The sequence below is a fragment of the Moraxella sp. CTOTU47915 genome (genome assembly GCF_031986685.1).
Classification (GTDB): Bacteria; Pseudomonadota; Gammaproteobacteria; order Pseudomonadales; family Moraxellaceae; genus Faucicola; species Faucicola tetraodonis.
The window spans coordinates 1-56,064 of record NZ_DAMAAE010000013.1 but is presented as its reverse complement, the minus strand read 5'-3'; the positions used below and the strand labels follow the sequence as shown (position 1 = coordinate 56,064).

Below are 56,064 nucleotides of genomic sequence, written 5' to 3'. Positions count from 1 at the left end.
GTAGGTCATCGTCAGCTCCCTATTCCAAAACACCCCCCTTACTCTTGTAAGGGGGGTGGTTTTTTGCATTGTAGTTTCTCAATATGTTTTATATTTGGTATTGTCGGAGACCACGCTAAGACACTACCTTTATGAAAACCAAACAACAAAACACAAGTGTCGTAAAATCCGGTATAAACGTAAGAAGGATGGCATGTCAAAGCTTGTCCGCCGTACCTTTTAAATTAAAGCTTAATAAAATAGAAAAAGAAAAAGTGTGGCAACTACCACACTTTTTAACGATAAATAAAATACAAGTTTTTTGGCGATTATTTTGATAAATCTATCGCATAATCTGCCAAGCCTTTATTTGAACCGTCGTCATTATTTACGATGCTAATATTGGTTAATCCTGCTTTTTGGGCAAAGTCAATTTTGTTTGCACTCGATTTAAAGGTTACAGGACCCGCTGTTTTTACTTTGACAAACCGCCAGCTACGACTGCTACCATTATTGGTTAATGATAAATTCTTAGCCGCTTTGATGTAATTAATCAGCACATCACGATTGGCATCCGGTGATTCAACTACATTGGTACTATTGATGCTGTAGTACTCCTTTAGACCTGATGCACGATAGTTATTGGTTGCGATGATAAATGGTGCGTTGTCTTCAATCGGCTTGCCTTTGTAGGTTAAGTTTTGGATACGGCTACCGATAGGTTTAGTCACATCAATTTCATATTGCACATCGGGTGAGGTAAACATATCAAAGTTATACCCAGGAAAAGTGCTGATTAACGCTTGTGGCGTAGTAAGGCTTGGGTTTATTTGATTAAAGCGTTTGGCAGAATTCTCTAGCCATTTTTTGATATCACTGCCTTGTATTTTTACTGCAAACACGGTATTTGGATACAGGTACAAATCAGCCGCATTGTTAATGGCGATATTGCCTTGCGCGACATCCGTATAATCTGAACCCCCTGCAAATCCGCTTTTAAATGGGGCACTCACCGATAAGACAGGGATATCTTTATATTGTGGCAAATTGGCGTTAATATAATCGCTAATATAGTTGGCTTGCGCTTGGTTGACCACTTGAATCGCTGACACATCACCCACATCAGCAAAGTAAGAAGTCATTGAGAAATCGGATGTACCGATTGGGGTTTTGACATAATTAATAGTGGCATTATGTTCTGCCTGAATTAATTGAGCCACTCGCGGGTTGGCTGCTACAAAAGTTTTATCAGCATTTTGGATTGTACGCACTTCCACTTTGGTATTGTTTTTATTGACCACCCATTTTTTGCCATCAAAGGTTAGATTCAGTTTGATTACGCCTAACCCTTTACCCCAAAAACTTGGCATGACCGCAGGTACGTTGTTTAATAAGCCATTAACTTTATCAATGCCTGCCTGGTCTAAGCGGGTGTCTTTGCTACTAGCATCAGGAAATACTTGATGTGTGTGTCCCATCAAAATCGCATCAATACCTGCCACTTGTGATAGATGCCAACTGGCGTTTTCCATCGTTGGGCTGTATGGTGAGGTATCAATACCACCATGTGACAAGGCGACAATGACATCTGCACCTTCATTTTTCATTTGTGGCACGTATTTTTCTGCCATTTCTTTCGCACCTGCGGTGGTGACTTTACCGTCTAGCCATTTTTTGTCCCATTGCATAATACCGGGTGTGGTAAAGCCAATGATACCAATTTTTAGCGGTACGGTAACCGTCTTACCCTCTGGTGTGGTTGCCGTAAAGGTTTTGGTAATGATTTTATAAGGCTTAAACAGTGGCTGATTATTGCGAGCGCTAATGACATTGGATAAAACCAAGGGAAAGTCTGGTCCCTTACAAGCACTGGCACTTGCGGTTATGCCATCAACGTTAAACTGACTGCCTGTAATTTGATTAAGATAGTTCAACCCATAGTTAAATTCATGGTTACCAATCGTACCTGCATCGTATTTTAGGTCATTCATAACCTTATAAATGCCCAAGGTTTCGTCGCATTTGACAGGGTTCACCGTTGCTTGATAGTCACCTAAAGCACTACCTTGAATGGTATCACCGTTATCTAGCAAGATATTATTGGCAGATTCACTACGAGCGTTATCGATAAGCGTTGCGGTTCGCTCAAGCCCAAAACTTTTGTCTTCTGTCAACTTGTAATAATCATAACTCATGACATTATTATGTAAATCTGACGTTTCAAGAATAGTAAAGTTAAGGTTCGTATTGGTAGCGATTTGCTGTGGTTTAGGGTCATTACTATCATTATCATTGTTATTACAAGCAACAAGTGACATGCTTGCTACAATCATGGATGTGGTAAGGCAAATGCGCTTGATTTGCGTATTCTTATAATGATGGTTTTTATAATGATGGTTTTTATAATGATGGGTTTTATAGTTCATGATCGCTCACTAAATTAGGCTCAAATAAGAGCGTTGATAAATTTGTGAAATATCATAGAAAGGTTGCGTGACAAAATGATGAATAGTTAGGGGTTAATAAAATTCACTGCCCTCTGCCTACCGTCAAGTGACACTGCAAACAACCAGTTGTTACGACCAAGTACTCACGTATGCATCTGATTGTCTGCCCAATTCTTGGATAACCCTTAGCTTGCTCGCCAATACACCTTAAGTACGCTATTATCCCGACTTAACTGTAATAACTCATCCAATAACAAACGCAGTTTTTTCGTTGTTGTCGCTTCAAGCCCACCCCAGATGTGGTCAATTCGGCGAGGATGTTGTTGTAAAAAATCTTGCAGTGTCGTAAAAATCTGCGTATGGGGCAGTTGGTTATCATTCGCCACAATTGGCAACACCGTTGCAGGATACTGGGTTAAAACGTCTTCTAAATAAGCCAAATCTAGCTGGCTTTGCAAAAAGGTCAGTACAATCGGCGGTATTGTCTGCTCGCTCATTGGCCACTGCTCTAACAGTCGGGCTACGGTCGGTAGTGAGGTTTCATCAGCGATTAATAGACTTTGTCCCTGTGGCTGATTAACATCGAGATGGTCGATTTTTTCGGGGAATTCTCGCTCACTGGTAAAAACATCGCCTGTTTTTAACGATTTTACCCAGGTTTCGCCAAGACTGATTTCGCCGTTTTTTTCTCCATGACAATAGATATCTATCCAAGCCAGGTTTTGCGTTTCACCGTTTTCATTCACAGTTTGCCATGCCTTGCGAAGCGTATAATAGCGGTAGGGGCGGGGGTGTTTTTTTAGGTCGGTGTCGGGCAGTTTGACATCAAACAAAAACGCATAACCTGCCGGTAAATCGGATAAATCGCTATCTGTTTGCACTGTCAAACGATACATATGGTGACTAACCGCTTCCACGCTTTGCAGATAAAATTGACGCTGCTTGATGTCAATGGTTTTTTTACCTTGTTTGCGGTCACTGCGCTGCAATAAGGCGACATATTGGTCGTTGAATTTTTCAAGGGTTTGGGTCGGCTCACTAAATGCCAAAAGCTGATTGTCTAAGTGCGGCTCGTTTTGCGTAAATTGCAAATCCAACAGTAAGCCTTGTTGATAGATTTGGCGTAAGGTCGCATTTTTTAAGGTTTTTTGCTGAACCTTGGTTAAGTTTAGCAAGCCTAACGCCATGTGCTTCATATCATCGCCGTGGTCTTCGTTGATGTGATCGATGATGTCGGCAATTTCGGGGTCATCAAATAAAGTCAGATTTTCTGGGTGCATAGAAGGTAATTTTTGTTAAAGGGCGATAAGGAAAGGACTTGGGGTAACAAGTCCTTTGTTTAGATTTATGAACCTGATTAAAACTTCGCTGTTAAGCTAACACTGGCTTGTCGCTCTGCGCCCATCCAGCAATTGTTGCGGTCATAACAACTACCCACGTAGGTTTTGTCAAACAAGTTACTGACCGTTAAGCCCACATCGAACGTGGGGTTAATTTGATAATTACCAGCCAAATCCACCAAGGTGACGCTTGGCAAAGTATCTGAGTTTTCTCTATCAATCTGCATCCCAGCGATGTGGCGCACACCCACTTGCACCGCGGTTTTGGCGTTGGGTTTCATACTTGCCCACAGTGTGGCGTTGTGCTTGGCAATTTGTTGCGGGGTATTGCCGACCAGTTGCGGATTAAACTCATCCTTGGTGATTTCGGCATCGACATAACCATAGCCGACACCCACATTTAACCAATGGTTGAAACGATGATCGGCAGAAATTTCAAAACCTTTTGACGTGGTTTTACCTGTTTGGGTTTGTTTGGTCCAGTCGATGGCAGTGACCTTGTCATTTTTGCGCGTGATATCGTAGGCAGACAGCGTGGCTTTGGTGGCTTTATCTGGCGAGTTGTATTTTATGCCGACTTCAACTTGGTTGGCGGTGGTGGGCTTAAAGGCTTCGCCTGTAATATAGTTGACACCTAATAATGGTTGAAATGACTGAGCGTAGCTGACATAGGGGGCAAACCCATTGTCAAGTTGATACAGGGCTGACAATCGCCCGGATGTTTGCTTGGCTTCGTTGACGGTGGTTTTTGCATTGCTACCTGTGGCAGTGGTTTTGGTGGTGCTTTTATAGTCATCATGACGTAACCCTGCGACCACAGTAAGCTTGTTCCACTGCATTTCATCTTGTAGATAAACGCCGAATTGACTTTGCTCAATATCATCGGTTTGTTGATAGCTTGTCAAACTAAGGGCAGTTTTGCTAAATAAATTATAATCAGGATCGCTTAAATCGATGATGGGTATGCCATTGTACATGGCGTCTGCATACTTAGCGGTGCTGTCAGTTTTTTGATAGTCCACACCCAATAATAAATTATGTGAGGTATTATCGGTAATCAGACTATAAGCCAATTGGTTATCGGTTGCCCAGTTGGTCATTTTTTCATCGGTCGTGTAGGCGGTGCGTATAAGCTTGCTGTCTGAACCTTCGCTAAAGCCTTGATGATAGGTGTTTTTTTGTTGGGCATCGGCATCGGTGTAACGCAAGGTATGTTTAAAGGTTAACAAATCATTGATTTTCCAGTTGATGGTCTCGCTTGGCATAAAGACTTTTTTACTAAAATCATTCCATTTATCGCCGGCGTAGGCATCCGCGTCTAACTTACCATAACTGGCTTTATATACTGTGCCAATGCTTGGCAGTGGGGTAGAAGGGACTTGATTAGGGTCATCTTGATAATACAAATTGGCAAGCACCGAGATATTTTTGCTCGGTTTGTATTCGATAGAGGGATTGAGTAGCACCCGTTTTTCTTCGGTCGTTTGCATTTGTCCGTCTTTTTCACGGGCTAATGCCACCATGCGATAATTGGTGGTATCGTTAATAGGACCTGTGCTGTCAATGGCGATTTCTTTAAGATTATTGGTGCCCGCGCGTAGTCTGATTTCGTTTTCGGGGGTGTTTTTTGGGGTTTTGGCGATTTGATTGACCATGCCGCCCGGCTCATTATAGCCGTACAGTGACGAAGCAGGTCCCTTGAGTACTTCCACGGCTTCGGTGGCATAGGCATCGACTTGGGGCATTAAATTCCAAGTTCCATCATACGGCAGCCGCATCCCGTCATAAAAGTTGGAATAATTCTTAAAACCACGCAGGGTATATTCATCAAAGATACCAACTGTCCCACGACTTTCGCTACTGACACCTGGCTCATAACGCAGCGCACTCGCCACACTGTCTGCTTGGCGTTGCTGCAATGTCTCTTGCTCGATACGAGAATAACTCATGGGGGTTTTTTCGGGGTCGAGGGCGGTCTTGGTAGCGGTGGTGCGGTAAGCATCACTACGAATGACCAAGGTATCTAATGTGGTTTCTGGTGCATCTTCGCTATTGGTTGCAACGTCTGCCAGCACTTGACTAGAAAAAACATGGCTAATACCCACCGCTAAACTAGCCCGTATTGCTATTGATAAAAAAGATAAACGCATAAGTGACCCCGCCACAATAAATAATTACAGAAATTTACAGTATGGTAAAATTAATGAAAATAATAACAATAATTATTCTCATTTGCAATTATATTTAATCCGCTTTAACTGGTTTTAGGGCATATCATATAGATTCTTAATGCTCGCCAATCACTTTAATGGCATCTAAACTGGCTTTTTCGCGTTGCAAACCGGTCAGCTCACTGAGTTCACCATTTTTCATCATCAACAATCTATCGGCCTTTTCAAAATAGCTGTCATCATGACTGATAATAAACAGCGTTTTGCCCATTTTTTGCAACATGGGAATAATGTGGTGATAAAACACACGGCGATAGGCAGGGTCTTGGTCGGCAGCCCATTCATCAAGCAGTAAAATAGATTTTTCTTCGGCGACAGCAAGCAGCATGGCAAGGCGTTTGCGCTGCCCCTGCGAAAGTTCGGTGGCGCTCAGTTGGTTATCGGTGACGCTGACTTTTTCTTTGATGGCTAAGATATCAAGCCATTTGTCGATTAACTCAGCATTGGGCGTATTTTGCGCGCTTCCCATCACAGTTTTAAACAGATAAAAATCGCTATAAATCGCTGAAAATAACTGGCGATAATGGGGGTAATGTTCTGAGGCGACAGGCTGATTATCGATAAAAATACCGGTGTTTTCCGCAAATTTAGGCTGATATAACCCTGTGATGAGCTTGGCAAGTGTCGATTTTCCGCTACCATTGGCGCCAATTAAGAACACCACTTCGCCCCGTTTTAACGTGAAGTTGATATGTTTTAAGCCAAAACTTGCGCTATTGTCATAGTGATAATTTATATTTTTAAAAGTAATGACTTGCCAATTTGGGGTTAGAATTTGGGTATCAAAATCGGGGCTATAGTCAGCAAGCTGTAATGATTGTATTTTTTCCAAGGCAACTTTAGCCGTTTGCACGGTGGGAAATGCCCCAATCGCCATCAGTAGAGGCGACTGGATAAATAATACGGTGAGGGCAAACGTAGTAGCGGTGGCGGTATCTACCCAATGATAAATATTGGCTAGGGCATAAATCACCCCAATTACGGCAAACATCATAATATTTGACCAGCTTACGGCTGATAGATGAAAAGTATCGGCTTTGACAATATGGTTGAAATAGTCGCTTGCATGGCGTTGATAGTCACTGGTAAATAGACGTTTGGCACGTTCACGATTTAAGGCAAGTTCTTTTCGTCCATCAATCACCGCTTGATAATCTTGATACAGTGCATCATTGATCTCTCGTAATGTAGCTAAATGGGCATACACATGACCCACGAGTTTACTACTGATAAAAATGGTCAGCGTAATACACCCCATGACCACAAGCAGCATTGGCAGAGATAAAAACCCCAAATAAACCGCAGTCGCTGTGCAGATAATCACCCCTTGCACCAGCTCAGGTAAGCGTACAAACGCCACGGTAATCGACTGCACATCGGTAGTTAAGCTGGCTAACAGCTTGGCACTACCGATTTTTTCAACTTGGGCGATTGAAGTGTCTAAGATACGTTTTATCAGTTGCGAACGTAATTCAAATACAAAGCGATGCCCTAACTTAGTCAAGGCAAGCTGTGACATAAACGTTGTCGCTAATAAACCCATAATCGCTACCAAAAACACCGCTAATATTTGCCAACTGCCTAAGAGGTTATTATCAGTGCCGACTGCTGCGATTAAAAAACGGTTAATAAAGGCGATAATAGCGACATTCACCAAGGCATTAAGCAGATTGAGCAAGATGACTTTGATAAAGGCAATACGGTGCTGTTGCCAGATGAGGGTCATAAGGGGCATGGTAGTAGGGAACATGTATTTCCTGTTTAGCTTTTATTTTTTAGCCAGTCTCAAATAAAAATCGGACAAAGCAAGCTTTATCCGATGGCAAACGATAACAATGTGTCAAATTAAAAATCAAAGGTCGCTGACAGCTTCAATGTGCGTGGCTCACCTAAGGTAAGATAGCCTGCACCATTGTCACCTGCCGTATTTTCATAACCGCCCACCGATGACCAGTAGTCTTTATCGGTGACGTTAGCAATCACCCCTTTGAGCGTGACTGCTTTACCGGCAAGTTGGGTTTTATATCTTGCGCCCAAATCCACAGTGGTGTAGCCATCGACTGTTAGGGTGTTGGCATCATTGGCGTAACGTTTGCCGGTATGGATGACATCGCCTGTCAAGGTTAAGCCGTCTACTTGGGGTAAGTCATATTCCAGCCCTAGATTCAACAGGTTTTTTGCCGCACCGATGACTTGCTTCCCTTCAGTGGCATCGCTACCGGTGTTTTTTTGTTGGGTATCAAGGAAGGTCACGCCGCCTAGCACTCGCATATTGGCGGTGGGTTGTCCATATACATTGAGCTCAACGCCTTTATGTTGGTTTTTGCCGTGCGCTTCAAAGGTGGTATCAACGGTAGTATAACGCGGCTTGTTGGTTTGAAAAGCAGTGAGACCTGCGCCGATAACGCCGCGGTCGTATTTCACGCCGATTTCGCTTTGTTTGGTGACGTACGGTGACATGGCTTGATCTGCATTGGTCAGCTCAGTTGTTACGCCATCGATGGTGGTGGTGAGAGGGGCAGTTTCGCCTTTGCTAAGGCTTTGCATATAGTTAGCAAAGACTGACCATTCATTGCTAGGGCGATATAATAGGGCAAACGCAGGCGTGGTTTTACTTTCTTTATATTTGCCATTACTGGCTTGGGTGGTGGGGTCAAAACTTTCATCTTCAATGGTTTGGTGTCTTGCCCCCAAGGTCACTTGAAGTTTATCATCCATGAAGGCTAGGGTGTCTGCCAATGCCACACTGGTGAGCGTGGTTTCGCCTGTCTTGGTAGGATGGTCGATATCGCCACCTGCCAACGCCGCCGCTGACCAGCTGGGTTTGGCGTACGAGGTTGGGTGATATAAATTGGTCGTCAGCGTGTTTTGCCAATCAAATTGATAAGGTGCTTTTATCTGTGCTTTATAGATATTGCCAGACACTACCCAGTTATGGTTGATTTTGCCTGAGGTCAGTTTGCCACGGATACCGATTTCGCCTGTGTTAATGTCATCCTCACGGGCATTGTCAAAGCGGTAGGTGGTGCCATCGCCATTTAAATTGGTGACCATCAAGTTAGCGAGCGAGTTCTCTTCTTCGCCATGACGAAAGCCATACGCGCCATAGGCAGTCAAATTTGGGCTAAGGTCATATTCAGCCCGTAATGTGCCAAACACATCTTTTTCATTTGAATAACTCCACGGTTGCGACCAGTTGCTTTTGGCATCAGCGGCATTGGGTACACGGGTCAAACCTGACAAGGTGACATTGGTGCGTGTTTTTTGCAGTTCGTTATTTTGATAGCCCAAATCTGCCGATAACCGCATGTTATCTTGGCGATAATCTAAGCCCAAACCGACCAAACCCAATTTGGCTTTTTCATCATCGACTGCTGTACCGCCGTCTTGATAGGCGACATTGGCACGCACACCGTACGCTTGATTTGCGCCAAACCGTTGTCCCACGTCTAGGGCAATTTTACCGTTTTCGGCATTTTCGCTGCTGATAGTGACTTTACGAATCGGCGTTTGAGTGGCTCGCTTTGGCAGCAAATTCACTGTGCCCCCTTTATTACTTCCCCCGGGTGCCATGCCATTTAGGAAGGTACTCGCGCCACGTTGTACTTCGACCCGCTCAAATAGCTCGCTTGCGATAGATTGACGGGGCATAATGCCGTATAAGCCGTTCATCATGGTATCGTCAGAGTTGGTGACAAATCCGCGAATCAGATAAGCTTCTTGAAAATTACCAAAGCCACGCGCCACACGCACCGTTGAGTCTTTTTTTAGGATATCGCCAACAGAATCCGCTTGTTTATTTAAAATAAAGTCATTGGTATAGGCCGTGGTCGAAAAAGGCGTTTCCATGGTCGATTTATTACCCAAAATACCGATACGGCTACCTGTGGCGACTTGCCCACCTTGATAGGCGGGCGGCAAACCAGTTTTTGATGCATCCGCACTTGCAGTCACCACGATTTCATCGAGTAGGGTTTCTGTGGCGGCATCCGTGGTATTTGCTTCTTCTGCCATCGCCGTGGTTGATAATAAGCCAATCGTACTTGCTGCCAAAGCCGAACGCACGGCTAAAGATAATAGGGATAAACGCATATTCAATCACTCAAAGGACAATAGATAAAACATTTTTGCGAATGATAACAATTATTATTTTTATTTACAATAAATAATGATAGCGCAACCAAAGAAGTTATCTGTTTAATTTTTCATACCTTTCATCAACCATAAAAAATATAAACCGCCTACGATGGAAGCGATTGTGCCCGCAGGTATTTCATAGGGAAAAATCGCATAACGTCCCACCCAATCAGCAATCAACATCAATCCTGCGCCCAGTAGCGCTGATAAGGCTAATTGGTGAGGTAACTGCACCGCCCCAAGTGTCTTGGCTAAATGCGGCGTCATTAATCCAATAAAACTTAGCGGTCCAACCGCCAATGTCGAAACAGTGCTTAACACTGCTACAAGACTAAAAATCAGTATTTCGCTACGTTTTACTGATACGCCCAAACTGCGAGCCATTGTTTCATCTAGGCTAATCACCCTAAGCGGCTTTAGTAGCAAAAAACTGAGCAAAAATAACACTGCACCAATGACCATCAATGCCCACGCTGTCACAGGATAAGCATGATATGTTGTACCCGATAGCCAATTGAGCATCGCTTGTAAGCGAGGGTCGCCTGACAGTTTGATTAAAGTTAAAATACCACCCATCAATGCAGAAATCGCCACACCCACGAGCAACAAATAGCTTGAGGATAGCCGACGCGCAAGCCATAAAACCAACAGTAACACCAAAGCCGCACCTAACAGTCCGCCCAATAACGGCAATCCCAATGCCCAAACAGAATCGGTTGCCAGTCCCAGTGTGCCTGATATCACTGGACTAAGCACGAACACCAATACCACCCCCAATGCTGCACCTGAACTGATGCCCATCACTTCAGGACTTGCCATCGGATTGCGCGTCAAGTTTTGTAATAGCACCCCTGCGGTAGCCAGCATCAGACCTGTTGCCATTGCCGATAAGGTACGCGGCAGGCGAAAACTCTCGATAAAACTTGCCTCGGTATGCCACCCAAAACTGCCCATCGCATCAGGGGAAATATGTAATACACCTACCGTCACAAGCAGCAACAACCCGACCGCAACCACCCAAAAACCGCCACCAAAATATCGGCGTTTGCCGACCAAAAGACTAGGGCTTTGTTCGGCAATCATGGGCTGTTTACTTTGTCGAATGACCAACCAAATAATCAACCCGGCACCTAATATCCCTGTGATCGACCCCACAGGCAGCGTAATATTAAGTAATGGTTTAAACCAGGGTGACAGCAGCATCACAATGTTATTAGTGAGCCACAACAACATCGCCCCAAAGGCAAATCCTGCCATTAAGCGTTGCCCAATCGGGCGAATCGCTACTACATTAACGACACTTGCCGCAGCCAAGCCGACAAAACTTAAGACGCCCACGCGGCTTACCACGCTTGCAGTGACTACTGCAACAAGGGTTACTACCAGCATACGCACAGCAGCCACAGGCACTCCCAAGGCTTTGGCTTGGCGTTCATCAAGGCTCATGATGGTTAAAGGTTTGACCAAAAATAACAAGATAACGGGCAGGATTAAGCTTATTAGCACAAAAAACTGGCTATTTTGCCAACTGGTTTGGGTTAAGTTACCGCTTTCCCATGCCATGACCCCCATAACCCTTTCTGAGAAAAAAATCATCAACAGTGAGGAAATAGCAGAAAACAAAATATTGACCACCAAACCACCCAAAATGAGCACCACAGGATTCATACGGCTGTTGGCAGCAATTGCAAACACCAAGCCCATACTCAGCAATGCGCCAATAAATGCCACCCAAAAGCTACCATACAAGCCAAAACTGGGAAAAAACAGCGTCACAATTAATAAAGCCAATTGTGCCCCTGTCCCTACCGCAAGGGTACTATCTGAAGCAAGGGTATTTTTGACCAATTGCTGTAGCAAGACACTGACTACGCCCAGTAGTCCCCCGGCAAATATCGCCACTAACATAGTCGGCAAAATTTGTAACTGCGCCACCATTTGCACTAAGGTTAGCGACTGTGAACGGGCAAATAATAATCCCAATGAATCATGCCAAGTGGTTTTAACAACCAAAGCCGTGGTTATTAAAACCAGCGATAATAAGCCACTAAAAAGCCAACAGGCAGGGGCATTCAAGGGCTTGGTAATTCGCTGATTATCTCGCTGGTTATGTTGAAGCCTAGTTTTATTACCCATTCGCCTTGCCCCCTAACCAATGAGCCTGATTTAATCGCTCGCCAAATACCACCATAGAAGACACACCGCCATACAGCCAAATCGGCGGTAATACTGCCATACAGCGACTATTTTTAGCCCTTGCGCCATAGCCTAGCCGCTGCCACAGCAAATTTTTGGCTAATTCTTGACGTAGCATAGGACTAAACGGCTCAACCACTACCAAACAGGTATCATCATCAAGTTTTGCCAAATCACCCAATGCCAGCGAATTAAATCCCCAAAGATTGCCTTTACCCATCTGATCTTCAAGTGTAATCAAATTTAACCCCATCACCTCAAATGTCGGTCGAAATAGGCTATTGTTGGTATAAATCCGCAAATTATTGCTATCGGCAAACTGCACCACCGCAATTTTTTTGATGTGGGGATACTTTTGGCGAAATGTCGCACCAAGCTTGCCAAGCTGTTTTTTTGACTGGGTTAAAAATTGCTGGGCGCGTTGCGGCTGATGAATAATTTCACCCAGTTGAAGAGTCGGTTCAGCATAGTCCTGCCAAGTCGCTATCGCGTTTTTTGACATAAAACTTACCGACTTATGGGGGGTGTTGCCGTAAGCAGGTCTTAGATGGGCATAAAAATCATTATCAATAATCACAATATTGTTAGAAGATGAGGTGAGTTGGGCAAGCCGTTCAAAGTTTGGGGTGAATCGCTCCCCAATATCGATGATATCACTTGGTAGTGCGGGCGTGCCCACCCATTCACGGTAGCTTTTGGTATCGCCTGTGGCAATCGGTGGATAGCCTAGGGCGGTGAGTGTCGAAGCCACCGCCCAGTCAGGGGTGATGACTTTGACGCTGTGAGCGTCTGCAGGCGGTGCTTCAAGCTTTAAATCCCGCTGAGGCTGGCACGCTGTCAAAAAAAACAAAACAATTAGCAAGCAACAAGCTCTCATCACACCACCGCCACTTTATTACCGGTGACTGGGTGACTTAATAGATGCAAATTGATACCAAAAATCTGGTCAAGCACTTGCGGTTGCATGGTACTGGCGATATCACCCACATGACAAAGCTTGCCGTTTTTTAACGCAATAAACTCATCACAAAACTGTGCCGCAAGATTAATATCATGAATAATAATCACAATCGCCTTGTTTTTCTGCCGTGCCAAATCACGAATGAGACGCAGTATTTCAACTTGATAGACGATGTCGAGCGGGGCAAGTGGTTCATCAAGTAGCAAATAGGGCGTATCTTGGGCGATACACATGGCAAGCCATGCCCTGGCGCGCTCCCCTCCGGATAGCGTTGCCACTGATTGCTCGGCAAACGGCGTGACTTGGGTCAGCGCCATTGCTTCACGCACCTTAGTATGGTCTTGTGGCGTAGGCTTTTGTAGCCATTTTTGATAAGGGTATCGCCCTAACATCACCAGTTCGGCAACGGTAAATTGACTGGCATCAGGCAATTTTTGCGGTAAATAGGCGACTTGTTGGGCGAGGGTTTTTGGCGGTAAATCAAAGATTGATTTGTCAGCAAAATCCGGTAATAAAATCTGTCCGCTAGTGGGGGTGGTTTCCCCTGCCAAAGCTTTAATCAATGTCGATTTACCCGAACCGTTATGCCCAATTAAGGCATAGATTTTTCCCTTCTCAATGGTAACATTGATGTTGTTTAAGAGGGTTTTTTGTTGGCGCATGACGGTAAGCGATTGGGTGGTTAGCATGAGTTGACCCGGGTCAAAGTTTTAAAATAGCAAATCATAGCATTGATGATAATAATTATCATTAATTTTTATAAATAAGAATTAATATCATTTAAGATATTGATAACGATTCTCATTCACACTATAATACAGCGATTTCAAAAGTTTCCCTAAACATACAGCGCTATAACTATGTCTATCCAACGTCACGCTAACTTTAGTCCAGCCCATTTCTCAAACGATATTAGCAGCATAGTCGATAAAAAGTCGGGCACGTTGGCACTGATTGGTGTATTGAGCTTACATGGTATCGTAGCGATTAGCTTGGCAAATATGGCAACGCCTGATATCAAACCGCCCAAAGTCACGCCACCGTTAGAAATTAGCTTTATCGCGCCACCACCTGCGCCAACCAAGCCTGAAGAGATGACGGTAACAGCCGAGCAACAACCGATAAAACAACTACCTAAGCCCGTAGAAAAACTAGCAGAAAAGCCAAAAGAAAAGCCGATAGAAAAACCCATCAGCAAGCCTGTTGAGAAAACAGTCGAAAAACCGATTGCTAAGAAACCTGTAGAACAACCGATTAAACCATTACCCGAACCGTCGAAACCAGCTGAAAAAACTATCGTCAAGCCGCCACAGGTTGACCAAAACATTGTCATGGCAAGGCAACTAGCCCTCGCCAATGAGCGAGCCGAACAGGCGCAAAAACAACAATTTGAGCGCCAACAAGCACTCGCCAGACAGCAAGACTTAAAACAACAACAAGAATTGGAACGGCAACAAGAATTGGAACGCCAACAAGCGCTTGCACGGCAAAAAGCGTTGGACAACCAATTAATTGAACAACAAGAGCGTGAGCGCAAACAAGCAGAAATAGATCGTCAAAAAGCGCTAGCTGATGCCAAAGCCAGACAAGCAGATGAAGCTAGGGCGAAAGCCGAAAAGGCAAAACAACAACAAGCCGACAAGGATAAAGAAGCCCAACAAGCGCAAAATAATTCACCTGTGAGCTTTTCGGCAGGGCAAGCAAGTTGGCGGCGGCAACCTAGCTTTAGCTGTCATAGTGAAGACCTGGAAAACGGCGCATTAACAGCGATTATTCGCTATACGGTGGACAAACAAGGCAATCCAACCAGCGTCACTTTAGCCAAATCGACCGGCAATGTCAGAGTCGATAGACAACTGTCTATGCAGGCTAAGAGCGGCAAATTTAACCCCTTTACCAAAAATGGCGTACCGGTGGTAGGTATTGTCAATCTACCGGTTCGCTGCCAATAACTATGATTATTAAAAAAATCCGTTTTTCATAAAGCTTATCCCCGTACAAATTGCTTTAACCAATATCACTTGCCCATTGTAGATATAAAAAACCCTCTAAATAAGCTATTTAGAGGGTTTTTCTTAGAGATTTTTTTGCTAGCTAATGAATTAGTTGTATTCAATAACAAAATCTTCTGTGGCTACGCGTACTTTTGCCATAGGCGCAATCCAATCACGTGCTGGATCTGAAACACCCACGTACATGATTACGATACTTTTTAGCCCCAATTTCTCTAAACCTAATACCTCGTCAATCAGCTTAGGGTCAAAGCCTTCGGCAGGGCAACTGTCTACTTTAAGCTCTGCTGCCTGTGCCAACGCAAGTCCCAAGCCAATGTAAGCTTGGCGAGCGATATGTTCAAAATTTTCGTCTGCGCTTTTTTTGGCCACACTTGCTTTGAGCATGGAAGTATAGCTATCAAAACGCCCTCTAGGTAAGCCACGCTCATCTGTGGTCATGTCATACACGGTATCAATTTTTTCGGCGCTATAATCCTGCCAACCTGCAAAAACAAGCACGTGAGAACATTCTTTCATGCAGTCAGGATTGAGCGCACCCGCCACTAGCTGCGCTTTGATGGCTTGGTTTTTGACCACGATAACTTTAAATGGCTGCAATCCCGATGAGGTGGGCGCAAGTCGAGCGGCTTCGATGATTTTGTCGATATTTTCTTGACTCACGCTTTGGTTTGGATCAAAGGCTTTGACGGCATGGCGCCATTGTAAGTTTTCAATCAGTGACATGAAATATTCCTAATCTAGTGATAAAACTATAATGATAATAGTAGAGCGATAAAAGTTATTGTCCGAGCCTTTAAACAAAGCTAAAGAAAGCTCGATGTTACCAATTTTGTCATTGGCTGTTAGAACGCTTGAATGGCTTTCAACTTGCTCAACTAAACGGTAAATGTGCCCAAATGGGTCTTTGACATTTGAGCACGCCGCTTGCAATGGAAATTATGTTAAATTGATTATGCCACTACTTGGGTATGCAGACGTACGTCAACATTGCCGCGCACGGCATTAGAATACGGGCAGACTTTGTCCGTCGTTTCAACCAAGTCTTTCGCTTGTTCTTCGCTGACGCCGCTAAGTTCAATATACAAATCGATGTCAAGCGCATAACCGCCTTGGGCATTCATGCCCAGTCCCACAACCGCTGAGGTTTTTGAGCTGACGCCTTCTAGCTTCATACGCTGTGCCACATGAGTCAACGCATTGTCAAAACACGCGGCATAGCCCATGGCAAATAATTTTTCTGGGTTGACGCCTGTACTATTTTGCTCAGGGGTTTGTAAATCAAAGCCTAGTGAACCATCTTCTAGTGCAACATGACCTGAGCGGCCGCCTGTTGAGGTAGCGGTTGGGGTTTTATAAAAAATTTTCATAAGAGTACCTTATTTTGAATGCTTAACTTGCGTGAATGAATAAAAAAAATCGGCGTGACAACATTCGCCACAGTATTTAGATTTTAATATTTAAGTTTTAAAAAATTATATTTTACACAATATAATTTTCAGTGCCTAGATAAGGTAATCAAATTCTCACACGCTGTATACAAACTAATAACAAATGATTAAAAATGCTAAATCTAACGATACCCTAACAAGACGCATGATAATAGATAAGACGTAGGCAGATAGCGCTTAATGCTAAAAATTTGTTTAATGATTTTTGGGTAATATATTGTGGGGACACACCTCTGTATGAATCGGGCAGAGTTTTTGCGCCACTTGTTGTAGCAGCTCTATTGCTTCGTCATCTAACTGCATGGCAGCTAACATAGCACTAGGAATGCTAGCGGCTTGAACTTTTAAGGCATCCCCTTTGGCAGTGAGCGATATTTGTACTACCCGTTCGTCTTGTGTGGCACGCTCACGGTGCACAAAGCCTTTGGCTTCAAGTCTTTTAAGTAAAGGGGTAAGTGTGCCGGTATCAAGGTCTAAAAAATCGCCCAATGTGCCGACAGTTTGTGGACTTTTTTCCCATAGCACCAACATGACAAGGTATTGTGGATAGGTCAAATCCAAGGCTTTTAGCAGGGGACGATAGTGGTTAGTGATACTTTTTGACAGTGAATAAATGGGAAAACATAACTGGTTACTCAGTTTGAGGGCATCAAGGCTCATCGTATTTTTTGGGACTCTAGAGATGAAAGGGTCATTGACCACTATAGGAAAAAACACATCTTTGTGCAATCATTAACCACAATTGGCGGTCTGTGCGGTCAAGCAGTTGATAGCCGATGATAGTGCATAATGTGACAAAGATGGCGGGTAAATAACGGCATTTGTTTTTAAATTCATAATCTTGCATAATGGGTTTGGTATACTAAAAATCAAGGTGGGGATATGCTAATTGAGCCTTGGCACTGGCTGATTTTGGGGTTAGTGCTGATTATTCTTGAACTATTCTTGACCAGTTTTGTGAGTTTATCGATTGGTGTGGCAGCGATTGTGGTGGCCGTTTTGTCATGGTTATTACCGTTTAGCTGGTTTTTTTGGCTCATGGTATGGCTGATACTGTCGGTGATTTTTACTATCATTGGCTTTAAATTTATCAAGCCGTATATGCAAAATCGTACCACAGCAGGATTGGGTTCAGGGGTTATCATCGGGGAAACAGGCATGATTATTCAAAGTCCGCAAGCAGATAAATTGGGCAAGATTCGTTTTAGTGTGCCAATTTTTGGGGCGGATGAGTGGGTGTGTCGTAGCTACCAAAGCGCACCGCTAGAAGTTGGCGATAGAGCCATTGTGGTGGATGTTATTGGAAATGAGTTGCTGGTAGAATCCACCAAGCATCAATAAGCATTAATAAGCATCAATAAAGGAATTGTCATGGAAGCGTTGAGCGGTATTGGTATTTTTTTGGTCGCCTTTGTGCTATTTACCCTTTATAAAGGGGTAAAAATCGTACCACAAGGGTTTAAATGGATTGTACAGCGTTTGGGTAAGTACCATCAGACCTTAGAGCCTGGGTTGAATTTTATCATTCCTTATGTCGATAACGTGGCATATAAAGTAACCACCAAAGACATAGTGCTTGATATTCCATCGCAAGAGGTCATCACCCGTGATAACGTCGTGATTATCGCCAATGCGGTGGCGTATATCAATATCGTGCATCCAGAGCGCGCTGTATATGGTATTGAGAATTACGAGCAAGGCATTCGTAATTTGGTACAAACCTCACTGCGTTCTATCATTGGTGATATGGATTTTGATAGTGCGTTATCATCGCGTGACCAAATCAAAGCCGCGCTAAAAATGTCAATTTCTGATGATATTGCCGATTGGGGCATTACCCTAAAAACCGTGGAAATCCAAGATATTAGCCCATCGCCTACCATGCAAATGGCGATGGAAGAACAGGCAGCTGCGGAGCGTCAACGCCGTGCTACAGTGACCAAAGCGGATGGGCAACGCCAAGCGGCGATTGCAGAAGCCGATGGACGTCTTGAGGCTTCACGGCGTGATGCCGAAGCACAAGTGGTACTGGCGCGAGGCAGTGAGCAATCAATTCGCTTGATTAGTGAAGCGGTGGGCGAGCGCGAAATTCCGCTGCTATATCTACTAGGTGAGCAGTACATCAAAGCCATGACTGATATGTCAAAATCACCCAATGCCAAAACCGTGGTGCTGCCTGCTGATATCTTAAATACCGTGCGCGGTATGATGGGGGACGTGGGCGATAAAATCCACCGTCCTTAACATTTGGCGTGACTTACTTGCTCATTAAAGCGCTGACTGAAGCCGCTGACTGAAACCGCATCACCTTGCGGTTTTTTATTCGCCAAAATTGGGTAACCATGACATTTTAGGATGTACAGTATGCGTAAAATAAAAAATTTACTATTGGTATTACATACCCCATCAGATAATACCCAGCGATTAGCAGAAGTTGCAAAATCCGCCACACAGCTAGCGGATATTGATAACGTCACTGTGATTGTTAAAACACCGCTACAAACCCAAGTGGAAGATGTGTTAAAAGCGGATGCCATTATCATTGGCACGACCGAAAATTTTGGTTATATGGCGGGGCTGACCAAGGATTTTTTTGAGCGAATTTATTATCCCGTGCTTGAGCAAAAACAAGGACTGCCTGTGGCATGTTATATCCGTGCTGGGCTCGACGGTACAGGTAGCAAACGCGCGGTAGAGAGTATCGTCACAGGATTGCGTTGGCGCTGGATACAACCGCCCTTGGTATTAAAAGGTGAATGGTCAAGCGCATTTGATGAGCAAGTCGCTGAGCTTACCATGGCAGTCTGTGCGGGTTTATCATTGAATATTTTATAACCGCTTTAACATGATTTCCGAGTAAATTACTCAAGTTTTTTTCCGCGTGATTATCAAATTTGTTATAATATCAACAATTTCACATTGTATGACACGCTGTAAGGATAGTTATGACCCGTAAGCCTGAACTTTTATGCCCTGCTGGCACTTTTCGTAATATGCAATATGCATTTGCCTATGGCGCAGATGCCGTCTATGCGGGACAAGCACGCTATAGCTTGCGGGTGCGCAATAATGATTTTGATGAGGAAAATCTTGCCAAAGGGATTGCCTACGCCCATTCACTCGGCAAGCAGTTTTATGTCGTGGTCAATATCCAAGCGCATAATGCCAAGCTTAAAACCTTTATCGAAGACATCCGTCCTGTGATTGAGATGAAACCCGATGCGCTGATTATGTCAGATGCTGGGATGATTATGATGGTACGTGAAGCCTTTCCAGAGCAGGTAATTCACCTATCGGTGCAGGCGAACGCGGTAAACTGGGCAACGGTCAAGTTTTGGAAACAAATGGGCGTCAGCCGCGTGATTTTGAGTCGCGAGCTGTCACTCAAAGAAATCGAGCAAATCATCGCTGAAGTGCCCGATATGGAAATTGAGGTATTTGTGCATGGGGCACTTTGTATGGCGTATTCGGGTCGTTGTTTGCTGTCTGGCTATATCAATAAACGCGATGCCAACCAAGGCACTTGTACCAATGCCTGTCGCTGGTCATACAACACCTATAAAGCAGAAGAAAACGAAACAGGCGATATCGTGCCAACACAGCCTATCAGCCAACCTATCAGCCAACCTATCAATAGCCCAGAGGTTTTTGTTCCCACTCAAGCCACGCAAGAAGATGCTATTCAAACTGTCAATCTAAATGGTGATGTGGTGATGGGCGATGACTATGTACAGCAGCCATCGGATGAAGTGGTACTGATTGAAGAACAAGGTCGCCCAGGCGAATTGATGGCGATGTTTGAAGATGAACATGGCACTTATATTATGAATTCTAAAGACTTACGTGCCGTCGAGCTAGTGCCTGAGCTAACCCACATGGGCGTGCACTCACTCAAAATCGAAGGCCGTACCAAGTCGCATTATTATGTGGCGCGCACTGCACAAGTGTACCGCCAAGCGATTGATGATGCCGCCGCTGGTAAGCCATTTGATACAGGCTTAATCACCGCACTCGATGGGCTAGCCAATCGCGGCTATACCGAAGGCTTTTTACGTCGCCACGTGCATAGTGATTACCAAAACTATGAATATGGGTCATCAAAAACCGATCATCAGCAGTTTGTTGCCGAGATTAGTGACATTACCCCAACGCGCTTAACCTTGGTAATTAAGAACAAATTGATGGTGGGTGATACCATCGAAATCATGACACCGCAGGGTAATTTGAGCTACCCACTCAAAGAGATGTGGAATAAACAAGGTGAGCCGATTGATGGCGCTTTAGGCTCTGGCTGGGTGTGTCAAATCGCCAATCCGTTTAAAGAGATGCAGGATGATGTGTTGCAATTTGCGCTAATCATGAAAAGCGTCAGCGAGCCAATTTTTACCTAAGTTGGTCTTGTTGTCGCGGTATCAGGCGTTAGGTTAAGGAATTTTTGTGGTTCACTCATACCAGCAAAATAAATCAGACACCATTTCAACGCTTGTTGAAGCGGTGAATGTTGAAGCATTGCAGGATTCCCTAGCACTTCGCCGTAATGTGTTTATCCAAGGATATTTATCACAGGATTTTAAAGCCATTGAGACGACTTTGGCGGACAATTTCCGATTTGTTAACGGAAAAGCAATCCACAATCGCGACAGCTGGCATGAGATTTTACATAACTTATGGCAATCTCGAGACTGGCAGTCTCAACCGCTATTGCCTGACCGTGTTCGCTATCACTTTTTCTCACTTACCGAATGTATGATCACTTTGTATTATAAGCATGAACCGACGGCAAATGTCATGCAGGAATTGTGGATGCAAGATGACAATGTATGGCGCCTAAGTGCGGTGTCAATCGTTAATCGCTAAAGGTGTTAATTGCTAAGGTAAAAACAGACTACAAGACATGGCACTAAAAATCACTTCCGACTGTATCAATTGCGACATTTGTGAGCCCGAATGCCCAAATGAAGCCATTAGCTACGACAATAAAGTACAAAAAACTTACGTCATCAATCCTGACTTGTGCACCGAATGCATCGGGTTCTATGATGAGCCAACCTGCGATAAAGTCTGTCCGATTGATTGCATCATCAAAGACGATGAGCGCCCTGAATCGCCCGAACAGCTGCTTGCAAAATATAAGCAAATTTGGCAAAAATAATACTAACAAAAAGTTGCGGTAAATGTCGCCAAAACATTTTACTATAAGTTAATCAATTTTTTTTGAAGTGATTACTGGCATTTTTTATCAAAAACAACATTCAAAGTGACATTTAAAGTTGAAGTGACATTCATGTTTAAAAAAAATAACAAAGCGACTGACCCTCAAGCACACCAATCGAAGCGCTCACCACAGCCTCGCAAACAAAAAAACAAAGCTAAAAAGCGTCACGTTGTCGCGAAACTCATTGGCGTCGGTATGACAGCCACAGCGGCAACGGGCGCAACTGCTGTCCTAGGCAGTTATGGCGCATGGCAATATGCCAAGCAGCAGTATAGGGCGCGCCGCTTATATACCCCTGCATTTAGCGGGGTTGTCACCAATCAGCATTTTAAAGGTAAGGTGCACAAGGTCGGTGAGTATTTAACCTTTGTCACCGATGGCGCTACCTATGCGCTCAATGACCCATTACTGCGTATCCAATCACTGTATCAGTCCAATAAAACACCTACTGACAATCAAGCCAGTCATCAAACCAAGCTTATGGATCAGGTGCATTGTGATGATGTCACTATTGTTGCGGAACTCAGTGAAAAAGGACATTATGGTTATTTAGGACATTTGGACTACCAGTTAACCGTGGTGGACACCGCAGATGATGCCATGAATTTTTAATGGCATTTTTTTAATAGAGTATAGTATAGCTTTCGTGACATACGAATGATTATAACCACCCAAGTTGAACCATCATCAAAGGAGCTGAAGATGACAACAAAATTTATCCCAAAACCCTATCGTATCGAGCGCAATGACTGCCAAGCCATGCTGATTGATATACAAGAAAAACTTGCGCCCCATATTGCCGAACATCGAAAATTACTCAAAAAAACAGCGATTTTGATTCAAGGTCTACAAACGCTCAATATTCCCATTATGGTTAATGAGCAATATCCCAAAGGACTTGGGCATACTTTGCCAGAGTTGACGCAGTTGCTATCTGAAAAAAATACGCCAGTGTTTGAAAAAACAACCTTTAGCGCCTGTGATACGCCAACCTCTTGGCATCATATCGCCCAGCAAAATCGCAACAATGTGATTTTATTTGGCACAGAAGCTCATGTCTGTGTCATGCAGACGGCGTTAGACTTACTCGATAACGGTATGCAGCCCATCATTATCACCGATGCCGTGGGCTCGCGAGACCTGTATGACCGTAAAATTGCGATTCGTCGTATGCGCCGTGCCGGTGCGGTCGTCACCACCACCGAAGCGATTTTATTTGAGCTGTGTCGTAGCTCAGAAGACCCCGCGTTTAAGACGATTTCAGCGCTAGTCAAGTAAATATGACTCAGACCCTGCATGATTAAGAGGTATTTGATGCAACCACTTATTGATTATCTGTTGGCATTGGATGCCTTAAAATCAGTCAACCGCCGCAACTATACGACCCAACTGTCTGCAAACACGCCACGACGTCTTGAAAATTCAGCCGAGCATTCATGGCATTTGGCGATGGCGTGTTGGGCAGTCGCGCAGCATTTCAAACTGGATGTCAATCATGAAAAACTGCTCAAACTGGCATTGGTTCATGACTTGGGCGAAATTGAGGCGGGTGACACATTCTTATATGCTGATAAACGCTCGCAGGCGCATGTTGATGAGCGCATTGGTGTAGAAAAACTGGCAACGATGATGGGCAACCCCGTTCCAGAATTGTTAACGCTGTGGGATGAGCAAGAAACAGGTCATAGTGCTGAAAGCAAACTAGTTAAAGTAGTGGATAGGCTATTGCCCTTTATGCTCAATATGGTGACAGATGGCGGTGCGTGGACAGACCATCAGGTCAAGCGCTCCCAAGTCGAAGCCGCCCAAGCCTTTATCAGACAGGATTTTCCCATCATTCACGACTGGATAACCGAGCAAATTGCCATTGCGGTACAACAGGGTTGGTTGATTGAAGATTAAACATAAAAAAACGTGCGACATAGGCACGTTTTTTTAACTCGCTATTTTTAAAATCACTAACAGTTAAACAATCTCTGGCGATTGGTTATTATCAATCACTGCCTTATTGACTGTCACGGTTTTGCCGGGTGTCATTGAAGGCAGTTCATACATGGTATCGAGCAGGGCGTTTTCAACAATGGAGCGTAGACCACGCGCGCCGGTACGACGCTTTAGCGCTTGTTTGGCAATCGCCACCAGCGCATCATCGGTAAACGATAACGTCGCATTTTCCATCTCAAACAAGTATTCGTATTGTTTGACTAGCGCATTTTTTGGCTCGGTTAAGATTTGTACCAATGCTTCTTCGTCCAGTTCTTCCAGTGTCGCGACCACAGGCAGACGACCAATTAACTCTGGAATCAGACCAAATTTAATCAAATCTTCTGGCTCGACTTGCTTGAATAATTCACCGGTTTTCTTGCCGCTGTCTTTGGCTTTTACCTCAGCGTTAAAACCGATACCGGTTTTTTCGGTACGCTGTTGAATGACATTGTCTAGACCAGCAAACGCACCGCCACAAATCACCAAGATATTACTGGTATCGACCTGAATCATCTCTTGGTTTGGGTGCTTACGACCACCTTGCGGTGGGATATTGGCAACCGTACCTTCAATCAATTTCAACAGCGCTTGCTGTACGCCTTCACCCGACACATCACGGGTAATCGAAGGGTTTTCGCTTTTACGGCTGATTTTATCAATTTCATCGATATAAATAATGCCTTTTTGCGCTCTCTCGACATCAAACTCTGCCGCTTGTAACAGTTTTTGTACGATGTTTTCCACGTCTTCACCGACATAACCCGCTTCGGTCAAGGTAGTGGCATCGGCGAGCGCAAATGGGACATCAAGTAGGCGTGCCAGGGTCTGCGCCAGTAAGGTTTTGCCCGAGCCCGTTGGACCAATCAGCAAAATATTACTTTTTGATAGCTCAACCATCGCATCTTCAGCGCCAAGTGTCGTCAGCGCCTTATCTTCACTCAGCTTTTCACTGACCTTTAAGCGTTTGTAATGGTTGTAAACCGCTACTGCCAAAGTTTTTTTGGCTTTATCTTGACCGATGACATACTCATCTAAGTGGCTGCGGATTTCTTTGGGCGTTGGCAATTTGCGCGCTGCCCAGTTTTCACGCTCATTGGTATCACTACCGTCGCTGCCCGATGACTTTGATTCGGCGATTAAATCATCGCACAGTTCAATACACTCATTACAGATATTGGCGTCTTGACCTGCAATTAGCTTTTTGACTTCGTGTTTGGCTTTACCACAAAACGAGCAGTGTGGCTCAATGTCATTTTTTGACATAAAAAAACGCTCCTAAAATTATGCTTGTTTTAATTGCTTTGTGATTGTGTAACCTATTAAGCAATGCTTGGACGTTTTTCTAATACTTCATCAATCAGACCGTATTCTTTGGCTTCTTGGGCATCTAGCCAATAGTCACGCTCGACATCACGGGCGATTTTTTCAAGTGGCTGACCGGTACGTTCTGCCAAGATTCTATTTAAGCGTTCACGGATTTTTAGGATTTCACGCGCATTGATTTCAATATCGGTCGCTTGACCTTGTGCCCCACCTGACGGTTGGTGAATCATCACACGCGCATTGGCTAAGGCATAGCGTTTACCTTTTTCACCCGCAGCCAATAAGAATGAACCCATACTATAAGCACCGCCCATACAAATCGTTGACACTTGTGGCTGGATAAAGTTCATGGTGTCAAACACCGCAAGACCCGCACTCACAGAGCCACCTGGTGAATTGATGTACAAGTTAATGTCTTTTTCTGGATTTTCCGCTTCTAGGAACAACAACTGGGCGACAATTAAATTCGCCATGTGGTCTTCAACTTGACCGGCTAAGAACACCACACGCTCACGCAATAAGCGAGAATAGATGTCAAATGAGCGCTCACCGCGAGCCGATTGCTCGACCACCATAGGTACTAAAGCACTTTGTGGTGACAACACGTCACGGGTTACGGTATTTTGGATTTGACTCGTCGCGAAAGGCGAGTCCAAGAATTTTTCTAACATGTTATTGTCCTTTTTAAATATGCAAAAGCCCTTATCGTTTATAAGGGCAATTGGCATAAAAACAAGTTACTAAGCTGACTAAAAATACATTCTTAAATGCTTAAGCTTAAATGCTTAAGAATGGATTAAGCCAATTATTACATCATCGCTTGTTGTTGGCTAGCCAGTAAATCTTGGTAAGATACTTCAGTATCAGTCACTTTACCTTGAGACAAGATATGATCGACCACTTGATCTTCTAACACTACCGCTTCGATGTTGGCACGTTCTTGCGCATTGTTGGTGTAATAGTCGATAACTTCGTTTGGATCTTCGTAGTTTTCTGCCATTTCGTTGATGTATGTGGTCACACGTTCTTGGTCAACTTCAAGTTTGTTTGACTCAATCAGGCTTGAGACGATGATACCAAGGCGGGCAGCGCGCAGGGCTTGCTCTTCAAATAATTCGTTTGGTAGCATATCTTTGTTAAAAGTTTTAGGATCTGCACCAAATTGCTGGGCAAAACGGTTTAACATCATGCTGCGTTGGCGATCGATTTCTTGCTCAAGCATCGATGCAGGTACATCGATTTCATTTTTTTCAAGTAGGGCGTTAAATGCCGCTTCTTTCACTTGGTTACGGGCAGCGCTTTTTACTTCGCGCTCCATGTTTTTACGCACGTCTGCTTTAAGTTTGTCTAAGCCGCCTTCTGTTACCCCAAATGCTTCAAGGAACTCATCGTTTAATTCTGGTAATTGTGATTGCTCAACTGATTTGACGTTGATTTTGAACTGTGCTTGTTTGCCTTGTAGGTTTTCGGCTTGGTAATCTTCTGGGAACGTCACGTCGATGGTTTTTTCTTCGCCTGCTTTCATGCCTTTGATACCATCTTCAAAACCTGGAATCATACGACCACTGCCTAATACTAGGCTAAAGTCTTGTGCGCTACCGCCTTCAAATTTTTCACCGTCGATTGAACCTTCAAAGTCAAACTTGACTTGGTCGCCTTCATCTGCGGCATCATCTTTGGCAACGTAAGTTTGGCGTTGTTTTTGTAGGTTTTCAATCATGGTGTCAACGTCTGCATCGCCCACGTTGGCAACTTGACGCTCAACTTCAATGTCTGATAACCCTTGAACTTCTACTTCTGGGAATACTTCAACCGTTGCTTGATAAACCAAAAAGTCGTTTTCAAGTTTCACGTCATCAATGTTTGGCATACCCACGGCGCGGATGTTTTCTTGACGAATTGCATCAAATACGGTATCGCGAATCACGTCATTGATGACTTCTTGTTGGATACCTGCGCCATATTGGGCGCGAATGTGTGATACGGGCACTTTACCTTTACGGAAACCGTCGATTTTAGCGGTTTTTGCCACTTGGTTGATGCGTTTTTCCACGCGACCTTGAATGGTTGACACAGGTACTTTAACCGTGATTTGGGTTTCAAGATTTGATTTTTTGTTGGTAGTTACTTCTAAGTTAGTAACTGTTGAATCTGACACATTTGAATTTGACATAACAAAACCTTCCATAAAATATCAAAAAAGAGCAGCGTGGGTGCCACTCATAAGGGTAAATAGCGATAAGTTATCAGGCTTTTAAGGTGATTGAAAAAAGCCTATAAAATACGCAATCCAAAATCTGTTGGTTAACGCATGCTAAAAGGCAAAAATTAACCGAAAGTGGTATAGTATAAATTAATCATCTAGTAAAGTAAAAAAATTGTTGCTGTAAAATCTCTGTATCGGCTACCTTAGCAGTCACACCCTGTCTATCTGCAAGTGATAGGCGAGAGTTGAACATCTTTACTTTATCAATTGCATTAGCAGTTGCTGCATCGCTTGCCCGCGATGACTGATGCGGTTTTTATCGGTCTTTTGCATCTCGGCAGCGCTTTTTTGTACGCTTGGTACCCAAAATAGCGGGTCATAACCAAAACCAAGCTCACCTTGCGGGGCGGGCAAGATTTCACCTTGCCAAATCCCTTGGGCAATGATGGGTAGCGGGTCATCGGCATGGTGCACGAGTGCCAACACGCAAACAAACTGCCCGATAATCGGCTCATTCGTATGTCTGTGGGGTTCAAGCAGCCGCAATAATTTTTGGTTATTGGCTAAGTCTTTATGCTGGCTAAAGCTGGCTTCATCTTGGGCAAAACGCGCAGAATAAATTCCGGGTTGACCGCCCAAGATAGGTACACATAAACCCGAATCATCAGCAATCGCAGGCAGTCCGCTAATATGGCTGGCATGGCGGGCTTTAATCAGCGCGTTCTCAATAAAACTAAGTCCATCTTCGACCGCGTCCTCGATGCCCAATTGCCCTTGTGGGATGACTGTTATTTCAAGATTGGCTTGTTCAAATAATTGCTTGAATTCCGCGAGTTTGCCTTGGTTATTACTGGCGAGGACTAACTGGCGGGTAGGAAATAGTTGATTAAGGATAGAAACTGACATACAGACCCACTGTGTGTATTTTGCATAAAAAACTTGACCTTATCATAGCATAGTTAACAGTGGCTCGCGCTGCAAATACTCACATTGCAAAAGCCTTATACCAAACCACTACAGTTTTTTTTGAATAATTTGCTATCATCAAATAGCAAGTAACGGGTTAAAAATCAGCTTATTAGCATGCACTCATTGATTTTTACCCCACAAGATAATAAATCCCCACTATAGAAACGGTTAAATTCTGCCAATTTTTATGGCAAAATAACCCATGTGTTATGAGGATATTATCAAGGCTAATGATAGCAAGGTTAATAAACAAAGCTAACGATAGTAAAATTGGTGAGCGTTTTTAACCCTTGATAAAGCTTGATGAAGCATAGATAAATAACATAAACTAAATAACATCAACCCAGCCAACTTGCCATTTTGGATATGGTTTTGATATATGCGCTTTTAATACAAAGCTTTTATCACACAAATGGCATGTGGTTACTTTTATCATAAAGTCATCACAACAATAGCGAAGGAAAAAGGAAAATAACATGTCACACATTACATTACCAGATTTACCATACGCCAAAAACGCGCTTGAGCCACATATCAGCGCAGAAACCCTAGAATTTCACCATGACAAACATCATGCAGCGTATGTCAACAAACTAAATGAGCTACTACCAGGTTCAGGTCTTGAAGGTAAAGAGCTGGATGAAATCATCAAAGCCACCGCAGGTGATAGCAGCAAAGCGACCATCTTTAACCAAGCGGCGCAGGTTTGGAACCACACTTTCTATTGGAACTGCTTGACAGCCAATGGTGGCGGTGAACCAACGGGTGATCTAAAAGCCAAAATCGAAGAAGCGTTTGGTTCGTATGCAAAATTCCGTGAAGAATTCAAAAACGCGGCTGTAAGCCAATTTGGTTCAGGTTGGGCATGGTTAGTGGCTGATAGCGTTGGTGGTCAATTATCAATCACCAAAACGGCAAACGCAGATACCCCATTAGCCCATAACCAAGTTGCGGTATTGACGTGTGACGTGTGGGAGCATGCTTACTACATCGACTACCGTAATCGTCGTCCAGACTACGTTGACACCTTCCTAGACAAACTGGTCAACTGGGATTACGCAAACGCCAAATACAAAGGTCAACCAGCTGGCGTAGAAAAATAATCGCCTATCTTGGCTTCTTTAAGCCCTTTAGTCGTTTAAAAAAAGCCGAATCAATTTCGGCTTTTTTTTATTAACAGATACTAAAAGTAAAATTTTGTTAATTCTTTATTCGGCTTTCCGCTACCTGGCCACGGATGCTACCTGACCTATCGCAAGCAAACGGGTAAGGTAAAATCTACGCTTAAACCCATCAATCTACCTATCAGCCAAACGCATTGTCTAAAGATAAAAAATGTAGACAACAAAAAGGCGAGTATTCAATGCCTCGCCTAATTTATTCGCAAATTTTTGGTGGCGATAAAGCTGTGTTAAGAAACTTGCACAGGAATCACGTTGGCAGTGTCTTTAACGATATTACCTTCATCAAGGTAAACCAAGCGTGGATGATGGTTGTCGGCTTCTTTCTCATCCATTTGCGCGTAAGCAGCGATAATCACCACATCGCCCAAATCTGCCATGTGAGCGGCTGCTCCGTTGAGCGAAATCATTTTTGAGCCTGCTTCTGCACGAATCGCATAGGTGCGAAAGCGTTTACCATTGTTGACATTGTAAATGTCGATTGATTCGTTCTCACGGATGCCCGCCAAGTCGAGTAACTCGCTATCAATGCCACATGAACCTTCGTAGTGAAGCTCACAATGGGTCACACGCGCGCGGTGAAGTTTGGCTTTTAATAGGGTTAATAACATGATCGTTCCTTACCTTGTCAGGTTAACGCGATGCGCGTCATTGTGGTAAAAGTGAGCAGGCTAGTCATGAGAGGCTATTAACCAACTCGATAAAAGTTAAACATGATTGAAAAATCAGGTGAAGAATTCATCCATCTTGCAATCAATATATGGAAGGAAAATAAAAGTTCAAGGATAAACCCTAAGATTTATCACTTTTATCCTTTGGTTAACGTTAGGCATGGGGTAGTTTAAAACTATTGATGGCTTGCTGGGCTTTGGCTAAGTCACCTGTCACCAAGTCGGGCAGGGTACGCATGGCAGCATCTAGCATACTGTCAAATGCGATTTGCTCATCAGCGGTCGGTTTGCCAAGTACATAACCCGATACTTTGGACTTATGTCCTGGATGACCAATCCCCAAACGTAAACGGTGAAAATCTGCACCGATATGCGGCACGATATCACGCAGTCCATTATGACCGCCATGACCACCGCCTGTTTTTAAGCGCATACGACCCACATCAAGGTCAAGCTCATCATGAACAATCAGCAGTTCGTCATTGTGGATACCATAAAAATTCACCATCGGCACCACCGCTTCCCCTGATTTATTCATAAAAGTATGCGGTAACAATAAGCGTATATCCATGCCATACACTACGCCACGTCCAACCAAACCATGAAATTTTTTATCCAACGTCATGGTGATGTTAAACGTCTCGCTTATACGCTCCACAAACCAAAAGCCAGCATTATGCCGTGTTTGGGCATACTGCTGACCTGGGTTGCCAAGTCCGACAATCAGTTTCAGTTTTGACACGCTGATTATTCCAACTTAAGCGGCAAATGACAAATGATTATTCATCATCAGATTTTGGAGCATCATGGGTGTCATCTTGTGCTTGAAGCTTGCGTGCTTCTTCGTCACCTTCAGGATCACGAGTACCGGCAGCTTCTTCATTTGCTTCTGGCTCGATTGGCTCTTCAACTTCCACCGTTGGCGCTTGCATAGTAGCCACAGTACGGTTAAACGGTTCAGTCACTTCAAGCTCACGAATGGCAACGCCTTCAGGTAACTGGATATCTAACAAGTGAATCGAATCACCGACGTTCATGCCAGATACATCTACTGTCAAGTATTCTGGGATTTTTGAAGGAATGGCAGTGATTTCAAGTTCAGTGGCATTCGATACAAAGATACCGCCTGCTTTATGACCTGGTGCATCTTCAGCGCCTACATAGTGTACAGGAACAGTGATGTGCATCGCTTGACCACGGACGATACGTTGGAAGTCAGCGTGCATTGGGGTGTTTTTAGCTGGATGACGTTGTAGTGCTTTAATCACCACTTCTTCCGTACCTTGACCTTCTACGTTGATGGTCAAAATGTGAGAGAAGAAACTTTCTGTTTCAAGTGATTTAATCAATTCATTGTAACGGATAGCAATAGAGGCTGGCTCTTTGTCCGCACCGTATACGATTGCTGGTACTAGGTTTTGTTTACGAAGGCGGCGGCTCGCACCTTTACCTTGTAACTCGTCGCCACGTACAACAGCGTTTAATTCAAAAGTTTGGTTACTCATGGGAGTTTCCTTGGGTTAGGCTAGTCATGGGTGCCTTGTCAGTATGACTTGGCTTTTTGCCTTTACTTACAAAGCTCTACTTACAAAGCTTTAGTTAAAAAGATTGGCAAGTGACTAGCGAGTGAAAAAAAGCATAAATTTGCGACCAATTTATGCGTTATACGCCATTTTTCAAAAAAATAGCAAAACTTTAACAATTATTTTGTAAATAGCAAGTTAATAATAGCAACATGGGCGTAGCCGATAAGCCCGCATTCCACATGCTGGCTAACATTGCCTAAAATTACCTACATAATGTCAAACATCGCACTCAATGATTCTTCATTGTTGATACGACGTAGCGCTTCAGCCAGCATAGGGGCAATGGTCACTTGGCGAATTTTGCCCGTGTTTTTTGCGGCATCTGACAGTGGAATGGTATCGGTTACGACAAGCTCATCAAGCACTGACGCTGCAATTGTTTGGATTGCTTTACCTGACAATACTGGGTGAGTGATGTAACCCACCACCCGGCGCGCGCCACGTTCTTTTAATGCGGCAGCGGCTTTGCACAGGGTACCTGCGGTATCCACCATATCATCAATAATCACGCAATCACGGTCTTTAACATCACCGATGATATGCATGACTTCTGATTCGTTGGCTTTGGCGCGGCGTTTATCGATAATTGCCATGTCGGCATCGCCTAACTGTTTTGCCATTGCACGGGCACGCACCACACCGCCCACGTCAGGGGATACCACCATCAAGTTATCGTATTTTTGCTCACGTAAATCTTTAAATAAAACCGGCGTACCGTAAATATTGTCTACAGGGATATCAAAAAAACCTTGAATCTGGTCTGAGTGCAAGTCCACGGTAACGACACGGTCAATGCTCACAATATTGAGCATATCAGCGACCACTTTTGCTGAGATAGGCACACGCGCTGAGCGAGGACGACGGTCTTGACGTGCATAACCAAAATAGGGCATCACTGCCGTAATGCGACCTGCACTGGCACGACGCAAGGCATCTGCCATTACCATGATTTCCATCAAATTGTCATTGGTCGGTGAGCAAGTTGATTGTAGGATAAAGACGTCTTTACCACGTACATTCTCTTGGATTTCAACCGCGACTTCACCATCCGAAAAACGCGTCACATCGGCACGTCCCAGCGGAATATGTAAGTGATTGGTGACATTTTTTGCCAATTCTGGATGGGCATTTCCGGTAAAAATCGCCAAATAAGGCATATACAAGTCCTATTTTTCTAGACCAACGACGGTTTCATCAAACAAAAAAACTCATCAACTAACTTTTACAATTAGGATGAGAAAAACGTCATTACGTCAACTACTAAAAATGGGTTAGTAAAGAAAATGGCAGGGGTAGCTGGACTCGAACCAACGAATGCCAGGATCAAAACCTGGTGCCTTACCAACTTGGCGATACCCCTGTGACGGTGCGAACTATACCGATTTTAGGCGATTTTGTCAATGTAAAATATCTTGAACAACGCAGATTTTATGACAAAATTTTTACTATGTGATGCACAACAAAACCTGTACATCTTTGAATATGGCAGGGGTAGCTGGACTCGAACCAACGGATGCCAGGATCAAAACCTGGTGCCTTACCAACTTGGCGATACCCCTATATTGGAAGCGATATTTTAACCAAAAAACATAAAATTGCAAGCTTTTTTTGGGCATAAATATCAAAATTTTTGCAATTGTTGATTTATCAAAAATTTATTATAGCGTATGCACCCAATACGCCTGAAACGGTGAGGATTGTAGCCAGTGTTTGATGGTGTTTTTATCAAAATCGCTAGGTACTGGCAAAAACACACAGCTCCCTGAGCCCGTCATGCGCGGTGTGGTGTGGGTGGTGGCGGCAAGCGTCCTTAAAACATTCATCGCGGCGTTGACGTCTGCAGATAAGGCACATACCACAGGTTCAAAAACATTGGTAAAGCCATCGGTTAGCTCATTGGTAAAGGCATGACAATGGTTTTGCAAATAGTCATGAGAAAGGCTTGCGCAATCCCGTTTTAGCAGCGGATGGGCGAAAAGTTCAGCCGTGCTGATATGGGCATCGGGTTTTAACAATAAAAATTGCTGCGCAGGCAAATCAATTGGCGTTAAAATCTCGCCAATGCCTTCAGCAATGGCATCTTTGCCAAAAATAAATATCGGTACATCGGCGCCCAGTTTTGCGCCGATGAGGCGTAGCTGCTCATTGTTCAATCCTAGTTGCCATAAGGTATTGAGTGTTATCAGGGCTGTCGCACAATTAGACGAACCCCCGCCCAAGCCTGCCCCCATCGGAATGTGTTTATCGAGGTGAATATCAACAATCGGTAATTGGGCGATTTGTGAGTCATTCAAGATTTGATATTTTTTGGCAAAGGCTAATAAGGCAATGGCCGCTTTAACAATCAGATTGTCGGCAGGGTTGTCGGTGACGTGCTCGGCATTGGTAAGGGTGACGGGCAAGTTGTCGCCAATGGTTTTATCCGTATGACTAAAAGTGAGCGTATCGTACAAATCTATCAGCCGAAATACGGTTTGTAGATTGTGATAGCCGTCGGGGCGTTTACCGGTAATATGTAAAAATAGATTGATTTTGGCAGGGGATTGTTGGGTAAGGGTCGGCATATTTTTATAATGAGTGACAGGTTTGCTCGAAATTTTAACACATCAATTTGCATTGAAGTTCATTGAAAGGATAAAAATCGGCTGTGCTATAATGCCTTTCCTTTTTGATTCGATGTTCAAATTTAAAAAATGTCTCAACTTAAACCTTTTCTAAAATGGGCTGGCGGTAAATCACAACTCATCGGTGATATACAAGCACGTTTGCCAAATTATACAGCCAATCAAGATTTCTGTATGATTGAGCCATTTCTAGGTGGGGGTGCGGTCAGTTTTTGGGCATTATCTAACTTAAAGTATCTAAAAAAACTTATTATTAATGACTTTAATGAAGATTTAATAAATGTCTATCAGGTTATCAAGGCAGATGTTCAACAGTTAATGATTGAGTTAGATAACTTGCAAAAAGATTATGATAAGTTGTTAGATAAAGATGCAAAAACGCCTTATTTTTATGCTAAACGTGCAAGTTTCAATCAAAGAAATCTTGATCCAGTCAAGCAAGCCAGTTTATTTATATTTTTGAATAAAGCCAGTTTTAATGGGCTATATCGAGTTAATAAAAAAAATCAGTTTAATGTGCCAATAGGTAGTTATAAAAGACCCGTTTTTTTGGATAAAGCATTATTACTTGCAGTCTCTGACGCGTTGCAAAAAGTCGTGATTTTACAGGGTGACTACGAGCAAACGCTTAAAGCGCTACCAAACAACTTACCTTGCTGGTTTTATCTTGATCCACCTTATCGCCCGATTAGCGAAACAGCAAGTTTTACTGCGTATTCTCATCAAGTTTTTGATGACAGTGAGCAACGTCGGCTGCATGAGTTTTGCCAGAAAATTGATAAGTTGGGGCATCAGTTTTTATTAAGTAATTCCGACCCAAAGACGCACAGCAAGTATGATGATTTCTTTGACACACTCTATCAAGATTTTAATATCGAGCGAGTAACGGCTAATCGTGCTATTGGGGCAAAATCAACCAGTCGCCAAGCCGTCAATGAGTTGTTAATACGGAACTATTAATCTCTAAACAATTTTATCGGCTTTGATAGTACCGTTTTGAATATCTAGCATAAATTCCTTTTTAAAATAAAATGCATGGTTTTTATTGGATACATGGCGATCAAGCGTGGTGCAAAATATTGGATTATATTGCCCGTTCGCTCTCTTTGCATCTTTACTGCGAATTTGGATATATTTGCCGTTTGAAGTATGAATAAATTTGTCGGATGAATTTTCCAAATCATGCAAGATTTTTGCTTTTATTGTTTCAAAATCATCATGAAATTGTTGAAACAAATCATGATTTTCTTTGCAATTAATGTGATACGCAGGTAAAAAATACCAATCATTAGGCTCTTTACTGTTTTTACAAACAGGCAGATAAAGCAAATTACTTATTTTGGCTAGTAAGCGATTTTCTACAGTATCATTAAAAAATAAACTATCAAAATCTTTAGAGATTTGGGTAATAAACATGGTTTCTCTAGGTTTGCCGTTGCTATCTGCTTTATTGGTTTTTAACTCACCATCTTCAAAATCGGTCAAATCGCTATTGTTTGGCATGTCTAAAAGCTGTTGTAAGAATTGACCCGTATTACCTTTATTAATTGTAAAGCTGGTTAAATCTTCTTGAAGTTTAAGCTGTGAAAATGGCTTGTGATAAAGGGCTGGCAATTTATCAAATACATCAATTAGTTTCATTTTTTCCCCTAAAATCAAATAATTCACTTAACGACAAATCAAACGCGTTAGCAAAAATCTCAATATTGATTAGTGCAGGATTTCGCTCGCCACGTTCGACCATCCCAATATAGTTACGATGAAACCCTGTCAGTTCTGCTAACTGCTCTTGACTGAGATTTTTAGCTTTGCGCAGTTGGCGAATTTTTTGCCCAAACTTGATTAAAATGTCATTTTCCATTGCGTTATTCTCACTGATTGATTAAAATTAACTACACACAATAAGTGTTATTTTGGAATTATTGACATGCATGTTGCTTACAAGTTCAATGATGATTGTGAATGGCTAGCGGATGAAGGCATCAAAGGCAAAATTGTGAATACCTTGCGAATGCTTAGCTTGGATAGTCGGTTAGAAAACCAGACGGTTTTCATTCCTGATGGTTGTGAAAATATGGGATTTTTAGAAGGGAGTTATGATATCGCGTCAATATTGCACTTTATTGCGGATATGATGGAATGATTTTTTACCAGTCAGAACTACAGGATTTTACGCTGTTGCAAGGTGATTGCTTACACATTTTGCCGACAATCAATGATAAATCTATCAATATGATTTTTGCTGATCCGCCTTATTTTTTATCCAATGACGGGTTAACGGTAAAAAATGGCATGGTGCAATCTGTCAATAAGGGCGAATGGGATAAATTTAGTGATGATAATGAAGTCTATATTTTTACTTATGATTGGCTAAGCCAAGCAAAGCGAATGTTGGCAGATAATGGCACGATTTGGATGAGTGGAACCCACCACAATATTTTTACGCTAGGGCGAGTATTATCACAACTCAATTTTAAAATCTTAAACATGATAACTTGGGAAAAACCCAATCCACCGCCAAATTTTTCTTGTCGCTATTTCACCTATTCAACTGAATGGATAATCTGGGCAAGAAAAACCCCAAAAATTCCGCATTACTTTGATTATGAATTAATGAAGTCGCTCAATGGTGACAAACAAATGAAAGACGTTTGGCGACTGCCTGCGGTATCAAGTTGGGAAAAGCAATTTGGCAAACATCCTACGCAAAAACCGTTAGGATTGTTGTCAAGGATTGTTTTGGCGTCTACTAAAGCTAATGATGTCGTGCTTGACCCATTTACAGGCTCATCGACAACAGGTATTGCTGCCAATTTATTTGGTAGAAAATTTATCGGAGTTGACCAAGATAGTCATTTTTTAACCTTAAGCAAAAATCGCTATCTTGGGTTGGATGAAAAATCACGCCAATATTTTAAAGAGAGAGTAAAACAACAGATTAGCTTATAGCTTTCATTATTTTCGGCTCTTGAATCGGCAGATTGAGCACAGCAGCCAAGGCAGCCAGTGCCATATCGGCATACCACATATACTGTTGACTTCCTCCCCTCCCTATCGTTCGGGGATTTCTTCTGCAAGACGGTCAAGCCCGACCGCAAGAATGTTCTTAGCAGCATTAATATCTCTATCATGCCATGTGCCACACGATGCACAAGTCCATTCCCTTATTCCAAGCGATTTTCTACCTTTCGGACTATTGTCGGTGATTTCACCACAACACGAACATCGCTGAGTCGTGTATTTCTCATTCACGATTTCAAAACGGCAACCTGCGTTCTCGCATTTGTAGGTCAGTTGCCTTTTGAGTTCAAACCAACCTGCATCGTAAACCGATTTGGCTAGTTTGCCTTTTTTACTGTTAAATTGATTGGTTTTAACGTCACCAACTACAATTAGGGCATTGTCTTTAACTAGTCGTGTGGTGAATTTGTGAATTAGGTCTTGCCGTGTATGTTTGATTTTGGCATGAATCGCTTTGACACGTTTTTTGTTTTTGGCACGTTGGGCGGTAGCTAACGCTTTGGCATATTTAAGCGTTTGCTTGATTTGTAGCTTGTCACCGTTTGAGGTGGTGGCACTTTCCTTTAAGCCTAAGTCTATGCCAACACTACCAGTACCACATGATTGTTTGGGATAGTCTTTGACGGTGACACAGGCATACCAACGATTACGGCTGTCTTGCACGACCTCAAGGGTGTTGATTTGGTAAAGCGATAGGTTGTAGCTGTCCCATAGGTCGATGATTAGCTTTTGTCCTTTGGCTAGGCTTAGTTGTAGTGTTGATTTTAAGCCCTTTTTACCAGTTTGGTGCGTGGCAATATGCTTAATGGCAGATTGTTTAAATGGTAGCCAACCCAAGCTTTTACGCTTAGAGTTTGGGTTGTTGGTTCGCCATGATAACTTAGCTTTTTTGAATTGCTTACGGCTTTTGGCGTGGGTTTCGTTGATGGCTTGGATGGTCTGACTATGCAAGCCTAGTAACTCACCACTACCTTTGGTGTATTCGTTCAAGTCATAAGCTGAAAAGAATTTGCCAGTTTTTTGTAGGTGTCTGTAACTCAAATCATTGACGTAGTTCCACACGAAATTGACCGCACCGCTTAGGCGGTTTAATTGGTCTACTTGTTTATCTCGTATGCGTAACTTGAGTGTTTTCATGGGTTTATTTTAACACATTTAGCAAAATTTTGTGCGTAAGCATGGTTACGGAGTTGCCTTATATCCACCGCCTGAAGTCGGTGGTTTTACGGCAACAGAGGATAAATGAGCGATTTTATACAATCAATGTGCGCCGAGCAATCTTGATTAATTTAACCCATAAAAACAAAAAACCCTAGTAAATACTAGGGTTTCATAAACTTTAATGGCTAGCTTAACACTTAACCAAACATTCGTTGTATTAAATTTACTTGCTTTGAAACCAAGAATCCGCACGGCTACGTGCAGTGGCGATGTCTTGTGATGACAAGTTTAATGCCAATTGACCGATTTTACTTTGCGCGCGGGTGCGTACTTGGTCTGATAGCATGCCGTCACGAGCGGCTAGGTCATACCATTTATAGGCATCGACCAATTTCTTTTCTTTTTCATCCAGCATGGCTAGGGTATAGCTGGCACGGTTATCACCAAGTTTTGCTGCTTTTTCTAACCAATAACGCGCTTGCCCAGCATTAGGCTGCACGCCTTCACCACGAATATACATCATGGCAAGATTTAATTGTGCAGGTGCAATGTCTTGTTTGGCGGCGGTGGTGTACCACTGGATGGCTTGTTGGAAGTTTTGCTGAATGCCGAGACCTTTTTGGTAGCGTTTGGCTAGGAAGAATTGGGCTTGTTGGTTGCCAGTTTTAGCTTGGCTAAGTAATTCCATCGGTTCCATGCTGTCATAGCGTGAGCCGTTGAGTGGAATATTGGCAACCAGTTCGGCGCTTGCAACGCCTGATAAGCTTAAAAATGCAGTTAATACGGTGACTTTCAATAATTTCATAACCAACTCCGAGTATCAAGCTGCAGCCATCGCAAGCTTGCCTAGGTTTAGATAAAATAAACTTAATAAATAGGTAAACGAATTAACAGAAAATCTTAAATTTTACAATGATTTAGCCATTCGTTATGTTTTAATAGGATAACGCAATCTTTTGATTGTTTTAGGTTAACACTGTTTGCTTTGCGTTTCAAATATTTAAGTGAAAATGTAAACAGTTGTTACAATATTTCACAGGGGAAACAAACACTTGCGACGTTTGGTGTCGTGTAGGGCTTTACTTTTGTGACATATTGTTAGATTAGACGGTAATTTATCCGCTGACCAAATTTCCATAGGCATAGAATCAGCGATAAAACAGCTTAGTTTTTGGTAACACGATAGATTGCCACATCGGCAAGTAAGTTGGGGTTTTTGCGGATGATTTGCGCCAATGCCCAAGGGTAGGGCTTTTCACTTTCTTGTACCGCAAAACGATTGATGATGCGGATGTCATTGTCATCACACAGCTTTTCAAAGTCTTTAAAGGTACACAAGTGAATATTGGGCGTGTTGTACCAAGCAAACGGCAGGGCTTCAGACATTGGCATCATGCCTTTGATACCCAAGTGAATACGGTTTTGCCAATGCGCAAAATTAGGGAAAGTGACAATCACTTCTTTGCCAACCCGTACCATATCGAGAAGTAGTTGGTCGGGCTCTTTGACCGCTTGTAGGGCGCGCGCCATCACCACCGTGTCAAAGCTTGCGTCGGCAAACCGCGCTAACCCATCATTTAAGTCTTGCTCAATGACGTTGACGCCTTTGGTAATACAGTCATTGATTTTAGTTTGGTCGATTTCGATACCATAGCCAAACACGCCCAATCTGTTTTGCAAATGCGCGAGTAAATCACCGTTGCCACAGCCTAAATCTAAGACTTTGGCATTGGGTTTGATCCAGCGTTCGGCAAGTTGATGGTCGATTTTCATTCAATTCTCGTTAAATCTAAGTTAAGCCGTTAAAAAATTAAATACCGATTGACGATAGGTCGGGATATCAAACAAAAACGAATCATGCCCATAGGCGGCATCGATATTGATATAGCTTACGGGCTTACCATTGGCAATTAGCGCATCCACAATTTCTTGCGAGCGCTCTGGGCTAAACCGCCAATCGGTGGTAAAGGATATAATTAAAAACTTACATTGGGTATTTGCCAATGCCAACCGTAGCGCATCGGTATCAGTCAAGCTATCATTAAGACTGTCATCCGCAATCGCGCCACGCGCCGGGTCAAAATAATCCAAGGCTTTAGTCATCAGCAAATAGGTATTGGCATCAAACCGTTCACTAAACTGCTCACCTTGATAGCGTAAATAACTTTCCACTTGAAATTCTACATCGTAATTGAACATCAGCTTGCCGGCTTTCAAATCGCGTCCAAATTTCACCCGCATCGCTTCATCGGTGAGATAAGTGATATGACCGACCATACGCGCCAAAATCAAGCCGCGTTTGGGGATTTTGCCTTGCTCGATATAGCGTCCTTCGCAAAAATCAGGATCGGATAAAATCGATTGGCGTGCCACTTCGTTAAAGGCGATATTTTGCGCAGACAGCTTCGGCGTGCTGGCAATGACCACACATTTTTTCAGCCGACCCGGATAGTCAATTGACCACTGCATGGCTTGCATGCCGCCCATTGAGCCACCAACAATGGCATGCCAAATGTCAATGCCCAGATAGTCAGAGAGCATGACTTGTGTTTTTACCCAGTCTTTGATGGTGACTAAGGGAAAATCTGGACCATACGGCTTGCCGGTTTCTGGGTTGGTACTGGTTGGACCGGTCGAGCCGTAGCAGCTACCAATGTTGTTAAGACACACCACAAAAAAACGCGTGGTATCAATCGCTTTGCCAGGACCGATAAAAGTATCCCACCAGCCGGCTTTTTTATCATCGCTACTATGATAGCCAGCCGCATGATGACTGCCCGATAGCGCATGACAAATCAATATCGCATTGGATTTATCGGCGTTGAGCTCGCCATAAGTTTCCACCATTAAATCAAAAAATGGCAGCGTGCGATTGCATTCTAGTGTCAATGGGGTATCAAAATGAATTTTTTGCGGTGTGACGATACCCACAGATTTGCCACCAGATTTGGCAAAACTAATAGGATGATCGTCGTCAAAATTTTTGGGGACAGTCAATTCAGCTTCAGGTAAAATCTTGGCATGTGGTTTGTGTTGCTGTGTGCTCACCCGCTTTCTCACTAATTTTTGATTGATAACGCATTAAAAGTATAGCTATTGTAAGGGTTTATATGGGTTATCACAACTTGGAATTCAAATGCCAAATTTAGCATCATCACCCCACCATACATTCCTATCGCTCACGGGATTGGCGCTCACGGGATTTTTGGCATTGACGTATTTAGCGTTTCATCAGCCGATGTTTTATCAGGCAACAGCGGTTTTGGCTGCTAATGCTAGTCAAGTCACAAGCGCCACGATGGTCAGCCATCATCAAAGCCATCACTCCGTCAGTCATCTAAACAGCCACCAAAACCACTATCAAAACCAACAGCCCAATCAGCATAACCACCAAGCAGACGGTGAATCGGTTAGCAGCCCCTCACAAAACGCAATTTTTGAAAGGCCTATTAAAAGTCCTGTTAAAAGCCCAGTATCATCTAAACAAAATTCCCGCCTAGTGGATGCGCTACTGGTCATGGGTGGGATAGGTTGTCATTGATTCAAATATAGCTTAAAAAATGCAATAATTGCGCAATTTCAGGTGATTATCCAGTACGCGCGCCCTAGTAAATATGCTAATCTTAACCCCACTTTTTTTATGATTTTTTTGGATTACACACAAATTATGAAGCCAAGCAATCCACCTGAAATTGCCGTTGTCCTTGTGAATTTGGGAACACCCGATGCGCCGACTGAAGCAGCGGTGCGCCGCTATCTCAAACAATTTTTGTCCGATCCGCGCGTGATTGAAATCCCGCAGTTTATCTGGCAAATCATCTTAAACTTGTTTGTGCTACGCAGTCGCCCCAAACGGGTTGCCCACGCCTATGCTAGCGTGTGGGATGGCGATTCCCCGCTGCGTAAAATCACGCTTGCCCAAGTGGACTTGTTGCAGCAGCGATTTGATCAATATCAACTGCCTTGCAAAGTAAGCGTCCATGCTGCCATGACCTATGGCAAACCTGCGTTAACGGACGTGCTATCGGCGCTAACTGCCAAAAAAGTAGAGCAAATCGTGATATTGCCAGCTTATCCGCAGTTTTCCGGTTCCACCACTGGCGCGGTGTTTGATGTCGTCGCCAAATGGGGTCTTAAGCAGCGTAATTTACCCAGCATCAGCTTTGTCAAAGATTATTTTGCTCATCCGCAATACATCCAAGCCTTGGCTGAGAGCGTCAAACGCTTCCAAGCTGAACATGGCAAACCTGAAAAATTGCTATTGAGTTTTCACGGGATTCCAGAGCCGTATGAGCAAAAAGGCGATCCGTATGCCAGACGCTGTCGCTGTACGGCAGCGCATTTGGCGCAAGTGCTGGGGCTTGAGCGTCATGAGTGGGAATGTAGTTTTCAATCACGCTTTGGTAAGCAAGAATGGGTCAAACCCTATACGGATGTCACCTTAACCGAGTGGGGCAAGCAAGGGATCAAGTCAGTGCAGGTGCTAAGTCCGGCATTTTCGGCAGATTGCTTAGAGACGTTAGAAGAGTTGGCAGTCGAAAATCGAGAGACATTCCAGTCCAATGGCGGTGGGGATTATCATTATATCCCTGCACTTAATGTAGATGCTGCGCATATTGACTTGTTTGAATCATTGGCATTGCCACACGTGCAAGCGTGGCAACAAAATCTGCAAGGATGGTATTAAGACTTATTGTTAAAGCTTGAGATTAAAGCGGATTATTAATCGCATTAATAGCGAGCCTTATTAATAACAAGCCAATAAAAAAGGTTGGTAGCTTACCAACCTTTTTGGCATTTATTTTTGACCTTTAAATACAAAAAATTTTAGTACAGAAAATCAGTCTTTATAACTTTCATCTGCGGCATCAGGGTCAGCGATATCACCAATAGTCGGATAGTGCTCTTCGCTAAAGCTATCCTCAACCAGTAATTCATCAATCCGCTGCTCATCAATATTTTGGCGATGAATCGGGGTCAAACCACTTTCACCCGCTTCAATATGGCTTGATGACAAGGATTCATCATCCAATTGCACAGTAAAACTATCCGAATCAATATCGGTCAAATTGCTAGATGTTGGTTTGGCTTTCATTTTTGTTCCTTAATTTTCATTTATTGTTTATTATCAGTGTTATGTCGCTATCATAGCCAGTAATCAGCATGACATCTATGTTGCCAATGTGATATTTGTGTTATGTTATCGAAAACAGTTTTTCGCACAGACAGCGTTTTTAACAATTTTTATGGATAAAACAGGAAGTGGCTATGTTTAAAAATCTTGCCTCAGATGCATTGGGTTTGAGTGACATCGGTAAAATCATCCCACCGAGCCAGTTTAACCAAACCGATATTGATGACTATATTTTTCACGAAGATAACGAGCGCATTTATTTTGTGATTAAGTCAAAAATGGACGAATATTGCTTTACCAATGTCGCCTTTATCCACCTTGATGGGCAGTCGGCGACCAGTAAAAAACGCCTGCTAAAACGCTATCCGTACCGCAATTTTCAGCCCGCCAATATCATGATTGAGACGGCAGGCACGATGGATATGGACGCTGAGCTAAAATTTAGCTTGGGCGGTATGGCATTTTCGATTGATATCGACAAAAATCAAATCGAGCAAATCCGTGACATCTATAAGGTGCTGACTGCGATTAGCGAGCAGTGCAAACGCATTGCCCATGAAGAAACGGTGCTAGAAAAATCCTTTAATACCGTCACCAATATGTTTAGCTTACGCGAACTGTCAGAAAACGTGGTGCTTAACTTGCCGGATGTCATCAACCAAACTGTCGCACAAGTAGAAAATGCCTATGGCGAGCGTTTAAAGACCATTCGTAATTATGACTTTGGGGCGATTTTTGAGCATTATTTGCGTCAATAATTGCTAAAATTTATGCAAACTGTACTCACCGCCTACGCTGAGCAAGGTATCAAACTTGCGATTGAAAGCAAACGGGTCAAACATATCAACTTTCGTATCAAATCGATTGATGAAGCACCGTTTACCAGCTTGCTCAGCGTGTCTTATCCCATGCGTATGCCACAACACCTGCTGATGCAATCGCTTGAACATCGCCTTGCATGGGCAATCGACTGTCAGCAAAAACAACGAAAACTCAAAGAACTTAAACCCAAAAAACCTGCCTATATCAATGATGTCAAAGATTTGGCAAATTTGACCCTTGAAAGCAACATTTATTTTGAAGGGCAACAGGTTGTGCTTAAAGACTTATTGTTAAAGCACCACATAAAACCAAGCGAGCTGGCGCGAGTGGATGTTGGCAAAACCTTACGCCATATTTATAAATTTTGGCTCACTCAATTTATCCAAAACCGCCAAGCGTTTTGGCAAGACAAAGTGGGTAAATCCGCCAATAGCATCACGCCTTACACCATGAAGACCCGATGGGGCAGTTGTAGCACCCAAGCCAAAACCATTCGCTTGTCGGTTTGGCTGGCGCAATTTCCCCCAGACTGCGCGGATTATGTGTTGGTGCATGAGCTTTGTCATCTGATTGAGCCCAATCATTCGGCACGATTTTGGGCGCAAGTGGCACGAGTCATGCCAGATTATCAACTGTGGCATCAGCAATTAAAATTTGGCGAGCTGTAACTATTCAAGCGGTAACGATTCAAGCTGTAATTATCAAAGCCATAAAAAAAGCCATCTCGCTATGAGATAGGGTTGTGGTAGCCGTAAAAGTTGCAAATTCCTAAAATCAATCTGCTAAAATGTAACCCTATTTCAATGTTTGAATATAATCACTAAAAAGCTGATAAAAAATGTCCCAAATTCATTACCAATTCGATTTTAAAAAATTTCGTGAACACCTTGTCGATGTCACATTGACCTTTACTGCGGACAACGACAACCCAATCGTTTGGCTACCTGCTTGGATTGCGGGTAGTTACATGATTCGAGAATTTAGCAAACACATTACGGCAGTCACCGCCACCATCCATGACCCCAATGCCAATAACAATCAACGCCTTAAAAAACTTGATAAAAACCACTGGCAAATCCACGCCAAACAAGGCGACCGCATTAGCGTCACTTATGAAGTTTATGCTTATGACTTATCGGTGCGTGGGGCGTATGTCGATGAAACTCGCCTGTACGGCAACTTCACCTCCCTAGCATTAGCGGTACAAGGGCAAGAAAACCAAGCGATTAAAGCCGAACTCATTTGCCCGCAAGATTTTTATGAGGTAAACGGTGTGGAAGTCAGTCTAGCCACCGCCTTACCGGAAAAAATGCACCAACAAGCCAAACAAACCATCTATCAGCTAACTGCCGACAACTACGAGCAACTCACCGACAGCCCGTTTGAAATTGCTGAGCAAGAAGAATTTTGGTTCAATGTAGAAAGTGGTGAAAACACCGTTGCACACCGATTTGTGATTTCTGGCGTACAGCACAGCGACCTTGAACGACTAGAAACTGACCTTAGCAAAATTTGTCAAAGCTATGTCGATTGGCTCGGTGATACGCCATTTGATGATTATCTGTTTATGACCATGGCAACTTCAAGCGACTATGGCGGGCTTGAGCACCTTGCCAGTACCAGCTTGATTACCCCGCGAGATGACCTACCCACATTTTTTGAACAAGCTGAGCCAAGCGAGAGTTATCAACGCTTTTTGGGCTTGTGTAGCCATGAATATTTTCATGCCTGGTGGGTTAAAACTGTGCGTCCCGAAGTTTTTTTAACCGCCAATTTTAACCAAGAGACTTACACCACCTTGCTATGGGTGTTTGAAGGCTTTACCAGTTATGTGGATGATTTTATGCTACAAAAAAGCGGGGTTATTTCGCAAGATAGCTATCTAAAGCTGCTTGCTGAACAAATCAATCGTTACTATCAAACCCACGGACGCGCCTTGCAAAGCGTGGCAGAATCAAGCTTTGATGCGTGGATAAAGCTATATCGTAGCGATGAGAACACCGCCAACGCCGGGATTAGCTACTACAATAAAGGCGCGCTAGTGGCATTATGTTTGGACTTGACTTTGATAAACCATGGCAAACGTATTTTTGATGTGATAAAAGTTTTTTATGACAAAGCCAAAGCCCAAGATAATTGCCGTTTTGGTATGACGGACGCCAATCTAGATGACGTCATGAATGAATGCTTACCCAAAGAGGTTTGGCAAGATTTTAGAGCCAATTATATCGATGGCACGACAGAATTACCGCTATTTGAACTGTTGTCAGCACAGGGTGTGAGTATTGAGCAAAAAGACGATGATATTACTTGGGGCATGAAATATATGAGCGACCCTACTGGGTTAAAAGTGCAACGTGTTGTGCGAAATAGCCAAGCCGCCGCTGCAGGGATTTCTGCTAATGACGTCATCGTGGCAATTGATGGGTTAAAGGCGAGCGAAAAATGGCTAAAATCTACGGCTAAAACCCAAACAATTAGTGAAGACCCTGCCGTGTGTCATGTATTTCGCCGCGATGAGCTGCTCGTGCTTGAAGTGCCACCCGTGAGCGACGCGCATGTTAAACAACCGCAAAAATGGATGCTGTTAGCGGGTGAAAATACAAGCCTCACAAAATGGCTGCAGTGGAAATAACTTGCAAAAATAAAGTAAATCCAGTAAAATTCGGCTTCCAATTTTATCAATCCATCCTGTGTTGGCTTTAATCGGTTGGGTGTTTGGGTGAATTTTTAGCAAAATAAACATTCACGCCACGCATACTAACTGCAGACCAAAGGGCAGGATAATGACTAGAGACCTAACCATGCGCGCAGATATCCATCCAGCTTATCAAGAAGTTTTATTCCACGACACCAACGCTGACGTTTACTTTTTAACTCGCTCGACTATCAAATCAAAAGTAACTCGCGAATACGAAGGTAAAGAATACCCATACGTCGCACTCGATATTTCAAGTGCCTCACACCCATTCTATACCGGCGAACAACGTAAAACCCAAAACGAAGGTCGTGTGGCAAGCTTCAACAAACGTTTCGGCGCATTTGCAGGTCGTAACAAAAAATAAGTTTAATTGCTTATTATCAAAAACCCTTTGCAATTGCGAAGGGTTTTTTATTGGCTGGAATAGGGCAATACTAGGCAGTCACCAACAATACGCCATAAAAAAGCCCACCGAAGTGAGCTTTTTTAGGTTTATTTGTTTAGGTTTAATAGGAATGAATTTTTACGTTTTTGGGTAGTAACAATTCTTTCTTGAGTGGCAACTGCGGTGATAACTCAAACAAGGCGCGGCGATATACATTACGTTTAAATGCCACCACTTGGTTAAGTGGATACCAGTAACTGACCCATTCCCAGCGGTCAAATTCAGGTTTTGCCGTATCAAAACGGATATGTTCTACATTGTTCTCATCTAGCTGGAGCAAAAACCATTTTTGTTTTTGTCCAATACACAAAGGATATTGTCCTTGTCGTACAAAACGTTTTGGCAACCGATAACGCAGCCAATTTTGGGTTTGTGACAACACTTTGACATGCTGAGGATACAGTCCAACTTCTTCCCACAATTCTCGATACATTGCATCAAGCGGCGTTTCACCAAAATCAATGCCACCTTGTGGAAATTGCCAAGCATCGTGACCCACGCGTTTTGCCCACAGTACTTGTCCGTGTGTATTTGCCAAGATGATACCTACGTTGGCTCGAAAGCCGTCTGCATCAATCATGACGATTACCTTCAATTTAATGGTTAAAATCGGCAGGCAATCACATTATCAAGTTTTTTGGGTCGCAAGGTTTACACACATCCTTGCAGACCATTATTAAAGTTTTGGTCAATCAAATCATCGGGAATAAACCCATCTCTACCAACAGACGCTTATTTTATTATTATTGCTAAAAAACATGGACAATGTAATCACTGCCTTTATTACCCACTATTAAACCAGTTTTTATGTCAAAAGTGTAATGTTTATTTGCTATAAATTGTTTCACGGACATAAAAAGCGCATAATACCGCTTGATTTTATACAAAACATTTTTTTGAAAATTATAAGCATCTGGGGATAGTATGAAAGCAACAGTAAATTGGTTAAAAAACGAAGACATTAATTTTGAAGCCGTGACCGAAAACGGCAATAAAATCATCATGGATTCAACGGAAAAATTGGGTGCCAAACCCATGGAAATGGTTTTGATGGGGCTTGGCGGCTGTGCCAGTTATGATGTGGTCAGTATCCTGCAAAAAGCCCGTCAGGCGGTGAGCGATGTTGAGTGCCAGCTATCGGCTAAGCGTGCCGACACGATTCCTGCGGTATTTACTGATATTCATTTGCATTTTGTGGTCAAAGGCAGCGCCATCAAAGAAGCGCAGGTTAAAAAAGCCATTGAATTATCGGCAGAAAAATACTGCTCAGCCAGTCGTATGTTAGAAAATGGCGGTGTCAAAATCACCCATGACTACGAAATCATTGATGAAACCCCTAGTAAAATGACTCATGAAACGGTTAAAGGGTAGGGAATAACGGCATGTTTTCCTATTTGAATGCTATCCCTGCCACCAATAGCAGCGTGGTGCTGGCAATGATGGTTGCCAGTTTATTGCCCTTGGTGTTTGCGATATTGGCAAAGGTCTTTGGCGGATTTAAAAGCAAAGACAATGCCAATCCGCGCGAGTTTTTGGGTAAACAAACGGGCGCGGCAGCGCGTGCCAATGCCGCCCAGCAAAATAGCTATGAAACCTTGCCGGTATTCTTGGCAGCGGTAATTGTGGCATTGCTATTTTTTGTACCGCTGTCAGTGGTGAGCCAGTTGGCGTGGTTGTATGTGATATTACGGATTATTTATGGGTTGGCATATATTGCCAATTGGGCAACTTTTCGCTCAATTATTTGGTCGCTTAGCCTAGCCTGTCCGCTGATGTTGTTTTATTTAGCGATACGGTTGAGCTAATTTGCTATGAGCAATCGCCAGCTTGGCATTGTGCTTGCAACATCGCAACAATGGTCTCAAGCTGTTTTTGTCTCTTTACGTTTTGCCAAAGCTCGTTGGCTTCTTCATAGCCTTGGGTCAACATGCCAAGCCATTGTTTGTAACGTCCCACCAGCATATTGTCGCTACGGGCATGTCCTTGCAAAAACGCAATTTGTAGCTTGAGTAGCGCTTGCCAAGCCATGTTTTTTACCCTGTCACCTTTATCCATCGCTTTGATTTGATTGACTAAGTCAGGACGAGTGACCGCACCACGTCCGAGCATGATATGTGGGGTGTTGGCTTGTTTGCGGCAACGCATGGCTTGCTCAGTCTGCCAAATTTCGCCATTGGCAATAATCGGTAAGCCCAGCCGCTGTGTTAGGGGCGCGATTAACTTCCAATAGGCTGGGGGTTTATAGCCTTGGGTTTTGGTACGGGCATGGATGGTCAGCCAACTGGCATTGGCTGATTGCACCGCATCGCCGATTTCTTGGGTTAGTGAGGTATCTTCATAGCCGAGTCGGATTTTTGCTGATACAGGCGTATTTGATGGCACGGCTTGGCGTACTGCATGGATGATTTGATATAAGGTTTCAGGTTCGGTGAGCAACACCGAGCCACCGCGGTGACTATTGACAGTTTTAGCAGGGCAACCAAAGTTAATATCAATGGCTAACGCACCAAGCTCGACCGCTTTGACGGCATTGCCTGCCATCAAGTCGGGCTCACTGCCCAGTAACTGCACATGTACTGGCGTGCCGTGAATGGTTTTGCCTTTTAAACCATCCTCATGCAAAAGTTCGGGTACAAATTTATAAAACACATGCGCGGGCAGGACGTGCTGGGTGACGCGAATAAACTCACTTACTGTCCAGTCGTAATGCCCGATACTGGTCAAAATATCCCGCATCAATGGGTCGGTCAGTCCTTCCATCGGCGCAAGGACGATTTGCGGCTGGGTAAAATCAGGGCGAAATTGCGATAAGTGACTAGCCATAAATCACCTTTTTATCTTTGAGTCCGTGAATCAAATCTTGAATATTAAAAATATCCAAATTCACTTTGGCGCGGGTACAGGCGACATACAATAAGCGCAGCTCTTCGGGGGAGATTTTTACCGCCTGAGAAGTCACATCATAATAAAAATCATTGTCAATTTGCACCCGCGACCATTCTAGCCCTTTGGCTTTATGCGCGGTAGAGATGATATAGTCGGCTTTATCCAGTGTAGTCAAGCTGTTAATTGCTTGGTTTAGCGTTTCGGTGCCATGTTCATCCACCAGTTTGACCAGAGTTTTTAAATCGCTGCCTTCGTTCGTCTCGCTATAATCCTGCACGTCGCGCCAATTATTAAAATAGGCAAGCTCAGGCACACCATACGCCGCTTGTCCTTTTTTTAGGCGTTCGGCAGATTGGCTAAATTTGAGCAAACGCTCTGTATCGGCTTGTAGCGCAACTTTATGTCCCATTTTAAGCCCAGATAACAGATTGACCATCGCACTGGCATTGGTACGGCAGAGAATGGCATCTTTTTGACCATGCACCATACTTTTGCCTAAGGTGGACGCCATCGCAGGATTACCGCGCAGGGGCACCTCTTCTTGTAGCGCTTTTAAAAACCCATTCGCCACATCGGCAATTTGGTCGCCAAATCGAAACGATTGGGTAAGCAAGGTTTGGGGTAGCGGCAGGCGCTTCATGGCATTGACAGCGCCGCGCCATTCATAAATTTGCTGATGCGCGTCACCCACATAGATAACTTGGTTGGGCTGATTGGACAAAATCCCCATCATCAAGGGGTCGGCATCTTGCGCTTCATCAAATAAGATAAAATCCGCAGGAATCACCGGTTTGGATAGCGCCCAGAGTTTGAGGTAAATATCATGCCCAATCCCCGCAGGGTGGCGCGGGTCAATCGATTGCTGCCAGCGGCGCTCTACATACGGGTATAAGGTATCGCGCAGCTGCTCAGCTTCACTGGCAACCAACCAGTCAGGAAACTGCAAATGACGCGGCGCGGGGTAACTGGCATGGGTACTACAAAACGTGCTCACCGCATCGGACACAAATCGCGCTTGTCGCTCTGGCGTTAAGGTTACAAACTGGCTTTTTCCTTCAATTTGGCGTTTGACTTGCACAGGCGTCAAGCCCAAATCTGAGGCGAGGCGACCGGGAGAAAAACGCGGTAGTTGCAGCTTTGCGGTGATATCGCGAGCGGTATGACGAAATGCCAATGAGTGAAAAGTGCGACAGTCGACATGGTGGGGGAATTTGCGCTGCGCTTCTGCAGCAATCGCTTTGTTAAATGCCAAATAAATCCCACGACCACGTAGCTGATTACCAATTAAATTAAGCGTGGTGGTTTTGCCTGCGCCTGCATACGCCACCACCTTAAACGACTGGCGCGTGAGTGCCATATCGACAGCCTGCTGCTGCTCCCCCGTTGGGCGTTGGGTCGGGCTGTGGACAGGGGATTGGGTGGGGATAACGCTGGGGTTTGACATAAGGCCATTGCTAAAAGAAAAGTGAGCTATTTTAGCAAAATTTGGCAAGTTTTGCTCAGTTTCCTTTATTTACTCAACCTGTATTTACTAAACCTTTATTTACTAGCCTTTATTTACTAAGTGGGGATGAATGAGAGGTTGACTAGGCTTTAGCGTTATCCAGCCAGATTAGCGGTCTTTCTGTAATAACGCTTTTTCTTTCACCAATATTCGCGCCATGACTAGACCGAGTTCAAACAATAACCACATCGGGATAGCCAGCATCACCATCGATAAGCCATCTGGCGGTGTCACCAATGCCGCAATACCGAAACAACCCACGATGATGTAACGGCGTTTTTGCGCCAAGCTATCCACCGTCACTACCCCAGCCAGCACCAGTAGCAGTGTCAACACAGGAATCTCAAAGGTCGCCCCAAACACCAAAAACAACTTGAGCACAAAATTTAGATAGCTTTCGATATCGGTCATCGGTAGCACATTGTCGGGGGAGAATTTGATAAAAAAAGCCAGCACGCTTTTGAGCACGACATAATAAGCAAACGCAATCCCCAGATAAAACAAAATCACCGATGACAATAGCACGGGTAGGGCGATACGTTTTTCATGCTTATACAGCCCTGGTGCGATAAACGACCAAATCTGATACAAAATATACGGCATCGCCAAGATAACAGCCAGATACAGCGTCAATTTAATCGGTGCCAAAAATGACGAAGTGATATCGGTTGCAATCATAGAAGAATTGACTGGCAACAACGCCGTTAACGGGGCGGAAAAAATATCGTAGATTTCCCGCGAAAAGCCCGCCAATGCCAAAAAAATCACCAACACCGCCGCAAAACCGTGAATCAAATGACGGCGCAGTTCAATCAAATGCTCAGTGATGGGCATATCTACCAAAGTGTTGTCTTGCGATGGTTTATCATCTTTAGCTTGTTCAATGGCTAATTGTTCAGGCGTTTTTTTGGTTTTGATAAGCTTGGTCACTGGGCAACTCCACCCAAACTTGGCAACTGGTGCAGTAGCGGATCGGCTTGATAATTGGGTAAAAACGGTGGATTGGGAAGACGTCTGACACGGTCATAATCACTGAGCAAAAACCAACGATAATACATTGGCTCGGTGGCAGCGAATAAGGCTTCATGTAAGTCTTTAGCCACTGCATCGGCTTCGATATCAGCTTCTAGACCCAGCAAATAATCATCTGCTTTGATTTCTACCAGAGAAGATTCGTCAGATGGCTTGTCTAGTGAATGGTTTAGTGGCTTGTCTGGTAACAGCGCGGTGGTATCTGTTGTTGGTTCAGCTAAATGATTGGTTGGTTCATGACTGGGAGGTTCATGACTGGTTTGTTCAGTAGGTAGGCTAACTGCGTTAGTATCATGACCAAGATTAGGGGTTGTATCAGCCGACTGGGTATTGTGAGCTTGCATCGAAGGCACTTTGCCATGTTGCTGTAGTTCGCTCACACTGCTGCGAAGGGCTTCCATCTCACGCTTCATATCAACTTCAGCTTGGCGGATTTTTTCCAGCTCAAGCTGCATTTGCTTGCGCGTTTCGGCAAGGTCAAGCTCAGCTTCAATTTCTGATTGCAATGTTGCAACCGTACGGCGGAATTTGGCATACCACTGACCTGCAGTACGCGCCGCTTGGGGGAGTTTTTCAGGGCCCAGCACAATCAGTGCAATCGCCCCAAATAACAGTAGTTCGGAGAAACCTATATCAAACATAACAACCGTGGCAGCTAGGAATTAAAAACCAAAGAAAAAAGTAACGACTAGGGTTTAAACGTTATGTTTATCTTGTTGGGTCTGCGTGGTATTGAGCTCAGCTTTTTCGTGTTCAAGGACACGGTTTTTGTTCAGATGCTGTTCGTTTTCATCTTTGACCGCATCTTTAAAGCCTTTAACGGCACCACCCAAATCTTTACCGGCATTTTTCAGTTTTGAGGTGCCAAAAATGACCACAACAACAACCAGTAAAATTAACCAATGTGTGATTGAGAAACTACCCATGAGAATATCCTTTGATTAACCTTGACAATAGGGGTGAGGACAATATGAATTTGCAGTGTAACACATAACCATTGCGTTGGCATAACAGTGCAAAAAACTGTGTGAAACACGGCGAATTTTTCGCACTGTTAGCGAGCAATACTCAGGAATTATCGACTGTTTAGTGGCGTTTACTTAAGGGCGATCACTTAAGGGCTATTACTTAAGAGATTTGACGTGCGGCTTTTTCGTCGATACCCGATAAGCCAAAACGTCTTGCCAATTCATTGGTGACAGCCCAAGACGGTATATTAAACCATGCCAATGTGACCATTGTATGAAACCAAACATCAGCAATTTCATATACCAAATCTTTTACCGCGGTATCATCGGCGACGGTCTCATAAGGAGTATCGTTGGCAATGTTGATATCTTTGGCCGCGATAATGGCTTCGGTGGCTTCTTCACCGACTTTTTCTAAGATTTTGTTGATACCTTTATGGTATAAGCTTGCCACGTATGAGCTATCAGGATTGGCATCTTTACGCCCAATCAATACTTCATCTAACGCGGTTAAAATATCCGCTGACGTGGTAGGCGTTTGTGGCGCATTGCTTGTTTGTGTTGGATTGCTTGCAAGCAGCGAGTGTTCATGAGTCGATTTAGCGTCGTCACCATAAATCGCATCAGGGTCTTTGATAACCGCATCAGTAATTTGCCATTGTAGCTGTCCGTGGTCATCGGCAAGCAGACGATAAAAACAGGACTGCCGACCCGTGTGGCAAGCAATCCCTCCCACTTGGGTGACTGACAACACAATCACATCAGCATCGCAATCTAGGCGGATTTCATGGACTTGCTGAAAATGCCCCGAGCTTTCGCCTTTGTGCCATAATTTACCGCGAGAGCGTGACCAATACACTGCTTGCATTTTTTCAGCAGTCAGGCGTAATGACTCGCGATTCATCCATGCCATCATCAAAATGCGCCCTGTATGAAAATCTTGAGCGACTGCAGGCATGAGCCCATTGTCATCAAATTTTAGTGTATCTAGCCAATCCATATTCGCGCCCTGTATCATACTATGCAAGCTCTAACCAAAAAAAAGCACCCATCAAGCGATGCGTGCATTTATCATAATTCATCAAGCCCTAAATCTCAAAGGGTTTCACATCTAAGGCTTCTTTGATGGTAGCTGATAACGGGATTTCTTGGCTTTGACGATAGTCATACGCCACAAAGCCCATTTTGGCATACGCCACCAATGACCCATCAAACATCCGCGAGACTTTAAACACAAAATCACCACCCAAATCGGTTAAATGCTGCACGCCGACTTCAAATAACAGTTCTTCACGCGCCCGTGCCCGATCAAGGATTTGGGTCTCGATATGATTAATGACCAAGCCTTGGTACTCAGCATTAACCTCTTTAATGCCTTTTGAATATAAAAAACGAAAACGGGCTTCGGTAATCAATGCCACCAAATTTTCAACCGTTAAATGTTGTCCTAATCCAATTTCGGTATTGCGCACGCGCATGACGGTCTCAAACACGAAATGGGCAACTTCAATATTTGTGCTTAACGTTGACAAGAATTCTAACCTCATGATGTTGATAAAGATGAAAGAGTATTACACATTAAACTTTTCAGAAGCTTAAGAGCCCGATAAATACCTTAAGGCTAAACAAACTAACGCGAACTGTGTCCAAAATAGGGCTTACTTATCACTTTTAGCCAATATAACCGCAGTTTTTGTAAACTAAGTTGTTAACTTAATTAATGTAATCTCGCGATAGGTTTGCCAAGTCATTTATGTTAAATGATTGATATCATAGATTTTTTTAAATCTTATAAAAACTGGCTGAATAAAACTTTATTATAGGTTCTGTTGAACATTCAAAGCTTCAGCCAATGATAAGCAAAGGCTAGAGCAA

General features: G+C 43.6%; 57 protein-coding genes and 2 tRNA genes. 22 read left to right on the top strand and 37 right to left on the bottom strand.

From position 1 onward, the window contains the following. Window positions 1–308: 308 nt before the first annotated feature. The 8 genes from RTL34_RS10060 to RTL34_RS10025 all read right to left on the bottom strand — a co-directional run bounded on the left by RTL34_RS10060 (window position 309) and on the right by RTL34_RS10025 (window position 13,980). Window positions 309–2,405 (bottom strand): bifunctional 2',3'-cyclic-nucleotide 2'-phosphodiesterase/3'-nucleotidase, encoded by a 2,097-nt coding sequence (locus tag RTL34_RS10060; RefSeq protein WP_312116637.1) that lies wholly within the window; start codon window positions 2,403–2,405, stop codon window positions 309–311. Between the two features lie 206 nt (window positions 2,406–2,611). Beyond that, window positions 2,612–3,706, bottom strand: coding sequence for an SIP domain-containing protein (locus tag RTL34_RS10055; RefSeq protein WP_312116635.1), 1,095 nt, complete (start codon window positions 3,704–3,706; stop codon window positions 2,612–2,614). Window positions 3,707–3,783: 77 nt separating this feature from the next. Then, window positions 3,784–5,916, bottom strand: coding sequence for a TonB-dependent siderophore receptor (locus RTL34_RS10050; RefSeq protein ID WP_312116632.1), 2,133 nt, complete (start codon window positions 5,914–5,916; stop codon window positions 3,784–3,786). A gap of 136 nt (window positions 5,917–6,052) precedes the next feature. Next, on the bottom strand, window positions 6,053–7,747 hold the full coding sequence (locus tag RTL34_RS10045; RefSeq protein WP_312116630.1) for a multidrug ABC transporter permease/ATP-binding protein: 1,695 nt from the start codon (window positions 7,745–7,747) through the stop codon (window positions 6,053–6,055). Window positions 7,748–7,842: 95 nt separating this feature from the next. Further along, window positions 7,843–10,089, bottom strand: a complete 2,247-nt coding sequence (locus RTL34_RS10040; RefSeq protein ID WP_312116628.1) for a TonB-dependent receptor — start codon at window positions 10,087–10,089, stop codon at window positions 7,843–7,845. Between the two features lie 105 nt (window positions 10,090–10,194). Then, the gene (gene fhuB, locus RTL34_RS10035) at window positions 10,195–12,270 is read right to left on the bottom strand and encodes a Fe(3+)-hydroxamate ABC transporter permease FhuB (protein WP_312116626.1); all 2,076 of its coding nucleotides are present in this window, start codon (window positions 12,268–12,270) and stop codon (window positions 10,195–10,197) included. Then, on the bottom strand, window positions 12,263–13,171 hold the full coding sequence (locus RTL34_RS10030) for an ABC transporter substrate-binding protein (RefSeq protein ID WP_312116624.1): 909 nt from the start codon (window positions 13,169–13,171) through the stop codon (window positions 12,263–12,265). The genes fhuB and RTL34_RS10030 overlap by 8 nt, the downstream gene beginning before the upstream one ends. A gap of 35 nt (window positions 13,172–13,206) precedes the next feature. Then, window positions 13,207–13,980 (bottom strand): ABC transporter ATP-binding protein, encoded by a 774-nt coding sequence (locus RTL34_RS10025; protein ID WP_007117267.1) that lies wholly within the window; start codon window positions 13,978–13,980, stop codon window positions 13,207–13,209. A 171-nt stretch (window positions 13,981–14,151) separates the two neighbouring features. On the opposite strand from RTL34_RS10025, the gene RTL34_RS10020 reads away from it, so the two are divergent. Next, a complete protein-coding gene (locus RTL34_RS10020; RefSeq protein WP_050324919.1) occupies window positions 14,152–15,243 on the top strand; it encodes a TonB family protein in 1,092 nt (363 codons plus the stop codon). 150 nt (window positions 15,244–15,393) lie between these two features. Here the strand turns inward: RTL34_RS10020 and RTL34_RS10015 are convergent, their stop codons facing one another. From RTL34_RS10015 to RTL34_RS10005, 3 genes are all read right to left on the bottom strand, one after another. Next, window positions 15,394–16,029, bottom strand: coding sequence for an NAD(P)H-dependent oxidoreductase (locus RTL34_RS10015; RefSeq protein ID WP_007117265.1), 636 nt, complete (start codon window positions 16,027–16,029; stop codon window positions 15,394–15,396). A gap of 227 nt (window positions 16,030–16,256) precedes the next feature. Next, window positions 16,257–16,673, bottom strand: coding sequence for an Ohr family peroxiredoxin (locus tag RTL34_RS10010; protein WP_144918210.1), 417 nt, complete (start codon window positions 16,671–16,673; stop codon window positions 16,257–16,259). Window positions 16,674–16,949: 276 nt separating this feature from the next. Further along, window positions 16,950–17,414: a MarR family winged helix-turn-helix transcriptional regulator gene (locus RTL34_RS10005; RefSeq protein WP_312116618.1), complete on the bottom strand. Its 465-nt coding sequence runs from the start codon at window positions 17,412–17,414 to the stop codon at window positions 16,950–16,952. A 222-nt stretch (window positions 17,415–17,636) separates the two neighbouring features. On the opposite strand from RTL34_RS10005, the gene RTL34_RS10000 reads away from it, so the two are divergent. From RTL34_RS10000 to RTL34_RS09960, 9 genes are all read left to right on the top strand, one after another. Further along, window positions 17,637–18,095, top strand: a complete 459-nt coding sequence (locus tag RTL34_RS10000; RefSeq protein WP_312116616.1) for an NfeD family protein — start codon at window positions 17,637–17,639, stop codon at window positions 18,093–18,095. A 30-nt stretch (window positions 18,096–18,125) separates the two neighbouring features. Further along, window positions 18,126–18,998, top strand: a complete 873-nt coding sequence (locus RTL34_RS09995; protein WP_128680336.1) for an SPFH domain-containing protein — start codon at window positions 18,126–18,128, stop codon at window positions 18,996–18,998. Between the two features lie 120 nt (window positions 18,999–19,118). Then, a complete protein-coding gene (locus tag RTL34_RS09990; RefSeq protein ID WP_312116615.1) occupies window positions 19,119–19,589 on the top strand; it encodes a flavodoxin family protein in 471 nt (156 codons plus the stop codon). Between the two features lie 110 nt (window positions 19,590–19,699). Further along, a complete protein-coding gene (trhP, locus tag RTL34_RS09985) occupies window positions 19,700–21,145 on the top strand; it encodes a prephenate-dependent tRNA uridine(34) hydroxylase TrhP (protein WP_312116614.1) in 1,446 nt (481 codons plus the stop codon). A 46-nt stretch (window positions 21,146–21,191) separates the two neighbouring features. Next, window positions 21,192–21,611 (top strand): hypothetical protein, encoded by a 420-nt coding sequence (locus tag RTL34_RS09980; protein ID WP_312116612.1) that lies wholly within the window; start codon window positions 21,192–21,194, stop codon window positions 21,609–21,611. Between the two features lie 37 nt (window positions 21,612–21,648). Beyond that, window positions 21,649–21,906 carry a YfhL family 4Fe-4S dicluster ferredoxin gene (locus RTL34_RS09975; RefSeq protein ID WP_007117256.1) on the top strand — a complete coding sequence of 86 codons (258 nt, stop codon included), beginning with the start codon at window positions 21,649–21,651 and terminating at the stop codon, window positions 21,904–21,906. A 132-nt stretch (window positions 21,907–22,038) separates the two neighbouring features. Continuing rightward, window positions 22,039–22,581 carry a hypothetical protein gene (locus tag RTL34_RS09970; protein WP_312116609.1) on the top strand — a complete coding sequence of 181 codons (543 nt, stop codon included), beginning with the start codon at window positions 22,039–22,041 and terminating at the stop codon, window positions 22,579–22,581. Window positions 22,582–22,671: 90 nt separating this feature from the next. Beyond that, on the top strand, window positions 22,672–23,247 hold the full coding sequence (locus tag RTL34_RS09965) for a hydrolase (RefSeq protein WP_239741398.1): 576 nt from the start codon (window positions 22,672–22,674) through the stop codon (window positions 23,245–23,247). 36 nt (window positions 23,248–23,283) lie between these two features. After that, a complete protein-coding gene (locus RTL34_RS09960) occupies window positions 23,284–23,871 on the top strand; it encodes an HD domain-containing protein (RefSeq protein ID WP_312116607.1) in 588 nt (195 codons plus the stop codon). A 63-nt stretch (window positions 23,872–23,934) separates the two neighbouring features. Here the strand turns inward: RTL34_RS09960 and clpX are convergent, their stop codons facing one another. From clpX to rdgB, 4 genes are all read right to left on the bottom strand, one after another. After that, a complete protein-coding gene (gene clpX / locus RTL34_RS09955) occupies window positions 23,935–25,218 on the bottom strand; it encodes an ATP-dependent protease ATP-binding subunit ClpX (protein WP_203171366.1) in 1,284 nt (427 codons plus the stop codon). A gap of 56 nt (window positions 25,219–25,274) precedes the next feature. Continuing rightward, a complete protein-coding gene (clpP, locus tag RTL34_RS09950) occupies window positions 25,275–25,949 on the bottom strand; it encodes an ATP-dependent Clp endopeptidase proteolytic subunit ClpP (protein WP_256999118.1) in 675 nt (224 codons plus the stop codon). 137 nt (window positions 25,950–26,086) lie between these two features. Further along, window positions 26,087–27,451 carry a trigger factor gene (gene tig / locus RTL34_RS09945; protein WP_050325015.1) on the bottom strand — a complete coding sequence of 455 codons (1,365 nt, stop codon included), beginning with the start codon at window positions 27,449–27,451 and terminating at the stop codon, window positions 26,087–26,089. 288 nt (window positions 27,452–27,739) lie between these two features. Further along, window positions 27,740–28,390 (bottom strand): RdgB/HAM1 family non-canonical purine NTP pyrophosphatase, encoded by a 651-nt coding sequence (rdgB, locus tag RTL34_RS09940; RefSeq protein WP_312116603.1) that lies wholly within the window; start codon window positions 28,388–28,390, stop codon window positions 27,740–27,742. A gap of 539 nt (window positions 28,391–28,929) precedes the next feature. Here rdgB and RTL34_RS09935 point away from each other — a divergent pair. Beyond that, the gene (locus tag RTL34_RS09935) at window positions 28,930–29,556 is read left to right on the top strand and encodes a superoxide dismutase (RefSeq protein WP_076775005.1); all 627 of its coding nucleotides are present in this window, start codon (window positions 28,930–28,932) and stop codon (window positions 29,554–29,556) included. A 308-nt stretch (window positions 29,557–29,864) separates the two neighbouring features. Here the strand turns inward: RTL34_RS09935 and panD are convergent, their stop codons facing one another. From panD to ispE, 7 genes are all read right to left on the bottom strand, one after another. After that, a complete protein-coding gene (gene panD, locus RTL34_RS09930) occupies window positions 29,865–30,245 on the bottom strand; it encodes an aspartate 1-decarboxylase (protein WP_036589204.1) in 381 nt (126 codons plus the stop codon). A 214-nt stretch (window positions 30,246–30,459) separates the two neighbouring features. Next, a complete protein-coding gene (gene pth, locus RTL34_RS09925) occupies window positions 30,460–31,047 on the bottom strand; it encodes an aminoacyl-tRNA hydrolase (RefSeq protein WP_159374050.1) in 588 nt (195 codons plus the stop codon). A gap of 37 nt (window positions 31,048–31,084) precedes the next feature. Beyond that, the gene (locus RTL34_RS09920) at window positions 31,085–31,810 is read right to left on the bottom strand and encodes a 50S ribosomal protein L25/general stress protein Ctc (protein ID WP_007117245.1); all 726 of its coding nucleotides are present in this window, start codon (window positions 31,808–31,810) and stop codon (window positions 31,085–31,087) included. Window positions 31,811–32,097: 287 nt separating this feature from the next. Then, on the bottom strand, window positions 32,098–33,048 hold the full coding sequence (locus RTL34_RS09915; protein WP_007117244.1) for a ribose-phosphate pyrophosphokinase: 951 nt from the start codon (window positions 33,046–33,048) through the stop codon (window positions 32,098–32,100). A gap of 127 nt (window positions 33,049–33,175) precedes the next feature. Next, window positions 33,176–33,251: transfer RNA gene (locus tag RTL34_RS09910), tRNA-Gln, on the bottom strand. Between the two features lie 123 nt (window positions 33,252–33,374). Further along, window positions 33,375–33,450 (bottom strand) — tRNA-Gln (locus RTL34_RS09905). A 99-nt stretch (window positions 33,451–33,549) separates the two neighbouring features. Beyond that, complete coding sequence (gene ispE, locus RTL34_RS09900; protein ID WP_312116597.1) at window positions 33,550–34,455, bottom strand: 4-(cytidine 5'-diphospho)-2-C-methyl-D-erythritol kinase; 906 nt, start codon at window positions 34,453–34,455, stop codon at window positions 33,550–33,552. 129 nt (window positions 34,456–34,584) lie between these two features. On the opposite strand from ispE, the gene RTL34_RS09895 reads away from it, so the two are divergent. Then, the gene (locus tag RTL34_RS09895; RefSeq protein ID WP_065254104.1) at window positions 34,585–35,475 is read left to right on the top strand and encodes a DNA adenine methylase; all 891 of its coding nucleotides are present in this window, start codon (window positions 34,585–34,587) and stop codon (window positions 35,473–35,475) included. A gap of 3 nt (window positions 35,476–35,478) precedes the next feature. Here RTL34_RS09895 and RTL34_RS09890 read toward each other — a convergent pair whose 3' ends face one another. After that, entirely contained in the window at window positions 35,479–36,156 is a 678-nt protein-coding gene (locus RTL34_RS09890; RefSeq protein ID WP_060994454.1) for a PDDEXK family nuclease, read from the bottom strand. Continuing rightward, on the bottom strand, window positions 36,143–36,376 hold the full coding sequence (locus tag RTL34_RS09885) for a helix-turn-helix domain-containing protein (RefSeq protein WP_060994455.1): 234 nt from the start codon (window positions 36,374–36,376) through the stop codon (window positions 36,143–36,145). Before RTL34_RS09885 ends, RTL34_RS09890 begins: the two co-directional genes overlap by 14 nt. Window positions 36,377–36,442: 66 nt before the next feature. On the opposite strand from RTL34_RS09885, the gene RTL34_RS09880 reads away from it, so the two are divergent. Together RTL34_RS09880 and RTL34_RS09875 are read left to right on the top strand one after the other, a co-directional pair. Further along, on the top strand, window positions 36,443–36,658 hold the full coding sequence (locus tag RTL34_RS09880; protein WP_203171373.1) for a hypothetical protein: 216 nt from the start codon (window positions 36,443–36,445) through the stop codon (window positions 36,656–36,658). After that, window positions 36,655–37,464, top strand: a complete 810-nt coding sequence (locus RTL34_RS09875; RefSeq protein WP_203171374.1) for a DNA-methyltransferase — start codon at window positions 36,655–36,657, stop codon at window positions 37,462–37,464. The genes RTL34_RS09880 and RTL34_RS09875 overlap by 4 nt, the downstream gene beginning before the upstream one ends. Before the next feature lie 102 nt (window positions 37,465–37,566). On the opposite strand, the gene RTL34_RS09870 is transcribed toward RTL34_RS09875, so the two are convergent. The 4 genes from RTL34_RS09870 to metX all read right to left on the bottom strand — a co-directional run bounded on the left by RTL34_RS09870 (window position 37,567) and on the right by metX (window position 41,658). After that, window positions 37,567–38,673 (bottom strand): RNA-guided endonuclease InsQ/TnpB family protein, encoded by a 1,107-nt coding sequence (locus RTL34_RS09870; RefSeq protein WP_312116593.1) that lies wholly within the window; start codon window positions 38,671–38,673, stop codon window positions 37,567–37,569. A 247-nt stretch (window positions 38,674–38,920) separates the two neighbouring features. Further along, window positions 38,921–39,502, bottom strand: coding sequence for a tetratricopeptide repeat protein (locus tag RTL34_RS09865; protein ID WP_159374058.1), 582 nt, complete (start codon window positions 39,500–39,502; stop codon window positions 38,921–38,923). Window positions 39,503–39,861: 359 nt separating this feature from the next. After that, window positions 39,862–40,470, bottom strand: coding sequence for a methionine biosynthesis protein MetW (gene metW, locus RTL34_RS09860; protein WP_312116591.1), 609 nt, complete (start codon window positions 40,468–40,470; stop codon window positions 39,862–39,864). Between the two features lie 21 nt (window positions 40,471–40,491). Beyond that, a complete protein-coding gene (metX, locus tag RTL34_RS09855; RefSeq protein ID WP_312116642.1) occupies window positions 40,492–41,658 on the bottom strand; it encodes a homoserine O-succinyltransferase MetX in 1,167 nt (388 codons plus the stop codon). A 175-nt stretch (window positions 41,659–41,833) separates the two neighbouring features. Here metX and RTL34_RS09850 point away from each other — a divergent pair, with 175 nt between their 5' ends. Together RTL34_RS09850 and hemH are read left to right on the top strand one after the other, a co-directional pair. Further along, complete coding sequence (locus RTL34_RS09850) at window positions 41,834–42,238, top strand: hypothetical protein (RefSeq protein ID WP_312116589.1); 405 nt, start codon at window positions 41,834–41,836, stop codon at window positions 42,236–42,238. 126 nt (window positions 42,239–42,364) lie between these two features. Next, window positions 42,365–43,384 carry a ferrochelatase gene (hemH, locus tag RTL34_RS09845; protein ID WP_312116587.1) on the top strand — a complete coding sequence of 340 codons (1,020 nt, stop codon included), beginning with the start codon at window positions 42,365–42,367 and terminating at the stop codon, window positions 43,382–43,384. A 153-nt stretch (window positions 43,385–43,537) separates the two neighbouring features. Here the strand turns inward: hemH and RTL34_RS09840 are convergent, their stop codons facing one another. Further along, window positions 43,538–43,792 carry a hypothetical protein gene (locus RTL34_RS09840; RefSeq protein ID WP_007117228.1) on the bottom strand — a complete coding sequence of 85 codons (255 nt, stop codon included), beginning with the start codon at window positions 43,790–43,792 and terminating at the stop codon, window positions 43,538–43,540. Between the two features lie 173 nt (window positions 43,793–43,965). On the opposite strand from RTL34_RS09840, the gene RTL34_RS09835 reads away from it, so the two are divergent. The 4 genes from RTL34_RS09835 (at window position 43,966) to RTL34_RS09820 (ending at window position 47,718) form a co-directional block, all read left to right on the top strand. Then, on the top strand, window positions 43,966–44,589 hold the full coding sequence (locus RTL34_RS09835; RefSeq protein ID WP_312116584.1) for a PH domain-containing protein: 624 nt from the start codon (window positions 43,966–43,968) through the stop codon (window positions 44,587–44,589). 12 nt (window positions 44,590–44,601) lie between these two features. Then, the gene (locus RTL34_RS09830) at window positions 44,602–45,321 is read left to right on the top strand and encodes a M48 family metallopeptidase (protein ID WP_312116583.1); all 720 of its coding nucleotides are present in this window, start codon (window positions 44,602–44,604) and stop codon (window positions 45,319–45,321) included. Window positions 45,322–45,491: 170 nt separating this feature from the next. Next, the gene (locus tag RTL34_RS09825; protein ID WP_312116582.1) at window positions 45,492–47,288 is read left to right on the top strand and encodes a M61 family metallopeptidase; all 1,797 of its coding nucleotides are present in this window, start codon (window positions 45,492–45,494) and stop codon (window positions 47,286–47,288) included. Between the two features lie 169 nt (window positions 47,289–47,457). After that, window positions 47,458–47,718 carry a type B 50S ribosomal protein L31 gene (locus RTL34_RS09820; protein WP_007117222.1) on the top strand — a complete coding sequence of 87 codons (261 nt, stop codon included), beginning with the start codon at window positions 47,458–47,460 and terminating at the stop codon, window positions 47,716–47,718. 142 nt (window positions 47,719–47,860) lie between these two features. Here the strand turns inward: RTL34_RS09820 and RTL34_RS09815 are convergent, their stop codons facing one another. After that, window positions 47,861–48,379: an RNA pyrophosphohydrolase gene (locus tag RTL34_RS09815; RefSeq protein WP_036596083.1), complete on the bottom strand. Its 519-nt coding sequence runs from the start codon at window positions 48,377–48,379 to the stop codon at window positions 47,861–47,863. Between the two features lie 344 nt (window positions 48,380–48,723). Between RTL34_RS09815 and RTL34_RS09810 the strand changes: the two genes are divergently transcribed. Together RTL34_RS09810 and RTL34_RS09805 are read left to right on the top strand one after the other, a co-directional pair. After that, window positions 48,724–49,170, top strand: a complete 447-nt coding sequence (locus tag RTL34_RS09810; RefSeq protein ID WP_284034524.1) for an OsmC family protein — start codon at window positions 48,724–48,726, stop codon at window positions 49,168–49,170. 11 nt (window positions 49,171–49,181) lie between these two features. After that, the gene (locus RTL34_RS09805) at window positions 49,182–49,604 is read left to right on the top strand and encodes an MAPEG family protein (protein ID WP_312116575.1); all 423 of its coding nucleotides are present in this window, start codon (window positions 49,182–49,184) and stop codon (window positions 49,602–49,604) included. A gap of 4 nt (window positions 49,605–49,608) precedes the next feature. Here the strand turns inward: RTL34_RS09805 and RTL34_RS09800 are convergent, their stop codons facing one another. The 7 genes from RTL34_RS09800 to RTL34_RS09770 all read right to left on the bottom strand — a co-directional run bounded on the left by RTL34_RS09800 (window position 49,609) and on the right by RTL34_RS09770 (window position 55,721). Next, the gene (locus RTL34_RS09800) at window positions 49,609–50,622 is read right to left on the bottom strand and encodes a tRNA dihydrouridine synthase (protein WP_312116573.1); all 1,014 of its coding nucleotides are present in this window, start codon (window positions 50,620–50,622) and stop codon (window positions 49,609–49,611) included. After that, entirely contained in the window at window positions 50,615–52,129 is a 1,515-nt protein-coding gene (locus tag RTL34_RS09795; RefSeq protein WP_312116571.1) for a UvrD-helicase domain-containing protein, read from the bottom strand. Before RTL34_RS09795 ends, RTL34_RS09800 begins: the two co-directional genes overlap by 8 nt. Before the next feature lie 168 nt (window positions 52,130–52,297). Continuing rightward, the gene (gene tatC / locus RTL34_RS09790; RefSeq protein ID WP_312116639.1) at window positions 52,298–53,023 is read right to left on the bottom strand and encodes a twin-arginine translocase subunit TatC; all 726 of its coding nucleotides are present in this window, start codon (window positions 53,021–53,023) and stop codon (window positions 52,298–52,300) included. Window positions 53,024–53,115: 92 nt separating this feature from the next. After that, window positions 53,116–53,862, bottom strand: coding sequence for a Sec-independent protein translocase protein TatB (gene tatB / locus RTL34_RS09785; protein WP_312116568.1), 747 nt, complete (start codon window positions 53,860–53,862; stop codon window positions 53,116–53,118). Window positions 53,863–53,916: 54 nt separating this feature from the next. Next, window positions 53,917–54,147 carry a Sec-independent protein translocase subunit TatA gene (gene tatA, locus RTL34_RS09780; protein ID WP_007117213.1) on the bottom strand — a complete coding sequence of 77 codons (231 nt, stop codon included), beginning with the start codon at window positions 54,145–54,147 and terminating at the stop codon, window positions 53,917–53,919. Window positions 54,148–54,349: 202 nt separating this feature from the next. Continuing rightward, entirely contained in the window at window positions 54,350–55,189 is an 840-nt protein-coding gene (gene hisIE / locus RTL34_RS09775) for a bifunctional phosphoribosyl-AMP cyclohydrolase/phosphoribosyl-ATP diphosphatase HisIE (protein ID WP_256999120.1), read from the bottom strand. Window positions 55,190–55,277: 88 nt separating this feature from the next. Then, window positions 55,278–55,721 carry an acyl-CoA thioesterase gene (locus RTL34_RS09770; protein WP_144918248.1) on the bottom strand — a complete coding sequence of 148 codons (444 nt, stop codon included), beginning with the start codon at window positions 55,719–55,721 and terminating at the stop codon, window positions 55,278–55,280. Window positions 55,722–56,064: the final 343 nt, after the last annotated feature.

Coding starts and splice junctions, on each gene's coding strand:
- RTL34_RS09800 (WP_312116573.1), bottom strand. CDS start 50,622: ATGGCTAGTCACTTATCGCAATTTCGCCCTGATTTTACCCAGCCGCAA.
- RTL34_RS10060 (WP_312116637.1), bottom strand. CDS start 2,405: ATGAACTATAAAACCCATCATTATAAAAACCATCATTATAAAAACCAT.
- RTL34_RS10015 (WP_007117265.1), bottom strand. CDS start 16,029: ATGTCACTGATTGAAAACTTACAATGGCGCCATGCCGTCAAAGCCTTT.
- RTL34_RS10000 (WP_312116616.1), top strand. CDS start 17,637: ATGCTAATTGAGCCTTGGCACTGGCTGATTTTGGGGTTAGTGCTGATT.
- RTL34_RS10040 (WP_312116628.1), bottom strand. CDS start 10,089: ATGCGTTTATCCCTATTATCTTTAGCCGTGCGTTCGGCTTTGGCAGCA.
- metW (WP_312116591.1), bottom strand. CDS start 40,470: ATGAAAATCGACCATCAACTTGCCGAACGCTGGATCAAACCCAATGCC.
- tatB (WP_312116568.1), bottom strand. CDS start 53,862: ATGTTTGATATAGGTTTCTCCGAACTACTGTTATTTGGGGCGATTGCA.
- RTL34_RS10025 (WP_007117267.1), bottom strand. CDS start 13,980: ATGCTAACCACCCAATCGCTTACCGTCATGCGCCAACAAAAAACCCTC.
- RTL34_RS09880 (WP_203171373.1), top strand. CDS start 36,443: ATGCATGTTGCTTACAAGTTCAATGATGATTGTGAATGGCTAGCGGAT.
- trhP (WP_312116614.1), top strand. CDS start 19,700: ATGACCCGTAAGCCTGAACTTTTATGCCCTGCTGGCACTTTTCGTAAT.
- RTL34_RS09895 (WP_065254104.1), top strand. CDS start 34,585: ATGTCTCAACTTAAACCTTTTCTAAAATGGGCTGGCGGTAAATCACAA.
- RTL34_RS10010 (WP_144918210.1), bottom strand. CDS start 16,673: ATGAAAATTTTTTATAAAACCCCAACCGCTACCTCAACAGGCGGCCGC.
- clpX (WP_203171366.1), bottom strand. CDS start 25,218: ATGTCAAAAAATGACATTGAGCCACACTGCTCGTTTTGTGGTAAAGCC.
- RTL34_RS09850 (WP_312116589.1), top strand. CDS start 41,834: ATGCCAAATTTAGCATCATCACCCCACCATACATTCCTATCGCTCACG.
- RTL34_RS09990 (WP_312116615.1), top strand. CDS start 19,119: ATGCGTAAAATAAAAAATTTACTATTGGTATTACATACCCCATCAGAT.
- RTL34_RS09795 (WP_312116571.1), bottom strand. CDS start 52,129: ATGTCAAACCCCAGCGTTATCCCCACCCAATCCCCTGTCCACAGCCCG.
- RTL34_RS09890 (WP_060994454.1), bottom strand. CDS start 36,156: ATGAAACTAATTGATGTATTTGATAAATTGCCAGCCCTTTATCACAAG.
- RTL34_RS09960 (WP_312116607.1), top strand. CDS start 23,284: ATGCAACCACTTATTGATTATCTGTTGGCATTGGATGCCTTAAAATCA.
- RTL34_RS09815 (WP_036596083.1), bottom strand. CDS start 48,379: ATGATTGATGCAGACGGCTTTCGAGCCAACGTAGGTATCATCTTGGCA.
- RTL34_RS09995 (WP_128680336.1), top strand. CDS start 18,126: ATGGAAGCGTTGAGCGGTATTGGTATTTTTTTGGTCGCCTTTGTGCTA.
- RTL34_RS09975 (WP_007117256.1), top strand. CDS start 21,649: ATGGCACTAAAAATCACTTCCGACTGTATCAATTGCGACATTTGTGAG.
- RTL34_RS09965 (WP_239741398.1), top strand. CDS start 22,672: ATGACAACAAAATTTATCCCAAAACCCTATCGTATCGAGCGCAATGAC.
- RTL34_RS09875 (WP_203171374.1), top strand. CDS start 36,655: ATGATTTTTTACCAGTCAGAACTACAGGATTTTACGCTGTTGCAAGGT.
- hemH (WP_312116587.1), top strand. CDS start 42,365: ATGAAGCCAAGCAATCCACCTGAAATTGCCGTTGTCCTTGTGAATTTG.
- fhuB (WP_312116626.1), bottom strand. CDS start 12,270: ATGGGTAATAAAACTAGGCTTCAACATAACCAGCGAGATAATCAGCGA.
- tatC (WP_312116639.1), bottom strand. CDS start 53,023: ATGCCCATCACTGAGCATTTGATTGAACTGCGCCGTCATTTGATTCAC.
- rdgB (WP_312116603.1), bottom strand. CDS start 28,390: ATGTCAGTTTCTATCCTTAATCAACTATTTCCTACCCGCCAGTTAGTC.
- RTL34_RS09935 (WP_076775005.1), top strand. CDS start 28,930: ATGTCACACATTACATTACCAGATTTACCATACGCCAAAAACGCGCTT.
- RTL34_RS10020 (WP_050324919.1), top strand. CDS start 14,152: ATGTCTATCCAACGTCACGCTAACTTTAGTCCAGCCCATTTCTCAAAC.
- RTL34_RS10005 (WP_312116618.1), bottom strand. CDS start 17,414: ATGAGCCTTGATGCCCTCAAACTGAGTAACCAGTTATGTTTTCCCATT.
- hisIE (WP_256999120.1), bottom strand. CDS start 55,189: ATGGATTGGCTAGATACACTAAAATTTGATGACAATGGGCTCATGCCT.
- RTL34_RS09840 (WP_007117228.1), bottom strand. CDS start 43,792: ATGAAAGCCAAACCAACATCTAGCAATTTGACCGATATTGATTCGGAT.
- ispE (WP_312116597.1), bottom strand. CDS start 34,455: ATGCCGACCCTTACCCAACAATCCCCTGCCAAAATCAATCTATTTTTA.
- RTL34_RS09835 (WP_312116584.1), top strand. CDS start 43,966: ATGTTTAAAAATCTTGCCTCAGATGCATTGGGTTTGAGTGACATCGGT.
- RTL34_RS09970 (WP_312116609.1), top strand. CDS start 22,039: ATGTTTAAAAAAAATAACAAAGCGACTGACCCTCAAGCACACCAATCG.
- RTL34_RS09825 (WP_312116582.1), top strand. CDS start 45,492: ATGTCCCAAATTCATTACCAATTCGATTTTAAAAAATTTCGTGAACAC.
- RTL34_RS10050 (WP_312116632.1), bottom strand. CDS start 5,916: ATGCGTTTATCTTTTTTATCAATAGCAATACGGGCTAGTTTAGCGGTG.
- tatA (WP_007117213.1), bottom strand. CDS start 54,147: ATGGGTAGTTTCTCAATCACACATTGGTTAATTTTACTGGTTGTTGTT.
- RTL34_RS10055 (WP_312116635.1), bottom strand. CDS start 3,706: ATGCACCCAGAAAATCTGACTTTATTTGATGACCCCGAAATTGCCGAC.
- RTL34_RS09865 (WP_159374058.1), bottom strand. CDS start 39,502: ATGAAATTATTGAAAGTCACCGTATTAACTGCATTTTTAAGCTTATCA.
- clpP (WP_256999118.1), bottom strand. CDS start 25,949: ATGTTAGAAAAATTCTTGGACTCGCCTTTCGCGACGAGTCAAATCCAA.
- panD (WP_036589204.1), bottom strand. CDS start 30,245: ATGTTATTAACCCTATTAAAAGCCAAACTTCACCGCGCGCGTGTGACC.
- RTL34_RS09885 (WP_060994455.1), bottom strand. CDS start 36,376: ATGGAAAATGACATTTTAATCAAGTTTGGGCAAAAAATTCGCCAACTG.
- RTL34_RS09920 (WP_007117245.1), bottom strand. CDS start 31,810: ATGAGTAACCAAACTTTTGAATTAAACGCTGTTGTACGTGGCGACGAG.
- RTL34_RS09820 (WP_007117222.1), top strand. CDS start 47,458: ATGCGCGCAGATATCCATCCAGCTTATCAAGAAGTTTTATTCCACGAC.
- RTL34_RS09810 (WP_284034524.1), top strand. CDS start 48,724: ATGAAAGCAACAGTAAATTGGTTAAAAAACGAAGACATTAATTTTGAA.
- RTL34_RS09915 (WP_007117244.1), bottom strand. CDS start 33,048: ATGCCTTATTTGGCGATTTTTACCGGAAATGCCCATCCAGAATTGGCA.
- RTL34_RS10045 (WP_312116630.1), bottom strand. CDS start 7,747: ATGTTCCCTACTACCATGCCCCTTATGACCCTCATCTGGCAACAGCAC.
- tig (WP_050325015.1), bottom strand. CDS start 27,451: ATGTCAAATTCAAATGTGTCAGATTCAACAGTTACTAACTTAGAAGTA.
- RTL34_RS09830 (WP_312116583.1), top strand. CDS start 44,602: ATGCAAACTGTACTCACCGCCTACGCTGAGCAAGGTATCAAACTTGCG.
- RTL34_RS09870 (WP_312116593.1), bottom strand. CDS start 38,673: ATGAAAACACTCAAGTTACGCATACGAGATAAACAAGTAGACCAATTA.
- RTL34_RS09805 (WP_312116575.1), top strand. CDS start 49,182: ATGTTTTCCTATTTGAATGCTATCCCTGCCACCAATAGCAGCGTGGTG.